Raw genomic sequence first — 57671 nt, forward strand, 5'->3', positions numbered from 1 at the left:
GGCTACACCTACTCGGGTCATCCGGTGGCGTGCGCCGCTTCGCTGGCGACGCTGGAAGTGTTCAAGGAACAGAACATCCTGGAACACGCGGCCGGCATGGCCGAGTACTGGGCGGATGCCGTGCATTCGCTGAAAGGCCTGCCGCACGTGATCGACATCCGCACCATTGGCCTGATCGCCGGCATCGAGCTGGCGCCGATCGCCGGCAAGCCCGGTGCGCGCGCCTTCGCCGCGTTCAAGCAGGCTTTTGCCGACGGCATCCTGATCCGCGTCACCGGCGACATCATCGCCTTGTCGCCACCGCTGGTGCTGGAGAAGAAACATATCGATGAATTGTTTGGAAAGCTGAGGGAAGTACTTAAACACCTGAACTGAAGGAGACAACCATGCTGGTCGGCGTCCCAAAAGAGATTAAGAACCAGGAGTCCCGTGTTGGCCTTACCCCGGCCAGCGTCAAGGAACTCGTTTTGCGTGGTCATCAAGTATTGGTACAAAAAAATGCCGGCGCGGCCATCGGCCTCACGGATGCGATGTACGAAGCGTCCGGCGCCAGCATCGTTGAAGCGGCGCGCGACATTTTCGCCCGTGCCGAGATGATCGTGAAAGTCAAGGAACCGCAGCCGCAGGAATGCGCCATGCTGCGCAAGGATCAGATCCTGTACACCTATCTGCACCTTGCGCCGGACCCGGAGCAGACCAAGGCGCTGGTGGCATCTGGTGCGGTGTGCATCGCCTACGAAACCATCACCGGCCCTAACGGCGGCCTGCCGCTGCTGGCGCCGATGAGCGAGGTGGCGGGGCGCATGTCGATCCAGGCCGGCGCCGCGCATCTGGAGAAATCCAAGGGTGGCATGGGCCTGCTGCTGGGCGGCGTGCCTGGCGTGGCGCCGGGGCATATCGCGATCATTGGCGCCGGTGTGGTCGGCACCAATGCCTTGCAGATGGCGGTCGGCATCGGCGCGCGTGTGACGATTCTGGACAAGAACATCGACCGCCTGCGCCAGCTGGACCTCGTGTACGGCAACCGCATCTCCACCATGTATTCCAACGCGCATTCGATCGAGGAAGCGGTGCTGGATGCGGACCTGGTGATCGGCGGCGTGCTGGTGCCTGGCGCGGCGGCGCCCAAGCTGGTCACCAAATCCATGATCTCGCGCATGAAGCAGGGAGCTGTGGTGGTGGATGTGGCGATCGATCAGGGCGGCTGCTTTGAAACCTCGCACGCCACCACGCACGAGCAGCCGACGTATGTGGTGGACGGCGTGGTGCACTACTGCGTGGCGAATATGCCAGGCGCGGTGGCGCGCACCTCGACCTTCGCGCTCAACAACGCAACCATCGGCCATGCGGTCGCGCTGGCCGACAAGGGCTGGCAGAAAGCGCTGAAAGCCAACCCGCATCTGAAGAACGGTTTGAATGTCTGCCAGGGCCATGTCACATATGAAGCGGTGGCGCACGGTCTTGGCTATACCTACGTAGACGCGGACAGCCTGCTGGGCTGATCCGCGCTTAATTTGAAAGAGCATTATGGATACCATCACCCATTACATCAACGGCGTTACCGTCGATACGCAAAGCGGCCGCCATGCAGACGTGTTCAATCCCGCATTGGGCGAACCGGTAGCCAGAGTGGCGCTCGGCACGGCGGAGGAGGTCGACGCCGCCGTGCGCGCGGCAGAGCAAGCATTCCCGTCGTGGTCCGCCACGCCGCCGCTGACGCGTGCGCGCGTGCTGTTCAAGTATCTGCAATTGTGCCAGCAGCATACCGACGAATTCGCGGCCATGATCACGCGTGAACACGGCAAAACCTTTGCCGATGCGCAGGGCGAAGTGGCGCGCGGCATCGAGATGGTGGAATTCGCGGTCGGCATACCGCAAATGCTGAAGGGCGAATTCACCGACCAGATCTCGCGCGGTATCGATGCGTGGTCGATGCGGCAGGCGCTGGGTGTGGTGGCCGGCATCACGCCGTTCAACTTCCCGGTGATGGTGCCGATGTGGATGTTCCCGGTCGCACTCGCGTGCGGCAATACCTTTGTGCTGAAGCCTTCCGAGCGTGATCCATCGCCGTCGCTGCTGCATGCGCGCCTGCTGAAGGAAGCCGGCCTGCCGGACGGCGTGTTCAACGTGGTGCAGGGCGATAAGGTGACGGTCGATGCGCTGCTTGATCATCCAGTGGTGCAGGCAGTGAGCTTTGTCGGCTCGACGCCGATCGCCGAATACATCTACGCGCGCGGCTGCGCATCGGGCAAGCGGGTACAGGCTTTGGGTGGCGCCAAGAATCATATGGTGGTGATGCCGGATGCGGACATGGAGATGACCGTCGATGCGCTGATGGGCGCTGCGTTTGGCTCGGCCGGTGAACGCTGCATGGCCATTTCGGTGGTGGTGGCGGTGGGCGATGCCGGCGACAAGATTGTTGACGCACTTGCAAAGCGCACCGCTGCACTGAAAGTGCGCGATGGCATGGCGTCCGATGCTGAAATGGGGCCAGTGGTCACCAGCGCCGCCAAGCAGCGCATAGAGCGCCTGATCGGAGAGGGCGTGGAGCAGGGCGCGAAGCTGGTGGTCGATGGCCGCAATCACAAAGTGGTGGGGCGCGAGAACGGCTTCTTCATCGGCGGGACTTTGTTCGATCACGTTACGCCGGAGATGAGCATCTACAAGGAAGAGATTTTCGGCCCGGTGCTGTGCATGCTACGCGCGCCGGATGTGGGCAGCGCGGTGGAGCTCATCAACCGCAACGAGTACGGCAACGGCGTGGCGATCTACACGCGCGATGGTGGCGTGGCGCGCGAGTTCGTGCGGCAGATCCAGGTCGGCATGGTGGGCGTGAATGTGCCGCTGCCGGTGCCGATGGCCTTCAACAGTTTTGGCGGCTGGAAGCGCAGCCTGTTTGGCGATCATCACGCGTACGGTCCCGAAGGCGTGCGCTTCTACACGCGCCACAAGGCGGTGATGCAGCGCTGGCCGAACACCGCCAGCGCTGGCGCAGAATTTGCATTCCCACAGATGAAATAATCAATCAGGACCGATCATGATTCTCGAATCGCTCAGCCACATGCCAAAGTCGAAGGAATCCAATGACTCACTGGCGAAACACTTCACTGACCTTGCGCCGGCGTTGAACGCGCGGCAGGCCGCCATCGAAAGCGCGCGCTGTCTGTACTGCTACGATGCGCCATGTTCGCGCATCTGCCCATCGGAGATCGATGTGGCCAGTTTTATCCGCAATATCCACGATGAGAATATCAACGGTGCCGCCGTCGGCATCCTCAAGCAAAACATTTTGGGCGGCAGCTGCTCGCGCGTCTGTCCGACTGAAATCCTGTGCGAGGACGCCTGCGTGCGCAATCACGATGCCGAAGGCCAGCCGGTGAAAATCGGCCTGCTGCAGCGCTACGCCATCGATAACATGACACTGGACCAGCATCCGTTCAAGCGCGGCCCATCCACCGCCAAGCGCATCGCCGTGGTCGGCGCCGGCCCCGCAGGCCTGTCCTGCGCGCACCGCCTGGCCATGTTGGGCAATGACGTGGTGATCTACGAGGCCAAAGAAAAATCCGGCGGCCTGAATGAATACGGCATCGCCAAATACAAGCTGACTGACAACTTCGCGCAGAAGGAAGTCGAGTTCCTGCTGCAGATCGGCGGCATCACCATCAAGCATGGGCAAACGCTGGGCGTGAACGTGCAGCTGAAAGACCTGCACGCCAACTACGACGCGGTGTTCCTCGGCCTGGGCCTCGGCGCCAGCAAGCAAATGGGGCTGACCGGAGAGGATGCGCCTGGCCTGCTGGCCGCCGTCGACTACATCGCTGCGCTGCGCCAGTCGGATGACCTGAGCCAGCTGCCGGTGCCATCGCGCGCCATCGTCATCGGCGCCGGCAACACGGCGATCGACATGGCGGTGCAGATCCAGCGCCTGGGTGCGGAAGAAGTCACGCTGGTGTATCGCCGCGGCTTTGAAGCCATGAGTGCGACCGAGCACGAACAGCACATCGCCAAGGAGAATCAGGTCCGCATGCGTACCTGGGCGCAGCCGCAGCAGGTGCTGCTGGACGATGCCGGTTGTGTGCGCGGCATGCGCTTTGAAAAAACGGCGGTCGTGAACGGCCGCCTGTCCGGCACCGGCGAGACCTTTGAAATCGCCGCCGACGCCATCTTCAAGGCGATCGGCCAGAGCATGGATGAAACGGGCATCAGCGATCCGCTGGCGAAAACGCTGAAACGCGACGGTGACAAAATCCACGTCGACGATCAGTTCCGCACGGTCCTGCCGCGCATCTACGCCGGCGGCGACTGTGTGGCGCCTGGACAGGATCTGACCGTGCAAGCGGTCCAACATGGCAAGCTGGCGGCGCACGCCATCCATGCCGATATCAACGGTCTGAAGGAGGCTGCATAATGGCTGACCTGAGCATAGAATTCTGCGGCATCAAGTCCATCAATCCATTCTGGCTGGCCTCCGCGCCGCCGACGGACAAGGCCTATAACGTGGTGCGCGCATTTGAAGCGGGATGGGGCGGCGTGGTGTGGAAGACGCTGGGCGAAGATCCTGCCGCCGTCAACGTGTCGTCGCGCTACTCGGCGCACTACGGCAAGAACCGTGAAGTCCTCGGCTTCAATAACATCGAGCTGATTACCGACCGTTCGCTGGAAATCAACCTGCAGGAGATTACGCAGGTGAAGAAGGACTGGCCGGACCGCGTGATCATTGTCTCGCTGATGCTGCCGTGCGAAGAAGCACTCTGGGCCGAGATCATGCCGAAGGTTGAAGCCACCGGCGCCGACGGCATCGAACTGAATTTCGGCTGCCCGCACGGCATGCCGGAGCGCGGCATGGGCGCGGCGGTGGGCCAGGTGCCTGAGTATGTGGAGATGGTCACCCGCTGGTGCAAGACGCATTGCAAACTGCCGGTCATCGTCAAGCTTACGCCCAACATCACTGACGTGCGTGCGCCCGCACGCGCGGCCAAGGCTGGCGGAGCGGATGCCGTCTCGCTCATCAACACCATCAACTCGATAACGCATCTGGACCTGGACCAGATGGTGGCCTTCCCGATTGTCGGCGGCGCCAGCACACACGGCGGCTACTGCGGTTCCGCGGTGAAGCCGATCGCGCTCAATATGGTGGCCGAGATTGCACGCGATCCGCAGACGGCGGGCCTGCCGATCTCCGGCATCGGCGGCATCGGCAACTGGCGCGACGCGGCCGAGTTCATGGCGCTGGGCGCGGGCTGCGTGCAGGTTTGCACCGCCGCCATGCTGCACGGTTTCCGCATCGTTGAGGAGATGAAGGATGGCCTGTCGCGCTGGATGGATCAGAAGGGCTATCAGCGCATCAGCGACTTCCAGGGCAAGGCGGTGCCCAACACCACCGACTGGAAATATCTCAACATGAACTACCAGGTGATCGCGCACATCAATCAGGACGACTGCATCAAGTGCGGCCGCTGCTACGTGGCGTGCGAGGACACCTCGCACCAGTCGATCAATCAACTGATCGATGCCGCCACCGGCGCGCGCACCTATGAAGTCAACAAGGAAGAATGCGTTGGGTGTAATCTGTGCGAGATCACCTGTCCGGTGCAGGGTTGCATCACCATGGTGCCGCAGGATACCGGCAAACCATACATGAACTGGACGCAGGACCCGCGCAATCCACGCGCGGAAAACGTCAAGGTGGCAGAGACGGCTTAGGTATGAAACTTGCAACGATAAAGGCATACTAACCTTTTGGAGAACGCCTTGAGCACAGAAACCTCTGGCAGCACGCAACTCTGGAATGAAGACCTCGCGCCGACCACGGCGGCACAGCGTACCTGGCGCTGGTATCACTTCTCCGCGCTGTGGGTCGGGATGGTGATGTGCATTCCGGCCTACACTTTGTCGGCCAGTCTGATCGAGGGCGGCATGTCGGGTTATCAGGCCGTGCTGACAGTGTTTCTGGCCAACGCCATCGTGCTGCTGCCGATGCTGTTGATCGGCCACGCCGGCACCAAGTACGGCATTCCGTACGCGGTGCTGGCGCGTGCTTCCTTCGGCACTGCCGGTGCACGCTTGCCGGCCCTGATGCGCGCCATCGTCGCCTGTGGGTGGTATGGCATTCAGACCTGGTTTGGCGGTTCGATGATCTACACCTTGCTGGGCGTGATGGCGGGCGGTGATATCGGCGGCGACAAGATTGCGGGCCTGGGCATCAACGGCGGCCAGCTGCTCTGCTTCCTGGCCTTCTGGGCCATCCAGTTCTACTACATCGTGCACGGCATGGATGCGATCCGCAAGCTGGAGACCTACACCGCCCCGCTCAAGATCGTGATCTGCTTCGTGCTGCTGGCGTGGGTGCATAACAAGGCCGGCGGTTTTGGCGACCTGTTGTCGGCGCCATCGCAGTTTGTGGAAGGCGGCAGGAAGGCTGGCCAGTTCTGGTCCGTGTTCTGGCCATCGCTGACGGCCATGGTGGGGTTCTGGGCCACGCTGGCGCTGAATATTCCCGACTTTACCCGTTTCGCCAGGACCCAGCGCGATCAGGTGATCGGCCAGACGGTCGGCTTGCCCGTGCCTATGGGGCTGCTGGCAGCGATGGCGGTGATCGTGACCTCGGCCACGGTGGTCTTGTACGGCAAGGCGATCTGGGATCCGGTCGACCTGTCCAGCCGCATGACCGGGGTGGCGGTGCTGGTGGCGCTGGTGATTCTGCTGATCGATACGGTGTCGGTCAACCTGGCCGCCAATCTGGTCGGCCCGGCCTATGATTTTTCGGCGCTGTCCCCGAAGAAGATCAGCTATAAAACCGGTGGTTATATCACCGCCGCCATCGCCATCTTGATGATGCCGTGGAAGATACTGGAGTCCACGCAGGGCTATATCTTCACCTGGCTGATCGGCTATTCGGCGTTGCTTGGTCCTATCGCTGGCGTGCTGATTGTCGATTACTACCTGGTGCGCAAGACCGAGTTGAATGTCAGTGAACTGTATCGCGAAGACGGTCAATACTCGTATGGTAAGGGTTGGAACATGGCCGCGCTGGTGGCGTTTGTGATCGGCGTGCTGCCGAATATTCCGGGCTTCCTGAATGCCGCTTTCCCAGCCTCCTTCCCAGACGTGTCGGAAACGTTTAAAACGATTTATACCTATGCATGGTTCGTTGGCATCGCCATTTCGGCCGTGGTGTATGGGGTTATGATGAAAGGGAAGACCGTGCCTGCCGTGCGCACGCCGGCTCACCCATAAGGAGACGCTTATGAAAACTATCATCCGTGGCGGCACCGTCGTCAACGCCGACCGCGCCTTCCGGGCCGATGTCCTGTGCGACGGCGACAAGATCATCGCGGTCGGGGAAAACCTGGACGTGCCGGCTGGCGCTAAAGTAATCGACGCCGGCGGCCAGTACGTGATGCCAGGCGGGATCGATCCGCATACGCATATGAACCTGCCGTTCATGGGCACGGTGACGCAGGATGATTTCTACACCGGCACCGCCGCAGGGCTGGCCGGCGGCACCACCACCATCATCGACTTTGTGATTCCCGCGCCGAAGCAGAATCTGATCGAGGCCTATAACCAGTGGCGCGAGTGGGCCAGAAAGGCGGCTGGCGACTACACCTTCCATGTGGCGATTACGTGGTGGGACGAGACCGTGCACCGCGACATGGGCATTTTGGTGAAGGACCACGGCGTCAACAGCTTCAAGCACTTCATGGCGTACAAGAACGCCATCATGGCCGATGATGAAACGCTGGTGAAAAGCTTCCGCCGTTGCCTGGAACTGGGCGCGATGCCGACCGTGCATGCGGAGAATGGCGAGCTGGTTTATCAGCTGCAGCAGGATCTGCTCAAGCGCGGACTGACCGGCCCAAGTTCTCATCCTCTATCGCGTCCGCCGGAAGTGGAAGCGGAAGCGGCCAACCGCGCGATTGCGATTGCCAATGTGCTCAACACGCCGCTGTACATCGTGCACGTCTCATGCGAGGAATCGCTGGAAGCCATCACCCGCGCCCGCGCGCATGGGCAGCGCGTGTATGGCGAAGCGCTGGCGGGCCATCTGATCGTGGACGACAGCGTATATCAGAGCGACGACCTGGAATTCGCCGCCGGCCACGTGATGAGCCCTCCGTTCCGCAGCAAGCATCACCAGAAAGCGCTGTGGCAAGGCCTGCAGGGCGGGAACCTGCACACCACGGCCACCGACCACTGCACCTTCTGCGCCGAACAGAAGGCGGCCGGCAAGGATGATTTCACCAGGATCCCGAATGGCTGCGGCGGCGTGGAAGACCGCATGTCGGTGATATGGGATGCTGGCGTCAACACCGGCATGCTGACGCCTTCGGAGTTCGTCAAGATCACCTCGACCAACACGGCGCAGATCTTCAACATCTATCCGCGCAAGGGCGTGATCGCGCCGGGCGCGGATGCGGACGTGGTGGTGTGGGACCCCGAAGCCACGCGCACCATCTCCGCGCTGACGCAATTCGCCAAGGGCGGCTTCAATGTGTTTGAAGGCCGCACCGTGCGCGGCATCCCCAGCACCACGCTGGCCGCCGGCAACGTCGTGTTCCATCGCGGCGTGCTGATGGCGGTGGAAGGTGCGGGCCGATATATCAATCGTCCGGCGTTCAAGGCAACGTCCGCGCGTTAAGGAGCTTCAGATGAAAATTAATGGTGACCGCCTGTGGGCATCGCTGATGGAACTGGCGAAAATCGGCGCGACGGAGAAGGGCGGCGTCAAGCGCCTGGCGCTGACGGATCTGGATAAGCAAGGGCGCGACCTGGTGGTCAGCTGGGGCAAGGAAGCTGGCATGTCGATCGTCATCGACCAGATCGGCAACGTCTTCATGCGCCGCGACGGCACCAACAACGCGCTGCCGCCGGTGATGACCGGCAGCCATATCGACACCCAGCCGACCGGCGGCAAATTCGATGGCAATTACGGCGTGCTGGCCGGCCTGGAAGTGGTGCGCACGCTGAATGATCTCAACATCAAGACCGAGGCGCCGATCGAAGTCGCTTTCTGGACCAACGAGGAAGGCTCGCGCTTCGTGCCGGTGATGATGGGCTCCGGCGTGTTCTGCGGCGCGTTCTCGCTGGAGACAGCTTACGCGGCGCGCGATGTCGAAGGCAAGTCGGTCGGTGAAGAACTGGAACGCATCGGCTACAAAGGCACGCAAGTCCCCGGCGACCACCCGATCGGCGCTTATTTTGAAACGCATATTGAACAGGGCCCGGTGCTGGAGGATGCCGACAAGGTGATCGGCGTGGTGCCGGCCGTGATGGGTCTTTCGTGGTACGACTGCGTGGTCACTGGTATGGAGGCCCACGCCGGACCGACGCCGATGCATCTGCGGAAAGATGCGCTGCAAGTCTCCACCCGCATCATGCAGGAAGTGGTGGCCATCGCCAACCGCTATCCGCCTTATGGCCGCGGCACGGTCGGCATGGTGCAGGTGTTCCCCAACAGCCGCAACGTGATTCCTGGCGAAGTCAAATTCAGCATCGACCTGCGGAATGTGAATGATGAGCTGCTGAACACCATGCACGAGGAGATGTTGGCCTTCATCGACAAAACCCGCAGCGAAACCGGCTTGAAGATCGCGATCGAGCGGGTGTCCTACTACCCGCCATGCCCGTTCCATCCGGAGTGCGTGGACGCGGTGCGCAGCGCTACCGCCAAGCTGGGATATTCGACCATGGACGTGGTGTCCGGCGCAGGGCATGACGCCATCTATGCCGCCCGCCTGGCGCCGGCCGGCATGATTTTCGTGCCCTGCAAGGACGGCATCAGCCACAATGAAATCGAGGACGCCAAGGCAGAGCATCTGGAAGCCGGCTGCAATGTGCTGCTGCACGCCATGCTGGAACGCGCCCGCGTGGTGTAAGCGCATAGTTTGACCGCAGCGCGGGCGCGGCGCATACTGGTTGCTCCAGATCAGATAGCCGGCCAGTTGCCGGCTGCTTTCATCATGCAAGCACCAGCTCATTCGCAGGTTCAGGCCCTTCAGGCGGCGGCGTTGACCGCCACACTGGAGAGCATATCGGACGCGGTCCTGATGCTCGGGCATGCATGGGAAATCCGCTATATGAACGGCAACGCCGAGCGGCTGACCAAGGTGCAGCGTGACGATGTATTAGGCCGCAACCTGTGGGAGGTTTTTCCCGAGGCGGTAGGCGGACCGTATTACCACGCCTACCACAAGGCGGTGGACACCAACACGCCGGTAACGTTTGAGGAGCACTACGCTCCGCTGGATCTCTGGACTGAGATCCGCGCTTATCCTTCCGAAGAAGGGCTGACGATTTATTTTCGCGACATCAGTGAGCGCAAGGCGACGGAAGCCCTGAATCACCGCATGGCCTTCTACGACAAGCTGACCGGGCTGCCGAATCGTCAGTTGCTGCTGGATCGGCTGTCGCATGCTTTGGCGCTCAGCCAGCGCAGTGGCCGCGCCGGCGCGATATTGTTTATCGACCTGGATCACTTCAAGAGCATCAATGACACGCGTGGCCACGACAAGGGTGATCTGCTGCTGCAGCAGGTTGCGGACCGGTTGAACGACGCGGTCCGTAGCTGCGATACGGTGGCGCGCTTTGGTGGTGATGAATTTGTGGTGCTGCTGGAGGAGGTCGGAAGCGATGCCGCAGCCGGGGCACGCGAGATTGTCTCCAAATTACTGCACGCATTTCACGCGCCGTTCACTGTCGACGGCATGGAGCATTACACTACGCCGAGCATCGGTGTGGCCTTGTTTGGCCGGGAGAAGGCCGGCACAGACGATATCTTGAAGCGTGCCGACCTGGCCATGTACCAGGCCAAGGCGGCCGGCCGCAATGGCGTCGCGTTCTTCGATCCGGCAATGGAGGCGAAGGTGTCGGCACGGGCGACGCTGGAGACGGACTTGCGCCGGGCCCTGAGCAATCAGGAGTTCGAATTGCACTACCAGCCGTTGGCCAGCGTCGAAGGCAAGCTGTCCGGTGTGGAGGCGCTGGTGCGCTGGCACCATCCTCAGCGCGGCTTGGTGCCGCCGGCGGAATTCATCCAGGTGGCCGAGGAAACCAATATGATCCTGCGGCTGGGCGCGTGGGTGCTGGCTGAAGCTTGCGCCATGCTCGCGCGTTGGGCGAGCGACGAACGCACTGCGGCGCTGGACATGTCGGTGAATGTCAGCATGGCGCAGTTTCACCGGCCGGATTTTGTCGAGCAGGTGCTGGCGGTGTTGCAGCAGACCGGCGCGCGGCCGGAACGTCTGCGGCTGGAGCTGACCGAGAGCTTGCTGCTGAATGATCTGGAAGGGACAATACAGAAGATGCAGCGCCTGCGCACGGTGGGCGTGCGCTTTGCGGTGGACGATTTCGGCACCGGCTATTCCTCGCTGTCCTATCTGCACCGGTTGCCGCTGTCGCAGTTGAAGATAGACCGCTCGTTCATCTGGGACGCGCTGAAAGAAGGGCATGGCGCCGCCATCGTGCGCATGATCGTCGCACTCGGCAAGACGATGGGCATGTCGGTGCTGGCCGAAGGCGTGGAGACGCCTGAACAACTGGCATTTGTCATGGCCGAAGGCTGCCATTATTATCAGGGCTATTTGTACAGCAGGCCGCTGCCGGAAGCGCAGTTGGCTAAATTTCTGCAACGATGACTATCGATCCCCAGCAACGCTATCTTGACGCGAACCACCGCTTGGCTGCCGGCGACCTTGCCGGGGCCGAAGCTTGTTATCTGGAGACGCTGGCGGCGCAGCCCTGGCACGCGGCGGCGCGGGCCAATCTTGGGTATCTGAAGGAGCAGCAGGGAGCTGTCGCGGAGGCCGAGTTCCACTATCGGCAGGCGATCGCGCTGATGCCAGATCACGCGCAGCTGCAGCAGAATCTGGGCGCGCTGCTGCTAAAGGAAAAACGTTTCGCGGAATCGGAAGCGGCGATGCGGACGGCGGTGCAGCTGGCGCCGGACGAACCATCGGCCTGGAGCCAGCTTGGCGTGCTGCTGGTGTGTACACACCGTGAAGATGAAGGCGAGGCTTGCTATCGGCACGCGCTGGCGCTGCAGCCGGAACATGCGCGGGCGCAGTTCAATCTCAGTTATCTGCTGCTGCGGCAGGCGCGTTTTAAAGAGGGCTGGCGCATGCTGGAAGCGCGCTGGCAGTTCGACCGCTTCCCGCTGGCTTTCGACTGTGCGTTCTGGGAAGGCGAGCCGCTGGCCGGCAAGTCGATTGTGATCGGGCTGGAGGCCGGCCACGGTGACATGATTCATTTTTGCCGCTATGCGCCGCTGCTCAAGGCGCACGGCGCGGCGAGGGTGGATGTGGTGTGTCATCCGGCCTTGCAACGCCTGTTTGGCACGCTGCAGGGCGTGGACCGTGTGCATGCGCTGGGCGATGCGCTGCCCGGTGGCTGGGATTACTGGACGCGCCCCATGCGCCTGCCCGGATTGTTTGGCATTACGCCGTTGAGCATTCCCGCGGAAGTGCCGTATTTGAACGCGCAGCCGGAAGCAGCCGCACATTGGCGCAACCTGCTGCCTCAGGATGGCCTGCGCGTTGGCCTGGTCTGGCGCGGCAACGCCAACTTTGAGAATGATGCGGATCGCTCGCTGCCGTCGTTGATGGCGCTCGCGCCGCTGGCCGAGGCGCCAGTGCATTTCGTCAGCCTGCAAAAGGGAGCGGGCGAGGAGGAGGCGCTATTGCCGCCGACAGGGATGGAGTTGCATCCCATCGGGCCGCGGCTTGCCGACTTTGCGGACACCGCCGCCGTCATCGCCAATCTCGATCTGGTGATCAGCGTGGACACGGCGGTGGCGCACCTGACAGGCGCGATGGGCAAGCCTTGCTGGCTGCTGCTGCCGGACTATCGCTGCGACTGGCGCTGGATGAAAGATCGCGACGACACACCCTGGTATCCGACCATGCGCCTGTTCCGGCAACCGCGCGATGGAGGGTGGGCACCGGTCATCGCGCAGGTGGAGGCCGCGCTGCTTAGCTTCGGAAGTAGTGCAGGGCCAGATCTTCGATCAGCTTCAGGCCCGTAGGTTGCCAGTTCAGCGCCTGCCGCGTTTGCGTGCTGGAGGCAGGGCAGTCGGCAGCGAAGAAGCGCCCCAGGAAGCCAAAGTGTTCGGGTGCTTCCGCAGCCGATATGCTGACCACTGGCAGATTCAGTTCCTTACCGATCGTTGCCGCGATCTCGCGCGTGGCGACACCTTGCTCTGCGATGGCGTGATACCGCTGGCCCGCCATTCCGTGTTCCAGCACCAGCCGGTACAGACGCGCCGCGTCGAAGCGATGCACAGCCGGCCAGCGGTTTTCGCCGTCGCCGATATAGGCTGATACGCCCCTGGCGCGGGCGATGTCGACCAGACGCGGTGCAAAGCCGTAATCGCCATCGCCGTGCACGGAAGGCGGCAGGCGGACCAGCGACGAACGCACGCCGCGCGCTGCCAGCGCCAGCGTCAGTTCTTCCGACGCTGTGCGGTGCTGGGCCGGGCCGCCGCGATCGGGACCGTCATCCTCCGAGCCGACCGTGCCGTGCTTGAGCAGCGCGCTGCCCGATGTGGTGATCAGCGGCTTGCCGGTGCCTGCCAGCGCATCGCCCATGGCGGCAATGGCGGCACGGTCGGTTTCGCCGGCGGCGTTGAAGTCCTTGAAATCGTGGATAAAGGCAGTGTGGATCACGCCATCGCAAGCGCGTGCACCTGCTGCCATGCTGTCCGTGTCCGACAACTCGCCGCGATGTACGGCGATGCCGCGCCGTGCCAGCAGCTCGGCGCCCTCCGCGCTGCGCGCCAGTCCCAGCACCTCATGGCCGGCAGCGAGCAATTCGGTGATGATGGCCGAACCTACCCAGCCGGTTGCGCCTGTAACGAATACTTTCATGTCCATCTCCTTGTTCAAGATGGGAGCATGATAATAGCGCGCGGCCGGACGATCCATGCTGTAGAATCCGTATTTTCTTTGCGATCGTCCGAAATATTATGGACCCTTTATCAGATGTACTGTCCCTGCTCAAGCCGCGCAGTTATGTCGCCGGCGGCTTTGACGTGGGCGGCGAATGGGCGCTGCAGTTCCACCAGCACCAGGGCATCAAGTGCTATGCCATCGTCTCCGGCCAGTGCTGGCTGGCGGTGGATGGCGTGGCGGAACCGGTACAGCTGAAGACCGGCGACTGCTTCCTGCTGCCGCGCGGCCGTCCATTCCGCCTTGCCAGCGATCTGGCCCTGCCGAGCGTGAACGCGCTTGAGGTGCTGCGGCAGCGGCGCCTTGGCGGCATTGGCGTCATCAATGACGGTGGCAACTGCATGCTGGTCGGCGGCCACTTTGTTTTCAGCGGCAAGCATACCGGAATACTGCTGGAAGCCTTGCCGCCGATCGCTCACGTGCACAAGGAGTCGGATCGCGAAACCTTGCGCTGGTCCCTGCAGCGCCTGGCGGCGGAGCTGCGCGAGCAGCGGCCCGGCCACGCCCTGATCGCCCAGCACCTGGCGCATATGATGCTGGTACAGGCGCTGCGGCTGGTGCTGGCTGAGGAGGAGGGCAGCGGGGTAGGCTGGTTGTATGCACTGGCCGATCCGCAGATCGGCGGCGCCATCGGCGCGCTGCATGCTGATCCCGCGCAGCGCTGGACACTGGAGACGCTGGCGCAGCACGTGGGTATGTCGCGCTCCACGCTGGCGTTGAAGTTCAAGCAAACCGTGGGCACATCGCCAATGGAGTACCTGACGCGCTGGCGCATGCTGCTGGCGGGCGACCGGCTGGTGCATTCCAGCCAGCCGGTGTCGGTGATCTCGCAACAACTGGGCTATGAGTCGGACAGTGCCTTCAGCACGGCGTTCAAGCGCGTGATGGGCTGCTCGCCGCGTCAGTACGTGCGGGATCAGGCTTTATAACGGCGCAGGAAGTCCAGCAAGACGCGGGCGGCGATGTCGGCATCGTCGGCCGTCATGGTCTCCAGCGGATTGTGGCTGATGCCGCCGTTGCCGCAGCGCGTGAACAGCATGGCGACGTCGGTGATGGCTGCCATCGCCATCGCGTCATGTCCTGCGCCGGAAAGCAGGTCGAAGCGCGGCAGGCCGGCGCGTTCAATGGCGTCGCCAAACTGCTGCATCAGCCGCGGCGCGCATGGCGCCGCGCTGGCGTCGACGATTTTTTGTACGCTGTACTCAACCTGGCGGCGCGCGCAGATGGCGGCCACGCCGTCCAATACGTCCTTCACCGCAGCCAGACGCACCGCATCATCGGCGGCGCGGATGTCCAGCGACAGTTTGCATGCGCCCGGAATCACGTTGACCGAGCCGCCCGGCACCTGCAGCTGGCCGACCGTGCCGACCAGTGACGGCGCCTGCGCGCAGCGCTGCTCTACCAGCAGCACGATTTCCGCTGCTGCGGCGGCAGCATCTTTGCGCATGGTCATCGGCGTGGTGCCGGCGTGGCTGGCCAGGCCGGTGAGGTCTACCAGATAGCGCGAGCTGCCTGCAATCGCAGTCACCACGCCCAGCGCCAGATCGCGCTCCAGCAGCACCGGTCCTTGTTCGATATGGACTTCCACAAAGCCCAGCAGGTCGGCCGGATTGCGCGCAATCGCCGGGATGCGTGACACATCATGACCGGCGGCCAGCAGTGCTTCACGCATGCTGATGCCGTCGGCGTCGGTTTGGTCCAGCAGCGACAGGTTGAAGCGGCCCGTGACAGCGGTGCTGCCGAGGAAGGTGCTCTTGAAGCGCACACCTTCTTCTTCCGCAAAGCCGACGATCTCGAAATGGAACGGCAGCTTCTCGCCGCGCTGATGCAGGTGGCGCACCAGCGCGATTGGCAGCAGGATGCCGAGGCGGCCATCGTATTTGCCGCCATTGCGCACCGTATCGTAGTGCGAGCCGGTCATCAGCGTTCTCGCACCCGGCGCGTCCGAGCGGTAGACGCCGACCACATTGCCGACCGCATCGATGTGCGCGTCCATGCCGGCGGCGCGCATCCATTCCAACAGCTGTGCCGCGGTCTGGCGGTGAGCTGGCGTCATGTAGGCGCAGGTGAGGCCATCGGCATCATCACTCCATGCGGCCAGTTCCTCGCTCCATTGCATGATGGTGGGGCCGAATTCCAATTGCACCGACAGCAGGTCGTTCAGACGGATCTCCGCAATGCGCTTGATCTGGCGGAGGCATTCCGCGATTTCATCGGTACGTTGATTCTTCAGACGCCGGGTGAAGGTGGCGATGATGCTCTGGCGCGTCAGCCCTTGGCCGGTCGGGCCTTTGACGGCAAGGATGAAGGGGAAGCCGAATTTGGCGTTGTAGTCGGCATTCAGCTGGTGCAGCGTGGCGAATTCCTCCGCACTGCACAGGTGCAGGCCGGATTTGGCTTGCTCACTGGTCGACTCGGCGGTGAGCTGGCCGGCAATGGCGGCTTTGCCGGCCAGTTCAGGGTGGGCGCGGATCAGGCCCAGTTGCTCATCCAGCGTGGCCGCGCTGACCACGGATTGCAGGGCCAGTTTCAGCGCAGTCTCGTTGGCGAAAGGACGCAGCGTGGCAGCGCGTTGCGGTATCCATGGCGAATGCTCGTAGATGCCGCGCAGGCGGTCGATGAAGGTGGCGGTATCGCAGCTATTGAGGTCGGAGAGTGTGGTCATCATGGCTTCCATCATAACGTGCCGCCGCCGCCGCGATATATGCGGTATGGCCTAAGCTTTATAAGACTGCGCCTATTTCTGCGACAGTGCTTTGGCGGCGGCAGCGACCTGCTCGCGCAGCCACTTGTGTTCCGGCGCCTGATGCACGCGTTCGTGCCACAGCTGATAGAAGCGCATCGGCGGGAACTTCACCGGCACATTGTAGGTTTTCAGCGGCATCTGCTTTTCGTAGTGGCGCACGAACTGGCTGCCGGTGGTCAGCACCAGATCGGTCTGGGCCAGCATATTGGGAATCAGGCCGAAGTAGGCCGATTCCACCATCACATTGCGTTGCAGGCCCTGGCGCTCCAGATAATCGTCGATCACGCCGTGGTAGCCGGGCAGGATCTGGGTCGGCGCCACGTGCGGCAGGGTGAGGTAATCGTCCATGGTCATCTTGTCGCTGGCGGTACGTAGCGCATACGGGCAATCGGCGCGCATCACGCAGATGATGGGGTCCTCGAACAGCTTGGACATGTGCAGATGCTCGGGCGGCTCGTCCCAGTTGGCGATGACCAGGTCCATGTCGCCATCCGACAGCAGCCGCACGTAGTCTACGCCCGGCCCCAGGCCGTGGATCTTCACACGGCTGTTGGGCGAGCCGCGCCGCAGCAGCGCCACGAGATTGGGCAGGAACTGGCTGTCCAGATAATCCGGCGCGGCCACATGAAAAGTGCGCGCCTCTTCCTGTGGCACGAAAGGTGCCTTCTTCAGGAACAGGTTCTCGGTTTCGTCCAGGATGCGCTTTGCTGGTGCAAGCAGGCTTTCACCGTGCTGGGTCGGCACCATGCCGCGTGCGCCGCGCACCAAAAGAGGATCGCCGGTCAGCTCGCGCAGCTTGCGCAGCGAGGCCGAAATCGAGGGCTGCGGTTGATTCAGCTTGAGGGCGACGCGGGAGACGTTTTTCTCGACCAGCAGCAGGTAGAGAATACGAATCAGGTGAAGGTCCAGGTGTTGCGGCAAGGCGGACATGAGAGCTATTGTTTTATACGGAATTGAATATGTCTAATATACTCCAATGTTCATGTAGCAGGAATCAAATCCGTTTATCTTCTGTAAATTAGCCACATCTTTGACCTAGCAAATTACATGGAATACCTGATCCCGTACGGCCTTGAATGGGCAAACCTCCTCGTGCGCTGGCTGCACATCATCACCGGCATCGCCTGGATCGGCGCGTCGTTCTATTTTGTGTGGCTGGATAATTCCATCCGTCCGCCGGCGCCGGGATCGGAGCTGGCGAAGAAGGGCGTATCGGGCGAGTTGTGGGCGGTGCATGGCGGCGGTTTCTACAATCCGCAAAAGTATCTGGTGGCGCCGGCAGAGCTGCCGAAGGAACTGCACTGGTTTAAGTGGGAGGCTTATTCCACCTGGCTGTCCGGCATCGCGCTGCTGACCATCGCTTACTACTTTAATGCACAAGCGATGATGATCGATAAATCGGTGGCCGATCTCACCAGCCTGCAGGCGGTGGGTATCGGCGTCGGCACGCTGGTCGTCGGCTGGACCGTCTATGACCTGCTGTGCCGCTCCCCGCTGGGCAAGCATGATGCCGCGTTTGGCGTCGTGATCTTTGCGCTGATTACCGCTGCGGCGTATGGCCTCACCCATGTCCTGAGCGGGCGCGCAGCCTATATCCACGTTGGCGCCTTGATCGGCACCATCATGGTCGGCAATGTGCTGATGCTGATTATTCCGGGCCAGCGCAAGATGGTGGAAGCCATGTCGGCCGGCCGCATGCCGGACCCCGTGCATGGCCAGAAGGCCAAGCAGCGCAGCGTCCACAATAATTATTTCACGCTGCCGGTGTTGTTCATCATGATCAGCAACCATTACGCGATGACTTACCGGAACGAGCACGCGTGGCTGGTACTGGCCTTCATCATGGCGGCTGGCGTGTTCATTCGCCACTTCTTCAACCTGCGTCACAAGGGCCGCGTGGAATGGCGTTATCCGGCCATCGGCGTGGCGCTGCTGGCCGCCGTGGCGGTAGCGATTGCGCCGTCCAGGCCGGTGGCGACGGCGCCCGCAGCCGATCCGGCAGCGGCTTTCGCCAAGGTGAAAGCGGTGATCGATACGCGCTGCCTGTCCTGCCATTCCGCACACCCGACGCAGCCCGGCTTTGCCGCTGCGCCGCTGGGCGTGGCGTTTGATACGGCCGCGGAAGTCCACCAGAACGCAGAAAAAATCTACAAGCAGGTCGTGCAGACCAAGGCCATGCCGCTGGCTAACCTGACCCATATGACTGACGCCGAGCGCGCGCAGATCGCCGCGTGGTACGAATCCGGCCCGAAATGAAGGAACAAAAATGAGCACAGTAAAAATACAACTGGCCCAATGGATCGACGATCACTTTGATGAAGAAGTCGGCGTGCTGCAACAGCTGCTGCGCGTGCCGACCGACACACCGCCGGGGAACAATGCGCCGCATGCGGACGTGGTGGCCGATCTGGTGCAAGCCTATGGCTGGACGGCCGAGAAGCACGCGGTGCCGGAGCAGACGGTGCGCGAATACGGTATGGAGAGCCTCACCAACCTGATCGTGCGCCGCCCTTACGCGGCGGGCGGTCCGACCGTGGCGCTGAACGCCCACGGCGACGTGGTGCCACCGGGCGACAACTGGACCTATCCGCCCTATGGCGGCGTGGTCGACAACGGCTTTATCTATGGCCGCGCGGCGGCGGTATCCAAATGCGACTTTGCCACCTACATCTTCGCGGTGCGCGCGCTGGAGGCGCTGGGCGTGCCGCTCAAGGGCGGACTGGAACTGCACTTCACCTACGATGAGGAATTTGGCGGCTTGCTCGGGCCGGGCTGGCTGCTGGAGCAAAAGCTGACCAGGCCGGATTACGTGATCGCGGCAGGCTTCAGCTACAACATCGTCACCGCGCACAACGCCTGCCTGCAGCTGGAGATTACAGTGCACGGCAAGTCCGGCCACGGCGCCATGCCGGAGACCGGCCACGATGCCTTGCAGGCCGCCACGCGCATCCTGAATGCGATCTACGGCCAGCTGCCGGAACTAAAAAAAATCAAATCGAAAATCGCCGGTATCGACTCTCCGACCATGCTGGTGGGCCGCATTGACGGCGGCACGAACACCAACGTGGTGCCGGGCAAAGTGGTGCTGAAGATGGACCGCCGCATGATTCCGGAAGAAGACCCGGTGGAAGTGGAAGCGCAGGTGCGCGCGCTGATCGAAAACGCGGTGCAGGGCGTGCCCGGGATTACGCTGGAAATCAAGCGGCTGCTGCTGTCGCACGCCTTGCGCGAACGTCCGGGCACGGAAAAGCTGGTGGCGAGCATCCAGCAAAATGCGCAAACCTTCATCGGTGAAAAGATCCCGGCACAAGGCACGCCGCTGTATGCGGACGCGCGCCTGTACGGTGAACACGGCATTCCTGCGGTGCTGTACGGCGCCGGTCCGCGCACCGTGCCCGAGTCCAACGCCAAAAAGGCCGATGAGCGGCTTAATCTGGAAGATCTGCGCAAGGCGACTAAGGTGGTAGCATGCACCTTATTCGACTTCCTTGGAGCGTGAGATGTTCTCAAAAAAGCTGATGGCCGGCTGGGGCGATATGGACTTCAACAGCCACATGCGCAATACCGCCTTCCTCGATAAAGCTGGCGACGTGCGCATGCTGTTCCTGTCCGAACATGGCTTCCCCATGAGTGAGTTCATGCGCCTGAATATAGGCCCGGTGGTAATGAAGGACGAAATCGGCTACGTCAAGGAAGTGCTGCTGCTCGAAGAAATCACCGTCACGCTGTCGCTGGCCGGGCTGGCGGAAGACGGCAGCCGCTGGATACTGCGCTCCGACATCATCCGTCCGGACGGCAAGCTGGCCGCGCGCGTGAACAGTACCGGCGGCTGGCTGGACCTGGCCGCGCGCAGGCTGATCGCGCCGCCGCCAGCTTTGATGGCCACCTGGCAGATACTGGAAAAGACCGACGACTTCCAGCAGCTGCCGTCCAGCGTCAAGGCGAAGTAAGGTACTTCTTATTCAGCCGGGCCTTCAGGCCCTGCGCGTTCAGGCGTCTGACCGCTTCGCGGATGGCCGGTCCCAGGACCGCGTAATCCTTGCCAAGGTAGATGTGCAGGTTGAGTTCATCCAGCGCATGACCAAGGCGGCCTTGCGACAGCAGCGCCCTGGATTCGACGCTCAGGGCGCCATCATCGAAAAGACAGGCCTGGTCGCGTTCATTCAGCACCATTTGCAAGCACGCTGAAACGGTTTGCACATCATGCGGCTGCACGTGCGGCTGTAGCGCCTCCAGCCTTTTCTGATAGTAGTAAACCCCGCGCTGGTAGCTGATTGTGCGTACCTTGGCCGGGACTTCGCTCCAGTGATTGATCTGCGGCCGGTTGGCGCGCGTGAACATGTAGGTGCGCAGGGTGATAAACGGCTCTTCCACCCGCTGGTATTCCGGATGTTTTTCCAGATACTCGCGTACCCGTCCCAGTTCGCCGGCGATGCTGCCGTCAGCCAGCATGGCGGCGCCGCGCCGTCCGGGCAGACTTTGCAACTGGCAGCGCTGGCGAATCTCGGCGCACAGTTGGTGCAGGTACTCCGCGCTGTAGGCGTACGCAAAGGAGTTGCGTTCGTGGGTGGTGCCGAAGATCAGCGTATCCGGTCCTTGCGCCTGAGCGGGGAGGGCGAATGCAAGGGCTAACAACGCTGTCCGCCGCAGGGGCATGGGGCTGTCTCCGGGTTAAAGTCGTGCTCTATGATAGCCGATCCGGCTTTGCCGTATTATATGGCTCATTCCTGATACAACGGTCAGCCTGTGCATCGATACGATTTAATCAGTTGCCACGATTGCGGCGTGCTGCACCAGCGCCGCCCGCTGCGTCCGCGCGAGAAGGCGCGCTGCGTGCGTTGCCGCTCGGTTTTGTATCGCGGCATTCATTCCGACGCCAACCGCATGGCCGCCATCACGCTGGGCGCGGTGTTCACCTTCCTGATTGCGCAGTTCTTCCCTATCGTCGAGCTGGAGGTGGGCGGTTACAGCACCAGCGCGACCCTGCTGGGCGCCATCCGCGTGCTGTGGATGGAGCAGATGCAGCTGGTGGCGGCGATTGTGTTCGTGTTCACGATTCTGCTGCCGGCGGTGGAACTCGGCTCGCTGTTGTATGTGACCTTGTCGCTGCGCAGCGGCCGGCGACCGCCCGGTTTTGATCATTTGCTGCGCGCGGTCGGGCTGGCGCGGCGCTGGGGCATGACCGAGGTGCTGATGATTGGCATCCTGATCACGATCGTGAAGATGACCAGCCTGGCGCAGGTGGTGGTGCAACCCGGCCTGTTCGCCTTCGGCGCCCTGACGCTGATGCTGGCGGTGGTAGTGTCTTTTGATCCCAGGATTTTGTGGAATATCGGTGAGCATATGCCGGGACCGCGCCGCGCGGCACAGAAGACCTTCCATTACGCGGCGCTGAGCAAAGGCGCGCCGCTGCTGGCCTGCCATAGCTGCGGGCTGGTGGAATCGCTCAAGTACACGGTGCGGCATCAGTATTGCGCCCGCTGCGGTGCGCGCCTGCACCGCCGTCATCCCGATAGCGTGGGGCGCACCTGGGCGTTTCTGCTGGCGGCAGCGATTCTTTATATCCCGGCCAACCTGCTGCCGGTGATGTACACGCATTCCCTGTTCGGTAAGGAGGACGACACCATCATCAGCGGCGTGGTCTACTTCTGGACCAGTGGTTCACCGGCGCTGGCGGCGATTATTTTCATCGCCAGCATTGTGGTCCCGGTGCTGAAGCTGGCGGCGCTGGCCCTGCTGGCATGGACGGCGCAGCGGCGCTCGCGCTGGCGGCCGATGCAGCGCACGGTGTTGTATCGCATCGTGGAGTTTGTCGGCCGCTGGTCGATGCTCGATATTTTTGTCATTACGCTGACGGTGGCGCTGGTGCGCTTCCAGTCGCTGGCGGTGATTACGGCCGGTCCCGGCGCGCTGGCGTTTTGCGCGGTGGTGGTGTTGACCATGATCGCGTCTATGCAATTCGATCCGCGCCTGATCTGGGATCCCATTGATACACATGGAGAGAAGCATGTCTGAAAACGAAAGCGGTCCGCCGCTGCCGGAACCGAATGTGGAAAAGGCCAGCCGCTGGCTGCCCTCGCTGGTGTGGCTGATTCCTCTTCTGGCGGCGGTGATCGGTCTGACGCTGGTGGTCAAGTCGGTGCTGGATCAGGGGCCGACAGTGATTGTCAGCTTCCGCAGCGCGGACGGGCTGGAGCCGGGCAAGACCAAAGTCAAATACAAGGACGTGGATATTGGCCTGGTGCGGTCTATTTCGCTGGCCAGGGATTTGTCGCGCGTGCTGGTCACCATCGACATGAGCAAGGAAGCAAGGCGCTTTACGGCGGCCGACACGCGGTTCTGGGTGGTGAAGCCGCGCATCGGCGCCAGTGGCGTGTCGGGCTTGAACACGCTGTTGTCCGGTTCTTATATTGGCGTGGATGCGGGCAAGTCGGAGGAAACCAAGACCGATTTCACGGGCCTGGAAAAGCCGCCGCAGGTGGCGCGCGACGAGAAGGGGACGATTTATACACTGCATGGCGATACGCTGGGTTCCATTGATGTCGGCTCGCCGATTTTCTATCGCCGTATTCAGGTGGGGCAGGTAACGGGATTCGATCTGGAGGAGAAGGGGCGTGGCGTGCAGATATCGGTGTTCGTCAGCGCGCCCTACGATCAGTATGTGGGTAAGAATACGCGCTGGTGGCATGCCAGCGGTGTGGACGTGCGGCTGGATTCCAGTGGTTTCAAGGTGAATACGCAGTCGCTGGCAGCCTTGCTGGTGGGCGGCATTGCGTTTGAGTCGGTCAGCGGGCAGAAGCCCTCCACGGTGTCGCCGGCTGGCGCCGAGTTTGATCTGGCGGCGGATCAGGCCAGCGCGATGCGCGAGCCGGATGGCGTGCCGATTACGACCGTGCTGTATTTCGATCAGTCCTTGCGCGGCCTGTCGGCAGGCGCGCCGGTGGACTTCCGCGGCATTGTGATGGGCGAGGTGCGCTCGGTTGGCGTGGAGTTTGATCCGGTGAAGAAGAGTTTCCGCATGCCGGTGACGGTGGATATGTATCCGGCACGACTGGGCCGCAGTTTCGCGCAGACCATCGCCAATGATCAGGAACGCAATGCCGGACCGCAGTTGCTGGAACGACTGGTGGCGCGCGGCTTGCGCGGTCAGCTGCGGACCGGGAATCTGTTGACTGGCCAGTTGTATGTGGCGCTGGATTTCTTCCCGAATGCGGCACCGGCCAAGGTGGATTTTTCGGCCGAGGTGCCGGAGGTGCCGACCGTGCCTAACAGCCTGGATGAATTGCAGACGCAGATTTCCAGCATCGCACGCAAGCTGGATAAGGTGCCGTTTGAGGAAATCGGCAAAAATCTGCGCGACACCTTGAAGAGCGTGGATGTGCTGATGAAGCAGCTGGATGCGCAGGTGGTGCCGGAGATGAAGGGCACGCTGGCGGCCGCGCGCAAGACCTTCAATGAGGCGGATCAGCTGTTGCAGAAGGACTCGCCGGTACAGTCGGATTTGCGCGAAGCTTTGCAGCAGCTGACGCAGACTTTGCAGTCCTTGAATGCCTTGTCGGATTATCTTGAACGGCATCCGGAATCGCTGATACGTGGTAAGCAGGAGAAAAAAGGAGAGCAGAAATGATGCGTGCGTTCGGCGTGGCGGCGATGGTGTTGGCGGCAGGTTGCGCGAGCGCGCCGCCGGAGCGGTTTTATAGCCTGAGCAGCGGCATGGGTTTGCCGTCGGCATCGGCGCCGCAGGCATCCTATTACATCGAGCTGCCGGCGGTGACGGTGCCGCAGCAGGTGGCGCGCAATCAGCTGGTGGTGACGACTGGCGCTGGCCGGGTGGATTTGCTGGAACAGGAGCGCTGGGTATCGCCGCCAGCGGCGGAGATCGGGCAGGCTTTGTCGCTGGCGATTTCCGGTGAACTGGGCACAATCGATGTGTTCCGCACGCCGACGCCGGACAAGGCGCCGGTGTATCGCATCAGCACCAATGTGCAGCGGTTTGAATCGGCGCCAGGGCAGTATGCCTTGATCGATGCGGTGTGGAGCGTGCGGCTGGTCGGCAGTACGCAGGTGCTGACTTGCCGCAGTGTGGCGCAGGAGACGGTGACGGCTGGATATGACGAGTTGGTTGCTGGCCACCGGCGCGCCGTGGCACGCATCGGTGCGGATATCTCCAAGGCCGTGCGCGGATTGGCGGCCGGTGCGAAGCCGCAGTGCTGATGTTCACGGGCCGCGGCACACCGCCGCCACCACGAAGCTAGGCCGCGCTGGCGTCGATGGAATCTTCCTGCCGAGTGATGGCTAGCTCGCGCAGATAAGGCCAGGGATAGATCCCGCGTTCGTGGCCGTCGCTGAAGACCAGCTGCACACCATAGACGCCGATCTGGCGGATGTCGTCGATGCGCACGTCCGCCGCCGGCGCGGTGGGGGCGATCTGCATGGCGCCGGCCAGCAGACGGTTGGACTGGCATACCGTGCATTTGCATTGCGCGCGCAGCGCGGCGTGCGACAGCTGTTGCGCCGAGCCGTCGCTCCAGACGATGTCCAGCACGCGGCGCTGGCGGTTGTTGACGATTTGCCGTGGATAGCCGCTCATCGTAGTGCGCCTTGAATCTGGGTTAGCGCAAGGCGGGCGGATTTGCGGACTTCCGGATCGCTGTCGTCGGCCGCCACGGTCAGGGCGGGAATGGCTGCGGCGTTGCCCAATTCTCCCAGCGCCAGTGCGGATTCCTTGCGCAGATTGCTGATGGTGTGGGTAAGCGCAGCCACCAGAGATTCCAGCGCGGGGGCGTGGCGCAGACGTCCCAGACTACGGGCAGCACGCAGGCGCACCTGCCAGTAAGCGTCTTTCAGGGTATCGATCAATGCAGCGCCGGCTTGCTGCTTGCCGGCGGGCGGCAGGACGAGCTTGCCCAGCGTGGTCGCGGCTTCCTCGCGAACCTGCCATGCACTGTCGCGCAAGCCGTCCAGCAGCGCGGCGAGGGCGGCCGAGGCGTAATCGGCATCACTTTCATCTGCGCGGCTGCTGGACGGACTGCCGGCGGCGACGTTGGTCGGCGGGAGTGCTGGACTGGAGGCGTAGGCGAGCGCACCGACGGCGGCGCGGCGGACTTCGGCATCGGGATCGTGGCTTACCAGGCGGGTGAGGGCTGGCAGCGCTTCGGGTTGCTTCAGGTAGCCCAGCACGGCAACCGCTTCGCGGCGCACTGCGGCATCGGCGTCGTTCAGCGCCGCCAGCGCTGGTGTATAGCTGCCGGGTGCGCGCAGTTCGCGGACGGCGCGCAGCACTGAGATGCGTACGAAGGCGTCTGGATGCGCGACGTGCGGCAACAGCACGGCTGCCGACGCAACCTGCTTCAATTCGCTCAGGGTATGCGCTGCAGCATCACGCACTTCATCGTCTTCGTCAGTCAGCAGCGCGACCAGTCCTGTCACGCCATCCACGCTTTCAAAAGCCTCCAGAGCGCGTGCGGCTTCGGCACGAACGGCGGCGTCGGTGTCGCGCAAGGCGGCGACGAATAGTGGTGCGTGCTCGTCACCATCACGGTCGGCCAGATCCAGCACCGCAATGCGCCGCACCGCGCTATCCGCGTGCTGCAAGCGCTCACGAAACTCCGCCAGATCGGTATCTTCAAAAATAGTGCTCATGCTTTCCTTAAATGGCAAATTGCAGTTGGCGCGCGCGGTCCGCGCCCAAAGGGGAGAGGCGCTCCAGCGGCAGTTCCGCAACCGTCGGCTGTAACAGCTGCAGGCAGCGCCGTTTCAAGCGCGTAAAGTGTTCCGACGTCACCAGCGACGCATCGCGCGCGCGCGCAAAGTCCACCTTGATCTCTTCAATGATGCGTCCTGGCCGGGGGCTCATTACCAGAATCCGGTCGGCCAGGAACAGCGCTTCATCGATATCGTGCGTGATAAAGACAATGGTGGTGCGGATCTGCGCCCACAGCTGCAACAGCAACTGCTGCATCATCAGGCGCGTCTGCGCATCGAGCGCGCCGAACGGCTCATCCATCAACATCACACGCGGATGATTAATCAGTACGCGCGCAATCTCCACCCGCTGCTTCATCCCGCCCGACAGCTGCGCCGGATAATGTTCGGCAAAGTCCTGCAAGCCCACCATTGCCAGCAACTCGGCGGCGCGCCGGCGACGTTCAGTGCGGCCGACGCCCTGCATCTTCAACCCAAACGCCACGTTATCAATCACGCGCCGCCAGGGGAACAGCGTGTGATGCTGGAACACCAGACCACGCTCCGCATGCGGTCCTTCGACCGCCACCCCATCCACTGTGATGCTGCCGTTGCTCGGCCGCAGATGCCCGGCCAGAGCGCCCAGCAGCGTCGACTTGCCGCAACCCGAAGGCCCCAGCAGGCAAACGAATTCACCCGGCGCCACGTTCAGCGACACATCCTGCACCGCCTCAAATGCCTGCGCACCGGTGCCAACCCGCAGCGACAACTTGTCAATCGCAATGCGGCCATAAGCCTGGTTCACGTCTCTCATGCCTTGTTCTCCTGTTGATGCCATGGCATCAGCGCCTGGCCCGCACGTTTGACCAGCACACTGCTGCCCATGCCCAGCGCGCCGATCACCAGCATGCCGACCACGATATCGGCGTAGTTCTGAATCGTGTACGACGCCCAGGTGTAATAGCCGATGCCGAACTGGCCCGAAATCATCTCCGCCGTCACAAGGCAGAACCACGCCGTGCCCATGCCGATCGACAGGCCGGTAACGATGCTGGGCGCAGCACCCGGCAGCACCACCTCCAGAAAAATCGCCCACGAACCGCCGCCCAGGCTGCGCGCCGATGCGATCAAGCGCGGATCGATCTGCTCCACGCCATGCACGGTGTTCAGCAAAATCGGGAACAGCGCGCCGGTGAAGGTGATGAAGATCATCGACATCTCGGACGAAGGGAACATCAGGATCGCCAGCGGTATCCACGCCACCGCCGGAATGGGGCGCAGCATCTCCAGCGGCGGCATCAGCACGTCTTCCCAGCGCTTCCAGCGGCCGATGCCCAGACCCAGCACGATGCCGGCCGCCGCCGCCACCGAGAATCCGGCGAACACACGCCACAAGCTGGCTTGCAGGTGCTCGGCCAGCTTGGGCGAATGCAGCAGCGCCCATGCCGCTTGCGCAACCTCGCTGGGTGGCGGCACGTTTTGAAAAGTCAGCAGGCCGAGATTGAGACGGTCCCCGGCCGCCCACTGCCACGCCAGCAGGCAGGCTGCCAGCGAGGCCAGACGCAGGCCCCAGCGCAGCGCTTCACTGCCGTTGATGCGATTGATCCGAAGTGCGCTCATGAGCGTGTATCCTTATTTGCTGGCCAGCCTGGCGTCCGTGCCGCCGCCCAGCACTGCGGCGTAGCTCTGCACCGAACCACCGCGCTGCCTGGCCCATGCTTCGGCGGAAGCCTTGGACAGGAAGGCGCTGGTTTCACCTTTTGCGGTGACGAACCACGCATCGTAGGCGAACAGTTTCAGGCCGCTGTTGCGGTCATGCGCATACACCACCCGGATCTTCTTGCCCTCTTTTTCCAGCTTGCGCACGGCGGCGAAGGCTGCTTCGGCGGTAGCGTAGTGGCGTACCAGCGGCTCGTTCGCCACCCACACCTGCGTCAGGCGCGCGAAATCGGTGATCTGCTTGCCGGTGCTGGCATCCTTGGCTACCAGCGGCAGCCGCTTGTAGTTTTTGAGGCTGGCGTCGTAATCGAGATTGGCCTGCTTGAAGGCGGCGCGGATGTAGCTGTCGTCAATGAATTCGTTGACGTCGAGGTCATTGTCGGTGCGCTTCATCAGGCGCAGCGTTTCAATTGAGGTTTTGACGGCCTGGCGGAATTCCGGCTTCCAGGTGAAGTCGCGCGTCTGCAGGCCGAGCGGGCCATGGAACAGGTAGTCGACTTCCGCCTCGATGCCGGTCACCTTGGCGATCAGCTCACTGTATTTTTCCGGCTCGGCGGCGATGATGCGGTCGGCCTCGATCGCGGCGCGCAGGAAGGCGGTGACGATTTCCGGATACTTCCTGGCGTAGTCCGCATCCACCAGACTGCCGTGCAGCGTGGGCGCCTGCGCTTGCGAGCCGTCGAAGATCTTGCGGGCGAAGCCGCGATGCGGGAACAGTTCCGCGAACGGCACGAAGTCGGCGTGCGCTTCGATCTTGTTGGCTTGCAGCGCGGAGCCGGCTACTTCCGGCGCCTGTGTCACCACCGTGATGTCCTTGTCCAGTTCCCAGCCCTGTGCCTTGATGGCGCGCAGCAGCATCCCGTGTGCGGTGGAGGCGAACGGCACGGAGATGGTCTTGCCCTTCAATTCAGCCAGGGACTGCACCGGCGACGCTTTCGGCACCACGATGCCGTTGCCGCTGCCTTGCACACTGCCCGACAGCACCGTGATGAACAGGCTTTTCTTGCCGGCCTTGGCGAAAGCCGCGCCGTTGAAGGAGCCGGGGAAATCGGCCATCGAACCAATATCCAGTTTGCCGGCCACCATTTCATTGGTCAGCGGTGCGCCGGAGGTGAAGTTCTTCCACTGGATATCGTACTGCACGTCCTTATACTTGCCATCATGCGGCAGATATTTTTCCAGCAGCTTCAACTCGCGGATCAGCAGGCCGCCGGTGGCGCAATTGATGGTGGTGTCTTGCGTGCCGATGGCGACGCGAATGGTTTCGGCGTTGGCCGCGCCGAAGGCGAGGGCGGTCAGCAGGACGAACAGTTTGTGTTGCAGAGCCATAGTAAATCTCCAATTCATCGTAACAGATAAGGGATATCGACCGTTACTGCGCCGGTCGGGCAGTCTTTTTCGCAGGGCATGCAGTACCAGCATTCGTCAAACTTCATATAAGCCTTGCCTTTGCTGAAGTCGATGGCCAGCACGTCGAGCGGGCAGACGTCGACACAGACGGTGCAGCCTTTGTCAGCGATGCACAGCGCGTCGTTGACGCGCACCGGCACGCTGCTGGGGGTATGGGCGATGGGCATGGCGTTCTCCTTTATGCAGCTTCGCGCATGATGCGCAGGCGCTGGTAAGCTTGTTTCTCTTCTTCGTCGAGGGCGATGATGTAGGGCTCCAGCGGGCGCTTGAAGCACTGCATGGCGCCATCGATCTTCTTCACCTGCACGTGGCACAGCCAGTCGGCATCGTTGCGCTGTGGATGGTCGACGCGGTTGTGGTACAGGCCCCAGCGGCTCTCGGTGCGGTACAGCGAGGCGCGTGCCGCCATCTCCGCGCAATCGCGGATGGCATGGACTTCCATCGCCCGCATCAATTCATGCGGGTTGGTGGCCGCCAGGCGATCCAGATCGCTGCGTATGGCTTCAAAGCGGCTCAAGCCGATTTCCATCTTGCGCGTGACTTTCGGCGGCTGCAGGTAGTCGTTCACCATGCGGCGCAGTTTGTATTCCACTTGCGATGGCGGCAGGCCGTCCGGCCGATTCAACGGCGCCCATACGCGCGCACGCTCCGTTTCAACCTGCGCCTGGTCCAGCGCCGGCAGCTCGATGGCGGCACAGCGTCCGGCAGCGGCTTCGCCGGCCAGTTTGCCGTAGACGAACGCGCCCAGCATGTAGTTATGGGGCACGCAGGCCAGATCGCCGGCAGCATACAGTCCCGGCACGGTGGTCTCGGCGCGCTCGTTGACCCATACGCCGGATGCGGAGTGGCCGCTGCACAGGCCGATTTCCGAGATGTGCATTTCCACCATCTGCTGGCGGTAGTCGGTGCCGCGTCCGGCGTGGAAGCGTCCGCGGCTCGGGCGTTCGTTAGTGTGCAAAATCGTTTCGATGGTGCTGATGGTTTCTTCCGCCAGATGATCCAGCTTGAGGAATACCGGGCCGTTGCCGCCCTGGAGTTCGTTGTAGAACTCCTGCATCATCTGACCGCTCCAGTAATCGCACTCGATGAAGCGTTCGCCCTTGTTATTGGTGGTGAAGCCGCCGAACGGACCGGTGACGTAAGCGCATGCGGGACCGTTGTAATCCTTGATCAACGGGTTGATCTGAAAGCACTCGATGCCCGACAGTTCCGCGCCCGCGTGGTAAGCCATGCTGTAGCCGTCGCCGGCATTGGTCGGATTTTCGTAAGTGCCGAACAGGTAGCCGGAGGCGGGCAGGCCGAGACGGCCGGCGGCGCCGGTGGCCAGCACCACGGTCTTGGCGCGGATCACATGGAAGTCGCCGGTGCGGCAATCGAAAGCCATGGCGCCGGCGATGCTGCCGTCTTCCGCCAGCAGCAGGCGGGTGGCGACCAGACGGTTGGTGATCTCGACGCGCTGGCGTTTCAGGCGGCGATACAACACCTTCTTGATGTCATGGCCTTCGGGCATGGGCAGCACATAGGTGCCCATGTGGTGCACCTTGCGCATGGCGTAGTCGCCGGTTTCGTCTTTTTCAAACTTGACGCCCCAGCGGTCCAGCTCTTCGATCATGGCGTAGCTGTTTTGTGCGTAGGCCATCACCGTATTCTGGTTGACGATGCCGTCGTTGGCGGTGGTGATCTCCTTCACGTACTGCTCGGGCGTGGCGAAGCCGGGGACGATGGCGTTGTTCAGGCCATCCATGCCCATGGAGATGGCGCCGCTGCGCTTGACGTGGGCTTTCTCCAGCAGCAGCACGCGCAGCTGCGGGTTGGCTTCCTTGGCTTTGGCGGCGGCCATCGGGCCGGCGGTGCCGCCGCCGATAACCAGCACGTCGACAGTCTCGATATGAGTTTGCATAACAGCTCCTATGGGCGGCGGTTGATTTGCAGGCGGTACTGGAAAGCGTCGCCGCGGAAGTAGAGGTATTCGAAATCGAGCGGGGCGCCGTCCGCGCGGTGGGTCAGGCGCTCGATGCGCAGCACGGCGCTGCCCTGCTGCACGCGCAGGGCGTGGGCCAGCGTTTCGTCGGCCAGGATGGCGTCCACTTGCAGGTCGGCGCGGCCGAGCGGAATGCCGTAGTCGTTTTCCAGGATCAGGAAAATGTCGCGCGTGGCCAGGTCTTCGCGCGCCAGGCGTTCACCGATGTCCTGCGCCAGATAAGTCACCTCCAGCGAGACCGGCTCGCGGTTCAGGTGGCGGATGCGTTTGATCTCGGTGACCTCGGCACCCGGCGGCAATTGCAGCTGCTGCGCCACATGCGGCGTGGCGGCGATGGTCTTGTGACTGGTCACCTGGTTGTAAATCTCATAGCCCATGCGGCTCATGGCTTCACCAAAGCCTTCGAGCTGCGTCAACTGCTGGAAGGCCTTGGGCTTGGCGACGAACGTGCCTTTGCCGGGGATCTTGAAGATCACACCTTCCTTTTGCAGATCGCTCAGCGCCTGCCGCACGGTGATGCGGCTGACGCCGAAGATGGTGCTCAATTCACTTTCGGCGGGCAGCCTGGCGTGGGCGGGATAGGTGCCATCGAGGATGCGCTCGCGCAGGTTTTCCTTCACCTGGGTGTACAGCGGCACCGGGGACAGCTCAACGGTACGGAAATTAGTCATGGCTTCACTCATGTTTGCCATAACCTGTCATAACAGGTTATGAACTATCGAATGAAGCCTAGTCTATCGACGCCCTTACTCTTTTGGAACGAATGAAATAGCGCAAGCTTATGCGAAAAATTCAGGCGGCGGCCTGCATGGCGGCGGCGATCTGGGTGCGCAGCCAGGTGTTGGCGGGATCGGTGTCGACGTTGGCGTGCCAGTAGAGGTAGACGTCCAGCGACGGCATGTCGAGGGGAACCGGCAGGATCTGGTTGTTGAATTGCTGGTTGACGATGCGCGCCAGGCGCTCGGGCATGGTCAGCGCCAGATCGGTTTCGCTGACCACGCGGCAGGCGGCGAAGTAGTGCTGGCAGCGCAGCCGGATGCGGCGCTGCAGTCCTTGCCGGCTCAGTTCCACATCTTCCAGCCCCGGTCCGCGCCGGCGTGAGCTGGTCTGGATATGCTCCAGTTGCAGATAGGTCTCCAAGGTCAGCTTGCGCCGCTTCACCAGCGGATGGCCGCGCCGCACCAGCACCACGGTCTTGTCGCCCGCCAGCTGCGCGCGGCGGATGTCGTTCGACAGCGGCAGCAGCACGTCGAGGCACACATCCAGCGTGCCTGCCGCCAGCTCGCTTTCCAGTTCGCGCCGGCTGACCTGCAAGGTGTGCAGCGCCACCGCCGGCGCTGCACGCGCGATGCCGGCCATCAGCGGCGGCAGCACACTGGCTTCCAGCACGTCGCGCACCGCCAGCGAGAAACTGCGCCCGCTGCTGGCGGCATCAAAGCGCGCCGCGCCGCTCAAGGTCACTTCAAAGCCGCGCAGCGCGCGCCGCACCGGCTCGATGATGGAGCGCGCCAGCGGCGTGGCCACCATCACATGGCCCTGACGCTCGAACAGGGGATCATCAAACAGCTGCCGCAGCCGGTTCAGCGCATGGCTGATGGCCGGCTGGGTCAGGTTCATCTTCTGGCTGGCGCGCGTGATGCTGCCCTCGGTGTAGATTGCTTCCAGTACGGTGAACAGGTTGAGGTCAACTTTTGATATATGCATGGAATTTATCTGGCTCAATTAATTCTATTCATTTGATGAATTATAGGTCAGCCGTTAAGCTAGCGTCTCACGGCCAGGTTTGACAGGGAGGGTTATGGGACAAATTTTGCTGGTGCGCCACGGGCAAGCCTCGTTTGGCGCCGCCAATTATGATCAGCTGTCGGAACTGGGCTACGAGCAGGCGCGCCTGCTGGGGCAGTGGTACGCCAACAGCCATCAGTCATTCCATAAGGTGGTGACCGGCGGCATGGCGCGGCACCGGCAGACCGCGGACACTTGCCTGGCCGAGCTGCCCAAGCCGCTGCTGACCGAGACCGAATGGATCACCGATCCGGATCTGGCCGAGTTCGATCACCATGAAGTGCTGCTGCGCCACTGCCCGGAATACGCCGATGCCGCCGCCTTCAAGGCGCTGCTGGCCAATCACGTCGATCCGCCGCGCGCGCTGGAGCACCTGTTCCGCGCCGCCATGCAGCGCTGGATGAGCGGCTGGCACGACAACGACTACACCGAAACCTGGCCCGACTTCCGCCGCCGCTGCGTGCGTGCGCTGGAGCGGCTGGATACCGACAGCAGCAAGCAGACCGCCATCGTGTTCACCTCCGGCGGCGTGATCGCCACCCTGATGCAGCATCTGCTTGGCCTGCAGGACTATCAGGTGATGGAGCTGAACTGGACGCTGGCCAATTGCGCCGTCACCAAGCTGCTGCACCGCCCCGGCCAGTTCACGCTGAGCTACCTGAATAACTACGCGCACCTCGAATGGCTGGGCCAGCCGGGCAGCGTCACCTACCGATAACGGAGATACACATGGATTTCGCATACAGCCCGAAAGTAAGGGAACTCCAGGCAAAACTGACGGCCTTCATGGATGAACACATCTATCCCAACGAAGCCGCCTTCCACGCCGAAATCGACGCCAACCGCGCTGCCGGCAACGCCTGGGTGCCGACCAAAATCATGGAAGACCTCAAACTGAAGGCGCGCGCCGCCGGTCTGTGGAATCTGTTCCTGCCGGACTCCGCACACGGCGCCGGCCTGAGCAACCTGGAATACGCGCCGCTGTGTGAAATCATGGGCCGCGTGCACTGGGCGCCGGAAGTGTTCAACTGCTCGGCGCCGGACACTGGCAACATGGAAGTGCTGGCGCGTTACGGCACACCGGAGCAGCAGAAGCAGTGGCTGGAGCCGCTGCTGGATGGCCGCATCCGCTCCTGCTTTGGGATGACCGAGCCGGACGTCGCATCGTCCGATGCCACCAACATCGCCAGCTCCATCGTGCGCGACGGCGACCACTACGTGATCAATGGCCGCAAGTGGTGGTCGTCCGGCGCCAACGATCCGCGCTGCGCCGTGTTCATCTTCATGGGCAAGAGCGATCCGCACAACGAAAGCCGCCACAAGCAGCAATCGATGATCCTGGTGCCGCGCGATACGCCGGGCGTCAACATTCTGCGCCACCTGCCGGTGCTGGGCTTTGACGACGCCCCGCACGGCCACGCCGAAATCGTCTTCGACCATGTGCGCGTGCCGGCCGCCAACCTGATTCTGGGCGAAGGCCGCGGTTTCGAAATTGCCCAGGGCCGTCTCGGCCCCGGCCGCATCCACCACTGCATGCGCCTGATCGGCCTGGCCGAGCGCGCGCTGGAGCAGATGTGCAAGCGCAGCCTGAGCCGCGTGGCCTTCGGCAAGCCGGTGGCGGAGCAGGGCGTCACCCTGGAGCGCATCGCGGAAGCCCGCATCATGATCGACCAGGCGCGCCTGCTGGTGCTGAATGCGGCCTACATGATGGATACGGTCGGCAACAAGGTGGCGGCCAAGGAAATTGCCATGATCAAGGTGGCGGCGCCGTCCATGGCTTGCCAGGTGATCGACTGGGCGATTCAGGTGCAGGGCGGCGGCGGCATGGCCGATCCTTTCCTGGCCCATGCCTACGCCAGCGCCCGCTCGCTGCGGCTGGCGGACGGCCCGGACGAAGTCCACCGTTCGCAGATTGGCAAAATGGAACTTGCCCGGTATAAATAACCACGTCAGCCTCAAGGTAATCGTTTTCCGCGCACTTGTTGCGCGGTTTTCCCACATCTGTTGACTTCTAAAGCGCGCTGATTTAATCTTGCTCGTCACTTAAGTTAAACGATTAACTAAAATTACAACGGAGACGACCATGAGAAAAACCATCCCCCTGACGCCGATGGCTGCGGCGCTTGGCCTGGCCCTGCTGTCCATGAACGCGCAGGCCCAACAGGAAGAATCGACCACCAAACCCGGCACCCTGGAGACTGTAGTCGTTACCGCGAATAAACGCGTCGAAAAATTGGAAAGCGTTCCAATGGCGATTTCGGTGATGAGCGAACAGGAAATCCAGCGCACCAACATCCGCGAGATCGAAGACGTGGTGGCCATGATGCCATCGCTGACGCTGAACTCCGGCACCACCGCCGCCAACAATGCCATCTTCATGCGCGGCATCGGCACCGTATCGGTCGGCATCGGCGTTGAGTCGGACGTGGCCGTCATCATCGATGACATTCCGATCGCCACCCAGTTCCAGGCCTTCAAGGACCTGGCTGACGTGTCGCGCATCGAGGTGCTGAAAGGTCCGCAATCGACGCTGTTCGGCAAATCGGCGGTGGCGGGGGCAGTCAACATTGTCACCAAACCGATTTCCGGCCCGATGGTGTACCGCGCCAGCACCTACCTCACCAACGACGATGAATGGCGCGTCAACGCCTCGGCCGGCGGCCAGCTGGACGAGCACTTCGCCATGCGGCTGTACGCCGGCAAGACCCGCATGCCGGGCAATTTCCACAACCTGACCGACGGCAAGGACGTCAACGGCTCGGGCGGCAAGACCTTCATGGCCAAGCTGCAGTGGAACCCGATCGAAAGCGTGCAGGTCGACCTGACGCCGCGCTACAACTTCCAGGAAAACTCGCGCGGCGTGACGGCCGTGAACGGCTTCTTCCTGCGCACCGGTTCGCAGGCGGCCGGCACCCTGGTGTCGACCCCGATCGGCCTGGACGGCGTCTACCTGAACGGCAATCCACAACTGCCGGCCTCGAAACTGCTGGCCGGCATCAACGTCAACGATCCGGGCAACCGCAATGTGCGCCGCGATTTCCCGACCGGCCTGATTTCCAGCGACCGCGGCGTGGGCCTGAAAGTGGCGTGGACCTTGCCGAACGAGGCCACCCTGATGTCGATCACCTCGTGGAGCAAATACCTGGCCAACGACTTCCGCGACCAGGACTTTACCGACCAGCCGACCATCGCCGCCGCCGGTTCAACCATCCCGACCATCGGCAACTACCAGTTCGGCACTTACGACATCCGCTCGAAAACGCAGGAGATCCGCTACGTCTCGCCGGACACCGGTACCTTCAAGTATGTGGCGGGCCTGTGGCTGGCGCATAACGAAATCTACCGTCACTTCATTCGCGGCTACTGCGTGGCGCCGATGACCTGCAACGCCAACTCGCCATCGAGCCCGACCAACTACTACACCGACATCTATAACACCAACAAGGCGGTGTTTGGCCAGGCCTCGTGGGAATTCCTGCCGACCTGGACCTTGACCGCCGGCGTGCGCTTCAACGAGGAAATTTCGGGCTACCACTACAAGCGCAACTTCTACACCGACCAGCTGGACGAGGCGTCCTTCAAGCCCGGTCCGGTGGGCGTGGACCAGTTCGAAAGCTATGGCAACAGCGACCCGGCCACCACCGGCAAGCTCAGCCTGCAGAAGCAGATCACGCCAGACTGGATGGTGTATACCCAGGTATCGACCGGCTACAAGGGCGAGGCGTATGACGTGACCTCCGGCCTGAAAGCGGCGGCGGCCTTCCCGGTCAAGCCGGAAACCAGCCAGAGCTTCGAAATCGGCACCAAGGCCAATCTGTTCAACAACCGCATGTCGGTGGCGGCCACGTATTACAACTCGGACTTCTTCGGCTACCAGCAGAACGTGACCTATGTGCTGCCGAACGACCCGACCATCTACAGCCAGCTGAATTCGATCCCGCACATCCGCACCCACGGTTTCGAGATCGACGCCAACGCGCTGGTGGCCAGCAACCTGACCGTGAACGCCGCGCTGGCTTTCACCTTGCCGACCATCGAGAAGTGGGCCAATGGTCCGTGCTATAGCGATTCCACCAATGTTGCAGTCAACGGCACCAAGCTGGCCGCCAACGGCTCGATCGCCGGCCAGAACGCCGCCTGCTTCCCGATCACGCCGGGCTCGACCACCGGGGTGCAGAATCTGGACCACTCGGTGTTCCCGGGCACGCCGAAGATCAAGGCCAACATCGGCGCCAATTACGACTTCGCGATTCCGTCGATGCCGTTCAAGGGCTTTGTGAACGCCAATGTGCGTTATCAAAGCGACTACCTTACCAACATCAACAATGATCCGAACGCGCGCAACAAGGCATATAGCATTACCGACCTGGGCTTCGGCATCCGCGCGGCTAACGACAGCTACAAGCTGAGCTTCCGCGTCAACAACCTGTTCGACCGCTTCTACATCCCGAACGCCAATGCCAGCGGCCCATCGTCGTTCCGCGCCGGCCCGACCGCCACTTCGCCGCAGGTCACGGCCAACAGCTGGGTGCCGCCGCGTGATGTGTTCCGCTACTTCAGCGTCAAGCTGGACGTGAAGTTTTAAGTGATATACGCCGTGTGAATCTCTGGCATCAGAAAGATAAATTGGATTAATGGTCGAGTAAGGAGCATCATTCACCTGTCTCCTCTATTCTCCTCCAAGGAAATAGATTTAGCCCGCTCCCTGAGCGGGCTTTTTTTTATCCCTTGCGGGCGAGCGGGAGCCAGAGGGTGAACAGGGTGCCGGCGGGGTGGGATAGCCAGCTGACCTTGCCGCCCACCGAGGCGGCGCGGCGTTGTTGATTTTGCAGGCCGCGGCCGGCGCCATTGCTTAAAGCCTGCGCCACGTCGAAGCCTGCGCCGTTGTCGGCAATGTGCACTTGCACGCCATCGGCGCCGGCAGTGGTGCCGACCCGGATTTCGCTGGCCCGCGTGTGGCGCAAAATATTGGCGATGCTTTCCTGGACGATGCGCAGGATGTGCAGCGCGCTCGATGGATTCAGCCACGGCAGCGTCGGCAGTTCCTTCACTTCCCACAACAGTTGCACGCCCGTGCCTTCCAGGCGCGGCTCCAGCCGGAAGCGCAGGGTGGCCAGCAACAGTAGCAGATCCGCCTCCACCGGCTCCATCGAATCGATGGTCAGCTTGAGGTCATCCAGACAATCTTTCAAAATTTGCGACACGCGCTCGTCGCTCATGTTGCCGCGCTCGACCGAGCGGATCGCGCTGATCAGCGAAGAGCCCAGCCCGTCATGCATGTCCTGCATCAGCCGCTGGCGCTCGTCGCTGATGGTCTGGCGCAGTTCGATTTCGCGCAGGCGCTGGTGGCTGGCCTCCAGTTCCGCCTCGCGCTTTTTCAGCCGCTCGGCCAGGCTGGCGTTGACGCGCTCCACTTCCGCAATCGCATCCACGTAGCGCCGGTACATCAGGATGCCGAACGTGACGAAGCACACCGCCGGCGCATACGCGCCCAGATACCAGCCTTCCGCGCTGATCACATTGTTTTGCAGCAGCCAGTCGGTCATGCCCATGGCGGTGCAGGCAAAGATGCCATACACCACCAGCCGGCCCTCCGCCGAATGGCGCCACGCGCAAATGCCGCCGACCACGCAGGCCAGCAGGCTCATCATCGGCGCCACGATGTAGATCAGCGGCGTCACGGTCGGCATATTCGGCAGCACCGCCAGCACCGGCAAGGTCAGCACGGCGATCGCCAGCGTCACCGCCACCAGTCCGCGCGTCAGCCAGCGCAGCGGCCGCTGGTGCAGCTGGCACAGGAAGAAGTGCACCGCCAGCACCAGCCAGAACAGCGAGTTGACCGTCAGCCAGGCAAACCAGTCGTTTTCCACCGGCAGATCGACATAAAAATGCAAGCCGCGCAAAAACGCCGTGGCCGACAGGTTGAAGAACAGCAGATAGGCAATTTCGTGCGGCCGGCGCAGCCACACAAACAGCGCAAACACGCCCACCGCCAGGAAGGCCGCGCTCAGCATGGCCGGCAATTGCTGCTGCAGCCACATGCGCAGGTGGTAGGACGGGCGCAATACCTCGGCCGGTCCCAGCCGCAGCGACGCCAGCGCCGTCTGCGAGGCATAGCTATGCTCCAGCCGCAGCAGGATTTCGCGCACCGGCTCGCTGCCGCGGCCCTGGTCCAGCGTGAACCACAGCGGCGTGCGCGTGCTGTTCCAGGAGGGCCCGTTCTGCTGCGCCCGGTGCGCCAGCCGGCCGTTGATGTAGACCGCAATCGTGCCGTCGGTCTTGACGCGGATGCCGTACAACGCAAGCGGGCTGGCCGGCACGGGATAATGGTCGACCGCCACCTTCAGCCAGGTGACGCGCACCGCCGTGGGCGGCTTGCCGCTGGTGCCGGACTCGGCCTGCCGCAGCAGCGCGATCGACGGGCTGAACGGCAGCGACACCAGCCGCCATGCCGGCGCCAGGTCCGCGCTGTCCATGGTGGCGGGCGGCGCGGCGTAGGCCGGCGCGGTGGTTTCCTGCCAGCCGGCCTGGGTCAGGTGCAGGCTGGCGGCATCGCCGTGGCCGGCGTCGTTATCAAGATAGAACGAGGCGGCCGCGATCAGCACCGCCACCGAAAAGAACAGCAACAGATGGGCCAGCAGCCGCGACGAACGTTCCATCAGGACAGCAGCCCCTGGGTGCGTGCCTCAAAGATGGCCTCGGCCTTGGAAGACACCTTCAGCTTGCTGTAGATGCGCCGCACGAAGGTGCGCACGGTGAAGTGCGACAGCTGCATCAGGCCGGCAATCTCGTGCACGGTAAAGCCTTTGGTGATGTAGTCCAGCACCTCTTTCTCGCGTTGCGACAGCAGGGCGGCGCTGTCCTCGCCGGCGTGGCTGCTGGCTGGCGGCGCGGTCGCGGTGTGGCGGAAGCGCGCCAGCACCTGGCGCGCGATGATCGGGCTGATCGGGCTGCCGCCGTTGGCCAGGCTGCGGATTTCGTCGCTCATTCTGGACGGCGAGCTGTCTTTCAGCAGATAGCCGGCGGCGCCCGCCTCGATCGAACGCATCACATGGGTTTCATCGCCAAAATTGGTGCTGACCATGATGCTGCAGCTGGGCCATTGCTGGGCCGCGGCGCGGATCACGGCAATGCCGGAACCATCCGGCAAGCCCAGGTCCACCAGCAGCACGTCGGCTGGCGGACCGGACAGCAAGGCCAGTCCTTCGGCCTGGGTGGCGGCGCGGCCGACCAGCTGCATGTCGGCCGATTGCTGCACCACCAGGCGGAGGGCGTTGCTGAAATCGGGATCGTCCTCGACGATGGCGACGTGGATGGGGCGGGGATCGGTGTGCTTCATGCGGCCATTTTACGCCGGATGCGCTGGCCCAAGGCCCGATGTAGCACTTTCGTGCTACATACAAGATGCCAATCCGGCACCTACAATAAAGCGGTTTTATCTCGCGCTTTTGATCAATGCACCGCCAAGACACTTTGCCGCAGCCCGGTTCGCGCCTGCCGCGGCGCGCCATGCTGGAACTTTCGCTGACCGGCCAGCCGCGCTCGTGGCAGGTGCGCGAGCACCGTTACCGCTGCACCGGCTATGGCCGCGCACGCTGGGGCATGGACATGGGGGCCGTGCTGGACGTGATCGCGCGCGAGCATCCCAAGGCCGGCTCCACGCTGCACCATGATATCGACCGTGTCAGCGGCGAGCAGCAGCTGGAGTTGATCCTGCCGGCGTTGCCGCCCGGCCCCGGCGCCGCACGCCTGCGCTATATCTTTGACGCCGAACAGCACCGCCTGCACGAGGTGCACCTGCACTGGATCAGCGGCGGCGATCCATCCCACGAACAGCGCCTGCCGCTGGTGCAGGCCGCCACCCGCCTGACCGGCGAACTGATGAGCTATCGCTGGTCCGGCCTGACGACGCTGCGCGGCGCGGTGCGCGGACCGGGCGCCTTGCTGCTGTTTTCCGGCCGTGACGAGGAGGGCGCCACGGTGGAAGTCAGCCTGGACGGCGTCGCCTTCGACGTCGAACGGCCCGGCGCGCCAGGGCGGCCGGAACACCGGCCGGCGCCGCGCGGACCGGCTGCCCTGCGGCTATCGTACAAGGCGGCCAGCTGGGTCAGGCTGGAATAATGTAAACTGTATGCGCATACAGTATAATTCTGTCATGACGCATACCGCACATACCGGCTTCATCCTGACCCGTCACTGGCGCGACACGCCCGGTGGGACGGAGATCGACTTCTGGCTGGCGACCGACGCCGGCCCGAAGAAAGTCCGGCTGACCGCGCAAACATCGGTCGCGTTTGCCGAGGCAGCGCTGCGCGGCGTCATTGAAGCGCAGCTGGCGCCGGACGCCGGCATCGAATTGCGCGAGCTGCAACTCAAGACCTTCCAGCAGCAGCCGGTGGTAGGCGTCTACGCCGCGCGCTACAAACAGCTGACGGCACTGGAACGCACGCTGCGCGACCATGGCGTCAAGCTGTACGAGGCGGACATCCGCCCGCCCGAGCGCTACCTGATGGAGCGTTTCATCACCGCCACCGTGCAGACCGAGGGCGGCCACCACAGCGGCGCCGTCATCCACAACTGCAAGCTCAAGCCCGCGCCAGCGTACCGGCCGGCGCTGCGCATGGTGTCGCTGGATATTGAAACCAGCGCCTTTGAAGAGTTGTATTCGATCGCGCTGGAGGGCTGCGGCCAGCGCCAGGTCTATATGCTGGGCGCGGCGCCGGCCGCGCCGCCGCCGGTGGATTTCGACCTCGAATATTGCGCCACCCCGCGCCAGCTGATCGAACGGCTGAACGCCTGGATGGCACGCCACGATCCCGACGTGGTAATCGGCTGGAACGTGGTGCAGTTCGACCTGCGCGTACTGCAAAAAAACGCCGACAAGCACAAGGTGCCGCTGGCGTTCGGGCGGGAAGGCAAGGCCATCGAATGGCGCGAGCATCCGGGCAAGCAGGGCTATCTGTTTGCGCCGGTGCCGGGCCGCATCATCCTGGACGGGATCGACGCCCTGAAGTCGGCCTCGTGGCTGTTCCCGTCGTATAGCCTGCAAAACGTGGCGCAGGCCATGCTGGGCGAAGGCAAGGACATTGGCGACGACTACGACAAGATGGCCGAGATCGAGCGCCGCTTCCATGAGGACAAGCCGGCGCTGGCGCTGTACAACCTCAAGGACTGCGAGCTGGTGACGCGCATCTTTGAGAAAGCCAACCTGCTGGCCTTCATGATCGAGCGCGCCACCGTGACCGGCTTGCAGGCCGACCATCTGGGCGGTTCGATTGCCGCCTTCAACCATCACTACCTGCCGCGCATGCACCGCGAAGGCTATGTGGCGCCGAATGTGGGCGACATCAGTGGCGGCGCCTCGCCGGGCGGCTTCGTGATCGATTCCAAGCCCGGCCTGTACGACTCGGTGGTGGTGCTGGATTACAAGAGCCTGTACCCGTCCATCATCCGCACCTTCCTGGTCGATCCGGTCGGCCTGATCGAAGGCGAGATCGCCACCGACAAGGCCGACGTGGTGGAGGGCGTGAACGGCACCGTGTTCTCGCGCGAGAAGCACTGCCTGCCGGCCATCACCACCGAAATCTGGAAACAGCGCGATGCCGCCAAGCGCGCGAAAAACGAGCCGCTGTCGACCGCGCTCAAGCTGCTGATGAATTCCTTCTGCGGCGTGCTGGGCGCCAGCGAGTGCCGCTTCTTCAATCCCCGGCTGGTCTCCTCGGTGACGCTGCGCGGCCACCAGATGCTGAAGCAGACGCGCGAGCTGGTGGAGGCGCGCGGCTACGACGTCATCTACGGCGACACCGACTCCATCTTCATCTGGCTGAAAAAAGAATATCCGAATCAGGAAGCGCTGGCGATCGGGCAGGGGCTGGCGGATTACATCAACGATTGGTGGCGCACCATGCTGAAGGAAAAGCACGGCCTCGACTGCCACCTCGAAATCGAGTTCGACACCCACTACCAGAAATTCTTCATGCCGACCATCCGCGGCACCGACATGGGCAGCAAGAAGCGCTATGCCGGCCTCACCATCAACAGCAAGGGCGAGGAAGAAGTCATCTACCGCGGGCTGGAAGTGGCGCGCAGCGACTGGACGCCGCTGGCGCAGCAGTTCCAGCAAGGCTTGTTCACCCGCATCTTCAAGGACGAGCCGTATCAGGAATACGTGCGCGAGTATGCGCAGAAAACCATGTCCGGCGCCTACGACGACCTGCTGGTCTACCGCAAGCGTCTGCGCCAGCCGCTGGACGAATACAAGGTCAACGTGCCGCCGCAAGTGCGCGCCGCCCGCCTGGCCGATGAGTACAATCAGGCGCAACGGCGCCCGCTGCGCTACCAGAACGGCGGCTGGATCAGCTATGTGATGACCACCGGCGGGCCGGAGCCGCTGGAAGTGGTGCGCTCCCACATCGATTACGAGCATTACCTGACCAAGCAACTGCAGCCGATCGCCGACTCGATCCTGCTGCCGATGAACGACAGTTTTACCAGCCTGACCACGGCGCAAGCCAGTCTTTTCTAAGGAGACCGCATGAACGAGTTCAAGAAACTGCACGATGGCAGCAAACTGCTGCACCTGCCCAACGCCTGGGACGCAGGCAGCGCGCGCCTGTTTGAAAGTCTGGGCGCCTCGGCGATTGCCACCACCAGCGCCGGCGTGGCGTGGGCGCAGGGCTACGCCGACAACGACCATTTGCCGGTCGATAACGCGGTGGCGGTGGCAGCCAACATCGCGCGCGTGCTGACGGTGCCGCTGTCGGTGGATTTTGAAAACGGCTACTCGTCCGATCCGCAGCAGGTGGCGCGCAACGTGCTGCGCCTGATCGAGGCTGGTGTGGCCGGCATCAATCTGGAAGACGGCAACGATGCACCGGCGCTGCTGGCCGAGAAAATCAGCGCCATCCGCAAGCAGGGCCGCTACATCTTCATCAACACCCGCACCGACGTCTACCTGCGCGGTCTGGCGCCGGAAAGCGAGCGGGTGGCGGAAGTGCTGCAGCGCGCCGCGCTGTACAAGGAAGCCGGCGCCGACAGCCTGTTCGTGCCGGGCATTTGCAAGGTAGACGAGATCAAGGCCGTGGTCGCGGGCGCTGGGCTGCCGGTCAACGTCATGGACTGGCCGGGGTTGCCATCAGCCGATGAGCTGCACAAGCTCGGCGTTGCACGCCTGAGCGCCGGCTCCGGCATCCCGCAAGCGTTGTGGGCAGTCGCCGCCGACATGGCCAAGGGCTTCCTGGCCACCGGCAACGCCGGCCCCCTGATCGCCCAGGCCATGCCGTACGGCGACCTGCAGGCCCTGTTCGTCAAGCCCTAGGCAGGTGATCGCGATGGATAGGTATGCGATCACGCGCGAGCTTGTTGCCGAGATTTGCAACGCTGATTCTGTTGCTGAGGCCATCGTGTTGTATAGCCAGTGCTGGCCGTTAATCACCGACTATAAATTTGTCTTCGCTGCTGAGAAGGGGGCCAGCCTTGGGTTTGCTGTAAATCGTACATTTGGGGCTGGCGCCGCGGTACGGAGTATCTTTTCCTCTGAACGCGTATTTGTACTCGATCCTGATACTTTCAGCGAGATGAGTGCCCGCCAGGGACCGGTTTCCTATCCTGTTGATTGCTCGATTTCACTCGATACGCAGGCCATGAGCTATCTGGAACCCTACATCAAAGGGCTTCCAAATAACAAAATTCCTGACGACTTTAAGGAGGTGTTTGCGTTCATTGCAAGAGATGAGGTCAATGTCGACCCACTTCCTTACATTAATGAGAATCGCTTCAATCTTAGCGATGCAAAAGCAGCAGACCGAATTTTCGCCAAACTGAAGGCGTACGAAACGCTTCGCACATTGGATAAGGAATGGCTGAAGGTAAATGGCGAAGCCCGTTCAGTGCTGACCGCTGGCGAGCTCGATTCACGTGCTTTGAAGTTGATTTCCGATATGTATGAGGAACGGCACAATCATGCAGCGTTGGGCGGATTGCGTACCCGACATCAATACATGTACATCTGCCTGATGAAGATGGCCTTGATTCAACTATATACCGCTGGCCGAAGCGTAACAGAGAAGGTAATAGACTTTCTTGCGTTTTGTGACGGCGAATTCGCCACCATATTTGCACGTGAGACGGTAATTGCGCGGGCGTATTTTGAACGAGGTCAGGACCTTAGTTTCTTTGGAAAAATCCAGAAGGGTCGAAATGATCTGCCTAAGCAACTGAGTAACATGGCTTGGGATCTCCTGCACATACGTCATCTTGAAGAAGCAATGACCTTGAATATTAACCGGGAGGCGCGCTATTTCTTCACCGCTTTCCTGACATTTGATAAGCGGCTGATAGAAATAATGGACTTGTATCCGTTGCGTTCGCTGGGCTATCAAACCGGCGGAGGCGAGTTACTACCTGTGTACCAAGGCGATTGGTTTGAGACAGTCGTGTCATCGGAATCGGGCACGAAAGTGCGTGAGCGGTTTTATTCATCGGAGGCGCGAGCGTCACGGAACAGCCGGCGAGACGCGGCTAAGGCGAATCTTCCGCATATAGCAGCTAGTCTGGAAGCAGAATTGGCTGTCGTGCGCGGTTAGTTGTCGAACAGACCTTGGGGCTTTACGCGCTTAGGCTGGCGCTATCGATGATCAGGAGAACATCATGCCCACAGGAGCCAGCCCCAAGCGGGAGCGCGAATATAAGAAACTGGAGCGCAAGTTCAAGAAGGAAGGGCGGTACGCCGGCCGCGAGGAGGAAGTCGCGGCGCGTATCGTCAATAAGCAACGTTCGGAGGCCGGAGAGACCAAAACCCGGCATAAGGCTCCGGCCCGTTCTGCTTCCCGCCGTAAAAGCCGGAGGCACCATAGCACGCGCGCCGCTGCACGCCGGCGCTGATCAGGTGAACTGCACCCGCTTGCGCGTCTCGGTCGGCTGCATCACGTGATCCAGCGGCAGCACGTGCGTGTGCTTGATCTTGCGCAGCGTAACCGTGGATTTCATCTGCGCCACGCCCGGAATGCGCAGGATTTTTTCGGTCATGAACTTGGACAACGACGCCAGATCCGGCGCCACCACGCGCAGGTGATAGTCGGCGCGGCCGGCCAGGGTGTAGCACTCCGTCACCTCGGGCAATTCCGCCACCTCCTTCTCAAAGCGCTCGCTGGCGGACGGGCTGTGGTGATCCAGCGTCACCTCGGTGAAGGCCATCACATCCAGCCCCACCGCCACCGGATCGATGATGGCCGCATAGTGGTCAATCACGCCGCCTTCCTGCAGCCGCTGCACGCGCCGGCTGACCTGCGAAGTGGACAAATGGATCTTGTTGCCAAGCGCGCTATTGGTGGCCTGGCCGTCGCGCTGGAGCTCGGTCAACAGCTGCAAATCGAACTTGTCGATGGTGGTGATCATTTTGTGCGTCTTCCTGATGGTTGGTGAGTAAATTGTGCGTAAATTATACAAAACTCCGTTAAAAGCGGTTACTTTTCCCGGCTTTTGAGGTTTAAGCTCTTCCTGTTTTCACCATAAAAACAGGAGACAAAATGTTTCAGCATGTTGAAGCATTTGCCGGGGACCCCATCCTCACGCTCAACGAACAATTCGCTGCCGATCCACGGCCCGCGAAAATCAATCTGAGCATCGGCGTGTATCTGAACGACGAGCAGCGCATCCCTTTGATGGGCGCTGTCGCCGCCGCCGAAAAGCATCTGGCCCAGTCCTTCCATCCGCATCCCTACCTGCCGATGGCCGGCTCGCCGGCCTACCGCGAACAATCGCGCAATCTGGTGTTCGGTGACGCCAACGCCGAGCGCGTCGCCACTATCCAGACCCTCGGTGGTTCGGGCGCGCTGAAAGTCGGCGCCGACTTCCTCAAAGCCTGGTTCCCGCAAGCCCGCGTCTGGGTCAGCGATCCCACCTGGGACAACCACAAAGGCATCTTTGGCGGCGCCGGTTTCGAAGTAGGCAGCTATCCCTACTATTCGCCTGCAACCCACGGCGTGGCCTTCGACGCCATGCTGGCCAGGCTGCGTGCACTGCCGGCCGGCGACATCGTGGTGCTGCACGCCTGCTGCCATAACCCGACCGGCGCGGATCTCAACCAGCAGCAATGGCGCGAGCTGGCGCTGGCGGTACAGGAGCGCGGCCTGCTGCCGTTCTTCGACATCGCCTACCAGGGCTTTGGAGAAGGCATCAACGAAGACGCATTTGCGATCCGCCACTTTGCGGAGCAGAATATCCCTCTGCTGGTCGCCAGCTCCTACTCCAAGAATTTCGCCATTTACGGCGAGCGGTGCGGCGCGCTGCACGTCATCTGCAAGGACGCCAGCGAAACCGCCACGGTGCTGGGGCAACTGCAATCGGCCGTGCGCAAGAACTACTCCAGCCCACCGGGCTATGGCGCGCGCGTGATCAGCACCGTGCTGCAGGATGCGCAGCTGCGCGCCCAGTGGGAAGAAGAACTGACCGCTATGCGCGTGCGCATGAAGCAGATCCGCAGCGCGCTGCACGCCGAACTGCAGGCACGCCTGCCGGGCGGCGATTTTGAATATCTGCGCATCCAGCAGGGCATGTTCAGCTTCACCGGCCTGCCGGTGGAGCAGATCCGCAAGCTGCGCGATGAATATGGCGTGTATCTGATCGATTCCGGCCGCATGTGTCTCGCGGCCCTGAGCAACGCAGGCGTGGCGCCGGTGGCGCAGGCCATGGTTCAAGTCATGACGGAGCAGTGATATGGAAAAAATCGACCTCACCAAAGTACCCGTGCCGCAAGGCTGGGCCCTGGCTGCGGACCAGCTGTCCATCAGCCGCGACTTCAAGTTCGCCGGCTTCGTGGAAGCCTTCGCCTTCATGAGCGCTGTGGCGCTGACGGCGGAAAAACGCAACCACCATCCCGAGTGGAGCAATGTCTACAACAAGGTGCACGTCACCTGGACCACGCACGATGCCGGCGGCCTGACGCAAAAGGACTTCGACCTCGCGCAGTTCTGCGACACCATTGCCCAAGGATTCGGCCATGCATCTGTCTGATCTGCCGCCGGGCCAGCGCGACGACTGGACCATCGACCAGCAATGGGACCAGTACACGCCCGAGCAGCACGCCGTCTGGAAAACGCTGTTCGAGCGTCAGAGCAAGCTGCTGGAAGGCCGCGCCTGCGATGAATTCCTGACCGGCATGCGCGCACTGCCGATCGCCCCGGACCAGATCCCTGACTTCCGCCAGCTGAGCGAAGTGCTGATGCAGCACACCGGCTGGCAGGTGGTGGCCGTGCCGGGACTGGTGCCGGATGAAGTGTTCTTCGAACACCTGGCCAACCGCCGTTTCCCGGCCGGCCAGTTCATCCGCAGCGCCGACCAGCTGGACTACCTGCAGGAGCCGGACGTGTTTCACGACGTTTTTGGCCACGTGCCGCTGCTGATGAACCCCATCATCGCCGACTACATCCAGGCCTACGGCGTGGGCGGCCTGCGCGCGAAAGAGAAGGGCGTGCTGGATCTGCTGGCGCGCGTCTACTGGTACACCGTGGAATTCGGCCTGGTGCAGCAGAAGGACGGCTTGCGCCTGTACGGCGCCGGCATCGTTTCCTCCTACACCGAATCGATCTTCGCGCTGGACGACGCATCGCCGAACCGCGTGCGCTTCGACCTGCCGCGCGTGATGCAGACCGATTACCGCATCGACGACTTCCAGGAAACCTATTTCGTCATCCGCGATCTCGACGAGCTGCTGCAACTGGCGCACACCGATTTCGCTCCGCTGTACGCGCAAGTGCAGCAAAAGCCGGTGCTCCAGCCGGGCACCATCCTGCCCGACGACGTGCTGGTCACGCGCGGCACCGGCAGCTATCACCACTTTAAAAAGGAAAAATAACATGGCAGACTTGTTCGACAACCCTATGGGCCTGATGGGCTTTGAATTCGTGGAATTCGCGTCGCCGGTGCCAGGCGTGCTGGAGACGGTGTTCGCGCAGCTGGGCTTTACCAAGGTGGCCAACCACCGTTCCAAGAACGTGCAGCTGTACCGCCAGGGCGGCATCAACTTCATCATCAACAATGAGCCGGGCAGTCCGGCCGCCTACTTCGCGGCCGAACACGGCCCGTCGGCGTGCGGCATGGCTTTCCGCGTGCGCAATTCGCACCAGGCCTACCAGCGCGCGCTGGAGCTGGGTGCGCAGGCGATGGACATGCAGACCGGCGTGATGGAGCTGCGCCTGCCGGCCATCAAGGGCATCGGCGGCGCGCCGCTGTACCTGATCGACCGCTTTGAAGACGGCACCTCGATCTACGACATCGACTTTGAATTCATCGAAGGTGTGGAACGCCACCCGGTCGGCCACGGCCTGCAGATCATCGACCACCTGACCCACAACGTCTATCGTGGCCGCATGAGCTACTGGGCCTCGTTCTACGAGCGCCTGTTCAACTTCAAGGAAATCCGCTACTTCGACATCAAGGGCGAATACACTGGCCTGACCTCGCGCGCCATGACCGCGCCAGATGGCAAGATCCGCATCCCGCTGAACGAAGAAGGCAAGGCAGGCGGCGGCCAGATCGAAGAATTCCTGATGAAGTTCAACGGCGAAGGCATCCAGCACATCGCGCTGCTGACCGAAGACCTGATCGGCACCGTCGACAAGCTGCGCGCCGCCGGCGTGCCGCTGATGACCGCGCCGCCAGCCACTTACTATGAAATGCTGGACAGCCGCGTGCCGGGCCACGGCGAAAACGCCGCCGAGCTGCAAGCGCGCGGCCTGCTGCTGGACGGTTCGGTGGTGGATGGCAAAGCGCGCCTGCTGCTGCAGATCTTCTCTGAAACCCAGCTGGGTCCGGTGTTCTTCGAATTCATCCAGCGCAAGGGTGACGATGGTTTCGGCGAAGGCAATTTCAAGGCCCTGTTCGAGTCCATCGAGCGTGACCAGAAACGCCGCGGCGTGATCTGATGGCCGGTTGGGGGCAGCGTTAAGGCAGCGCTGGGGCTGCCCCCGCAGTACACACCGTTGCGTATGCGCCATTGAAATATGTTGCTCAACGGTATAGTGTGAGACCCACCGCCGGGCCTGTCCGGCGCACTGCGAAAGGGCAAACATGAAACGCTTCGCTCGTCTCTCCCTGCTGGGTCTCCTCTTTGCTACGATGATGTCTTCCGTCTACGCGGACCCGGGCGTCACCCCCACCGAAATCAAAATAGGTATGGCCAATGCCCTGTCCGGGCCCACCGCTGCACTCGGTCAAGGCATCAAGGCGGGCAGCGAGGCTTATTTTAAGAAAGTCAATGCCGCCGGCGGTGTGAATGGCCGCAAGATCACCCTGGTCAGCGAGGACGACGGTTACGATCCTCAGCGCACTGCCACGGCGACCGAAAAGCTGATCAAGAAGGATGGCGTGTTCGCCCTGTTTGGCTACGTTGGCACCCCGACCAGCAAGGCTGCGCTGTCGCTGGTGAACGACAATAACATTCCTTTCTTCGCACCATTTACCGGCGCGGAGTTCCTGCGCGCGCCGCTGAATAAAAACGTCTTCAACATACGCTCCTCCTATTTCAACGAAATTGAATTGCAGGTCGAACGCCTGGTGAGCGACGCCGGCATCACCAAGATCGGCTTGTTCTATCAGGAAGACACGTACGGCAAGGTCGGCAAGGAAGGGCTGCAATTGTCCCTGCAAAAGCGCAAGCTGAGCATCACGGGGGAAGGCCACTACCTGCGCAATACCGAGGATGTCGATGCCGGCCTGGCGGCCCTGTTGCAGGCCAAGCCAGACGCGGTGCTGATGGTCGGCACCTACAAAGCTTGCGCGGCGCTGGTACAGAAAGCCCATGCCGCCGGTTACAAGCCGAAGTTCTTCAACCTCTCGTTTGTCGGTACCGCCAACTTCATCAAGGCTGCTGGCGAAGCCGCGGAGGGCGTTTATATTACCCAGGTAGTGCCGTCGCCATTTGACGAGAGCCTGCCCATCGTCAAGCAATACCAGGCTGACCTGAAGGCGGCTGGCGTCAGCGACTACGACTACACCTCGTTTGAAGGCTATATCGACGCGGTGGTGCTGGTGGAAGGCTTGAAGAAAGCCGGTCCCGATCTGACGCGTGCGGGTTTCCTCTCGGCGCTGGAAAAGTTGAGCAGCAACTTCGGCGGGCTTGACATCGCTTTTGGTCCGCAAGACCACCAGGGCCTGAACAAGGTGTACCTGACCAAGGTACAAAAAGGCAAGGCGGTCACGGTCGGCAAATTGTAGTTCAAGGTCGGCCTGTCTGACTGACCGGGCTGGGGCGCTTGCGACAAGGGCGGCGATGACTTCGGTGAAGGCAACTTCACAGCCCTGTCCGAGTCCATCGAGCGTGATCTGATTTTCCTTCCTGCCGTCCTGGCAAGCTTGCCGTTTCCGCCAAGGCGGGAACGGCAGGTCGGTACAATTGTCACTTGCTGAGAAGCAAGTGCACTGTTACATTTTAAGTTCCTCCGCCGCTGGTCCCAGCCTACGCCCACCGGCCCTCGTTGAGCGCCCCTCTGCGCTCCTGCTCCGGATAACTCCCATACCTATCCCGGGGCCCAGACAGGAACTGAACAATGACCGATCTTTCCGCCTCGGTGGCGCCGGCCGCCGCAATTCAACGTGCAATTGCCGTGCTGGCTTCTGTAGACCGCACCCAGGGCCTGGTCGAGTACGACCCGGATGGCCGCGTACTGGACGCCAACCAGAATTTCCTCGACCTCATGGGCTACACCATGGAGCAGATTGCCGGCCGCGACCATCGCATGTTCTGCACCCAGGACTTCATCAATGGCGAAGCCTACGGCGACCTGTGGCGCGCGCTGGCGCTGGGCCAGGCGGACACCGGCGAATACATCCGCATCGCCAGCGACGGCAGCCATGTGTGGCTGCAAGGCTCCTACAATCCGGTGTTTGACGATCAGGGCAAAGTGATCAAGGTGATCCAGCTGGCAAGGGACATCACCGACCGCAAGCTGCGCAGCGCCGACCAGGATGGCAAGATGGCCGCCATCCACCGCGTGCATGCGGTGATGGAATTCACCACCGGTGGCGCCATCCTGTCCGCCAACAAAAACTTCAGCGCTTTGTATGGCTACAGCGAAGAAGAAATCCTCGGCAAGCACCACCGCATGTTCTGCGATCGTGACGACGTACTGGCGCCGGAGTATGCCGAGTTCTGGGAGCGCCTGGCGGCCGGCGAAAACCGCGTCGGCAAATTCCGCCGCCGCAGCAAGGATGGTCGCCGCATCTGGATCAGCGCATCCTACAACGTGGTGCTGAACCCTGATGGCAGGCCGGTCAAGATTGTGGAATATGCCTCTGACATCACGCCGATCGTACAAGGGAATTTTGAATTTGAAGGCAAAGTGGCCGCGCTCGACCGCGCGCAGGCCGTGGTGGAATTTGGCCTCGATGGCAGCATTCTGCATGCCAATCAGAATTTCCTCGACGCCTTTGGCTACAGCAGCGAAGAACTGATCGGCCGCCCGCACACCATGCTGTGCGAGCCCGCCTTCAGCCAGTCGCCCGAATACCACGGCTTCTGGCGTCACCTGGCCGATGGCGGCTATCATGCCGGCGAATTCAAACGCCTGACCAAGGATGGCCGCGTGATCTGGATCCGCGCCTCCTACAACCCCATCATCGACGACGAGGGCAAGCCGGTCAAGGTGGTCAAGTTCGCCACCGACATCACCGAGGCCAAACTGCGCAACGCGGATTACGCCGGCCGCATCGCCGCGGTGGACCGCGTGCAGGCCGTGATCGAATTCGATCTGCAGGGCCGAGTGCTGGCCGCCAACAGCAACTTCCTGAACGTGATCGGCTACACGCTGGACGAAGTGCAGGGCAACCACCACCGCATGTTCTGCGATGCCGAATTCGCACACTCGCACGAGTATCTGAGTTTCTGGGAGCGCCTGGCACGCGGCGAGTTCCATGCCGGCGAATTCCATCGCCGCACCAAGCAGGGCAAGCACATCTGGATTCTGGCATCGTACAACCCGATCTTTGATGCCGACGGCAAGCCATACAAGGTGGTGAAGTTCGCCACCGACATCACCGAACAAAAACGCCTGCACGCCGAAATCAAGGGCAAGCTGGACGCCATCGGCCGCTCGCAGGCGGTGATCGAATTTGACCTGCGCGGCCAGGTGCTGAGCGCCAACGATAACTTCCTGCGCACCCTGGGCTACACGCAGGAAGATGTGATCGGCCAACACCACAGCATGTTCTGCGAACCGGAACTGGTGCGCAGCAGCGAGTACCGCCACTTCTGGGCCAATCTGTCGCAGGGCATGTACCAGTCGGGCCGCTTCCGCCGCCGCGCACGTCATGGCGCCGAGGTGTGGATCCTGGCCACCTACAACCCCATCCTCGACTTCAACGGCCGTCCGTACAAGGTGGTCAAGTTCGCGATGGACATCACCGAGCAGGTGCAGCGCGAGCAGGCCATCACGCAGAAAGTGCAGGCGATTGCGCAACTGCTGGCGGGGCTGACCGACTCCATCAACGAGATCGCGCGCGGTTCCGAGCGTTCCAGCGGCCTGGCCGGCCAGACCGAGAGCGAAGCGCACGAAGGCGGCCGCCTGGTGGAATCGTCGCGTGCCGCCAACCAGGCCATCCAGACCTCGTCCGGCGAAGTGCATGAAATCGTCGACGCCATTGGCGACATCGCCGCCCAGACCCACCTGCTGGCGTTCAACGCCGCCATTGAAGCGGCGCGCGCCGGCGAGCATGGCAAGGGCTTCTCGGTGGTGGCCAACGAAGTGCGCAAGCTGGCCGAGAAATCAGCCGGCGCGGCGCGCGAGATCGCCAAACTGATTAACCAGACCGTGAGCCGGGTGGATGAAGGCGGACGCCTGTCGAGCGAGGTGGAAGCGGCGTTTGCGCGCATCGTCAAGTCGGTGACCACCACGCGCGCATCGATCGCCAGCATCCACCAGTCCACCGCCGCGCAGGCCACCGCTACCAATGACGTGGCCATGCTGTTGCGCGACCTGGAAGAAATGACGGAGCGTACCTGAGATGGCAGACTCCACCGACAACGGCGTGGCGCCGCACGTGGTGGTACGCATCGGCGCGGCGCGCATCGGCATCCCGGCCGACAACGTGCTGCGCGCCTTGTCCGCACCCGAGCAGTTTGCACCGCTGCCGCGCCGCCATGGCGCGCTGCTGGGGGTGCTGGCGGTGGACGGCCAGCCGGTGCCGGTGATCGACCTGTCGTGCTGGGTGGCGCTGGCCGGCGCCAGCGGCGGCGAGCTGCACCTGCGCCGCGTGGTCTTGCTGCGCGCCGGCGAGCGCATGGCCGCACTGTGCGTCGATACGCTGGACCCGATGACCGCGCTGCCCGCCAGCGCCGTGCTGCGCCTGTGCCATGACGACGATCCCGAACAGCTGTTCCACAGCGCCGCCGTGCTGCCGGACAGCGGCGAGACGCTGGCGCTGCTGAACGTCGGCAATCTGTTCGACCTGTCGCACAGCTGGTGCCATGGCGCCGGTGTACCGGTCGGCGTGGAGGAAGCGCTGCCCGAAGGTCCAGCTGCCGCGCCAACCCAGACCTGGGCCTTGTTGCAGGCGTTTGGCGAACACCTGGCCGTGCGTGCCGAGCATGTGGCCGAAGTCCTGCCGATGCCGCTGCAGGAGCGCTTCCTGGGCGGCAGTGGCGTGACCTTGTGCCGCTGGCGCGACGGCCACCTTGCCGTGCTGCCGCTGGCGCGCCTGCTGGGCCGTGAGACCGCCGATGCCCCATTGCTGGCGGTACTGCGCCTGGGAGAACAGTCACTGGGCCTGCCGATCCATCAGGTGTGCGAATTGCGTCAGTTGCCGGAATCGCCGCAAGGCGTGCGCACCGAGGCGGCAGGGCGCTTGCCCTGCCTGAGCGTGACCGAGGACGACGGCACCACGCTGCGGCTGGTGGATGCGCCGGCGCTGTTCGCCATGCACCCTGAAGCGGCGCTCAATGTCGAGATACGCCAGGCCGCCCAAGGCGGCGTGCGCCGCAACGAGGAAACTTATGTGGTACTGGATGCCGGCGGCAAGCTGGCCTTGCCGATCGGCGCCTTTGAAGAAGTGCTGCATGTGGCGCCGGAACAGTGTGTGGCTGCGCCGTCCGGCGGCTCCGCCACGCTGCACTGGCGTGGTGCCACCATCGCCGTGCATGATGTGCGCAAGAGCAGCCCGCAACGCGGCAATGTGCCGCTGGTGGTGCTGCGCACCGAGACGGCGCCGGTTGCGCTGGCGGTGGATGGCATCGTCTCCATGATTACCCCCGGCAGTGCGCAACTCAACCGCCTGCGGCGGGGCGGCGAAATGGTCGATCTGCTGATCCTCGATGAGGAAAGCGGCAGCAGCACCTATCGCGTGGCCGACGCCAGCGCGTTGTTGAAGCTGAATGCCGACAGATCGGCGGCGCGGTTGTCGCCGCAGTAGTGCATGGCCAGCGCTTCGCCAATCGCGGCGGAGTGCTTGAAGCCATGGCCGGAGCAGGCCGATGCCACCGCGACACCCGGCAGCGCCGGGTGTTCATCAATCAGGAAATTAAAGTCCGGGGTGGTGGTGTAAGTGTCGCTCAGCATCAGCATGCCGCAGGTGTCCAGCAAAGGCACGCCGCTCCTTGCTTCCAGCTCGCGCCAGATGCGGTGCGAATTCAGCGCCAGCGGCCCATAGGGCTGGCCTTCACCAATCGCCTGCCGCGTGATGCGCGTATCGCCGTGGCTGGAGCCCTGATCGTGCGGCGGCGAAAAGCGGTCGATGCCGGCGATGCATTCACATTTTATTCAAGAGAGTTTTCTTGATTGTACAGCCACTGATTGCAGCGACGCACATAAAAAAAGCCGGCTTCCTGGAGGAAGCCGGCCGTGCGCCAAAAGCTTTATTGAGCAAATTTAACGGCTGCTCGTTTGATGGTGACTGAACCTGCTGTCTTAGGGAATTGGATACCGACTCCCACCGCGTTCTGGATGCCGAAAGCGGAACAGGTGAATTCTGTATCCTGATCCGCAACCAGCGTTTGATTCGCGGTCCAGCACTTAAACTCGGAAGCAGCCCAATTGGCGGAGTAAGCATAGAACTGCAAGATGGCATCCATCCCGCCGTTTCGAGCTGACACGAACGCCTGATCGAAATTAAGCACCACTTTCAAGGTCGCGCCATTCAAATTCACCGGATTGGCCAAGGTATAGCCCGCCGCCGCCCCGGCCTGGTTCAAGGTGAACCGCATGTTTGAACCCGAGCTGGTGTTAGCTGCGCCGCTGCTCACAGTCCAGCTGTTGGGGCGCGCACTCAACACCACACCTTTGCCTGCGCCTGCCAGCAGTGAATCCAGGATTTGCGGATCACCCACAGCCGGCGTGGTGCGGTCAAACAGCAGGCCTGGGTCTACTCCCACCTCCCAGTAGAATGGCAACATGCCGTTGGCCAGCGCCGTTTGGGCGACATACTGGGAATAATAGGCGCGCGAAGCGCGATGCAGGGCCAGGTTATCGCCGGTCAGCTGCGTACGCAGGGTTGCGGCATACTCGCCCAGCACCACCGGAATCCCGTGATCCGCGAATTTTGCCTTCATCTTGGCAAACTCCGCATTCACGAAATCCTCTTCCTCCCGCGTCGCATTTCGCGTGGTGTCAGTCGTCGAGTGGAAGTCCTTGCCCCAGTAGTAGAACATGCTGGCATACCATTCGTCCTGCGTCTGGATCGACCAGCTGAATGGGTAAAAATGCACTTCTGCCATTTGGCGGCCTGCTACCGTGTCGGTTGGCATGACATTCCAAAGATTGGCCGCCAGATCGATGTTGGTTTGCGGTGCTTGAACCACCAGCACGCGATAAGCGTTTCTGCCGCCGGTCGAACGGACCGCGTTGACAAAGGTCTGGTGATAGCTTTCCAGAACGGCGATCTCGGCTGGATCGTCGGCATCCGGCTCATTGGCGCTGGCGAACAGCACATGCTCGTCAAAGTCACGCAGTTGCGTGGCAATTTGCTCCCAGTAGGCTTTCTGTTTGGCGTTGACCGCTTCTTTCTTATCCTCGCTAAAATTCTTCTCTAGCCAGCCGCCATCCCAATGGATGTTGACGATGACGTACAGCCCGTTATCCACCGCATACTGCACCACTTGCTTCACGCGGTTGAGCCAGACATCACTGATTTTTCCCGTCTTCTGATCGGCATACTGATCCCAGGACACGGGAATCCGGATCGCGTCAAAACCGCTGTCCTTCACCAGTTTCACATAAGCGGCAGAAACCTTGGGCTGGCCCCAGCAAGTCTCCGCCGCCGGGGTGCAACCATAGGCTTCCATGACATTGCCGATGTTCGTACCCAGCTTTATCTTGGCGGCCAGCTGCACAGCGTTACTGCTCATGCCAGTCGCATTCGCGGCAATTGGATTGGTGTTGTAGCTCGGATAGAGCGGAACCTTGATCGTAAAATCCTG

General features: G+C 62.3%; 50 protein-coding genes (2 of these 50 only partly in view). 32 read left to right on the forward strand and 18 right to left on the reverse strand.

The window, feature by feature from the left end:
- The 10 genes in view from ABDW57_RS10785 to ABDW57_RS10830 are tightly spaced (at most 48 nt apart) and all read left to right on the forward strand, a layout consistent with a single transcriptional unit that may run on beyond the window.
- Nucleotides 1-375 carry the 3' end of an aspartate aminotransferase family protein gene (locus tag ABDW57_RS10785; protein ID WP_343730200.1) on the forward strand. The gene continues 942 nt to the left of window position 1, outside the view, so 375 of the gene's 1317 nt are visible here — the last part of the coding sequence; its start codon lies off the left edge, out of view; its stop codon occupies nucleotides 373-375.
- Nucleotides 376-386: 11 nt separating this feature from the next.
- Nucleotides 387-1502, forward strand: coding sequence for an alanine dehydrogenase (ald, locus tag ABDW57_RS10790; protein ID WP_343730201.1), 1116 nt, complete (start codon nucleotides 387-389; stop codon nucleotides 1500-1502).
- 25 nt (nucleotides 1503-1527) lie between these two features.
- Nucleotides 1528-3021, forward strand: coding sequence for a CoA-acylating methylmalonate-semialdehyde dehydrogenase (locus tag ABDW57_RS10795; RefSeq protein WP_343730202.1), 1494 nt, complete (start codon nucleotides 1528-1530; stop codon nucleotides 3019-3021).
- A gap of 16 nt (nucleotides 3022-3037) precedes the next feature.
- Nucleotides 3038-4408, forward strand: coding sequence for an NAD(P)-dependent oxidoreductase (locus tag ABDW57_RS10800; protein ID WP_343730203.1), 1371 nt, complete (start codon nucleotides 3038-3040; stop codon nucleotides 4406-4408).
- A complete protein-coding gene (gene preA / locus ABDW57_RS10805; RefSeq protein WP_343730204.1) occupies nucleotides 4408-5703 on the forward strand; it encodes an NAD-dependent dihydropyrimidine dehydrogenase subunit PreA in 1296 nt (431 codons plus the stop codon). Before ABDW57_RS10800 ends, preA begins: the two co-directional genes overlap by 1 nt.
- A 48-nt stretch (nucleotides 5704-5751) precedes the next feature.
- A complete protein-coding gene (locus ABDW57_RS10810) occupies nucleotides 5752-7236 on the forward strand; it encodes an NCS1 family nucleobase:cation symporter-1 (protein WP_343730205.1) in 1485 nt (494 codons plus the stop codon).
- Between the two features lie 10 nt (nucleotides 7237-7246).
- On the forward strand, nucleotides 7247-8641 hold the full coding sequence (gene hydA, locus ABDW57_RS10815) for a dihydropyrimidinase (RefSeq protein ID WP_343730206.1): 1395 nt from the start codon (nucleotides 7247-7249) through the stop codon (nucleotides 8639-8641).
- A 10-nt stretch (nucleotides 8642-8651) separates the two neighbouring features.
- Entirely contained in the window at nucleotides 8652-9878 is a 1227-nt protein-coding gene (locus ABDW57_RS10820) for a Zn-dependent hydrolase (protein ID WP_343730207.1), read from the forward strand.
- A gap of 9 nt (nucleotides 9879-9887) precedes the next feature.
- Nucleotides 9888-11636, forward strand: a complete 1749-nt coding sequence (locus ABDW57_RS10825; RefSeq protein ID WP_343730208.1) for an EAL domain-containing protein — start codon at nucleotides 9888-9890, stop codon at nucleotides 11634-11636.
- Nucleotides 11633-13021 carry a tetratricopeptide repeat protein gene (locus ABDW57_RS10830; RefSeq protein WP_343730209.1) on the forward strand — a complete coding sequence of 463 codons (1389 nt, stop codon included), beginning with the start codon at nucleotides 11633-11635 and terminating at the stop codon, nucleotides 13019-13021. Before ABDW57_RS10825 ends, ABDW57_RS10830 begins: the two co-directional genes overlap by 4 nt.
- Here ABDW57_RS10830 and ABDW57_RS10835 read toward each other — a convergent pair.
- On the reverse strand, nucleotides 12969-13862 hold the full coding sequence (locus ABDW57_RS10835) for an SDR family oxidoreductase (RefSeq protein ID WP_343730210.1): 894 nt from the start codon (nucleotides 13860-13862) through the stop codon (nucleotides 12969-12971). The genes ABDW57_RS10830 and ABDW57_RS10835 overlap by 53 nt on opposite strands.
- 98 nt (nucleotides 13863-13960) lie before the next feature.
- Between ABDW57_RS10835 and ABDW57_RS10840 the strand changes: the two genes are divergently transcribed.
- Nucleotides 13961-14872, forward strand: coding sequence for an AraC family transcriptional regulator (locus ABDW57_RS10840; protein WP_343730211.1), 912 nt, complete (start codon nucleotides 13961-13963; stop codon nucleotides 14870-14872).
- Here the strand turns inward: ABDW57_RS10840 and ABDW57_RS10845 are convergent.
- Nucleotides 14860-16608: an allantoate amidohydrolase gene (locus ABDW57_RS10845; protein ID WP_343730336.1), complete on the reverse strand. Its 1749-nt coding sequence runs from the start codon at nucleotides 16606-16608 to the stop codon at nucleotides 14860-14862. The two genes, ABDW57_RS10840 and ABDW57_RS10845, sit on opposite strands and share 13 nt — an antisense overlap.
- Before the next feature lie 72 nt (nucleotides 16609-16680).
- Nucleotides 16681-17619, reverse strand: a complete 939-nt coding sequence (locus ABDW57_RS10850; protein ID WP_343730212.1) for a LysR substrate-binding domain-containing protein — start codon at nucleotides 17617-17619, stop codon at nucleotides 16681-16683.
- A gap of 117 nt (nucleotides 17620-17736) precedes the next feature.
- Between ABDW57_RS10850 and ABDW57_RS10855 the strand changes: the two genes are divergently transcribed.
- From ABDW57_RS10855 to ABDW57_RS10865, 3 genes are read left to right on the forward strand one after another with little or no spacing between them, the layout of a single operon-like run.
- Nucleotides 17737-18945, forward strand: a complete 1209-nt coding sequence (locus tag ABDW57_RS10855) for a urate hydroxylase PuuD (protein WP_343730213.1) — start codon at nucleotides 17737-17739, stop codon at nucleotides 18943-18945.
- Between the two features lie 10 nt (nucleotides 18946-18955).
- Nucleotides 18956-20188, forward strand: a complete 1233-nt coding sequence (locus tag ABDW57_RS10860; RefSeq protein WP_343730214.1) for a M20/M25/M40 family metallo-hydrolase — start codon at nucleotides 18956-18958, stop codon at nucleotides 20186-20188.
- Between the two features lies 1 nt (nucleotide 20189).
- Nucleotides 20190-20639, forward strand: coding sequence for a thioesterase family protein (locus tag ABDW57_RS10865; RefSeq protein WP_343730215.1), 450 nt, complete (start codon nucleotides 20190-20192; stop codon nucleotides 20637-20639).
- Here the strand turns inward: ABDW57_RS10865 and ABDW57_RS10870 are convergent.
- Nucleotides 20626-21324 carry a hypothetical protein gene (locus ABDW57_RS10870; protein ID WP_343730216.1) on the reverse strand — a complete coding sequence of 233 codons (699 nt, stop codon included), beginning with the start codon at nucleotides 21322-21324 and terminating at the stop codon, nucleotides 20626-20628. The genes ABDW57_RS10865 and ABDW57_RS10870 overlap by 14 nt on opposite strands.
- A 111-nt stretch (nucleotides 21325-21435) precedes the next feature.
- On the opposite strand from ABDW57_RS10870, the gene ABDW57_RS10875 reads away from it, so the two are divergent.
- The 3 genes from ABDW57_RS10875 to ABDW57_RS10885 are packed head-to-tail and all read left to right on the forward strand — an operon-like array spanning nucleotide 21436 to nucleotide 24903.
- Nucleotides 21436-22704, forward strand: coding sequence for a paraquat-inducible protein A (locus ABDW57_RS10875; RefSeq protein ID WP_343730217.1), 1269 nt, complete (start codon nucleotides 21436-21438; stop codon nucleotides 22702-22704).
- Nucleotides 22697-24316 (forward strand): MlaD family protein, encoded by a 1620-nt coding sequence (locus ABDW57_RS10880; protein ID WP_343730218.1) that lies wholly within the window; start codon nucleotides 22697-22699, stop codon nucleotides 24314-24316. The genes ABDW57_RS10875 and ABDW57_RS10880 overlap by 8 nt, the downstream gene beginning before the upstream one ends.
- Nucleotides 24313-24903: a PqiC family protein gene (locus ABDW57_RS10885; RefSeq protein ID WP_343730219.1), complete on the forward strand. Its 591-nt coding sequence runs from the start codon at nucleotides 24313-24315 to the stop codon at nucleotides 24901-24903. Before ABDW57_RS10880 ends, ABDW57_RS10885 begins: the two co-directional genes overlap by 4 nt.
- A 37-nt stretch (nucleotides 24904-24940) precedes the next feature.
- Here the strand turns inward: ABDW57_RS10885 and ABDW57_RS10890 are convergent, their stop codons facing one another.
- The 9 genes from ABDW57_RS10890 to ABDW57_RS10930 form a co-directional block, all read right to left on the reverse strand.
- Entirely contained in the window at nucleotides 24941-25279 is a 339-nt protein-coding gene (locus ABDW57_RS10890; RefSeq protein ID WP_343730220.1) for a gamma-butyrobetaine hydroxylase-like domain-containing protein, read from the reverse strand.
- A complete protein-coding gene (locus ABDW57_RS10895; protein WP_343730221.1) occupies nucleotides 25276-26331 on the reverse strand; it encodes a HEAT repeat domain-containing protein in 1056 nt (351 codons plus the stop codon). Before ABDW57_RS10895 ends, ABDW57_RS10890 begins: the two co-directional genes overlap by 4 nt.
- Before the next feature lie 7 nt (nucleotides 26332-26338).
- Nucleotides 26339-27187 carry an ABC transporter ATP-binding protein gene (locus ABDW57_RS10900; RefSeq protein ID WP_343730222.1) on the reverse strand — a complete coding sequence of 283 codons (849 nt, stop codon included), beginning with the start codon at nucleotides 27185-27187 and terminating at the stop codon, nucleotides 26339-26341.
- On the reverse strand, nucleotides 27184-27993 hold the full coding sequence (locus ABDW57_RS10905; RefSeq protein WP_343730223.1) for an ABC transporter permease: 810 nt from the start codon (nucleotides 27991-27993) through the stop codon (nucleotides 27184-27186). The genes ABDW57_RS10900 and ABDW57_RS10905 overlap by 4 nt, the downstream gene beginning before the upstream one ends.
- A 12-nt stretch (nucleotides 27994-28005) precedes the next feature.
- Entirely contained in the window at nucleotides 28006-29421 is a 1416-nt protein-coding gene (locus ABDW57_RS10910; protein ID WP_343730224.1) for an ABC transporter substrate-binding protein, read from the reverse strand.
- Nucleotides 29422-29435: 14 nt separating this feature from the next.
- Nucleotides 29436-29669, reverse strand: a complete 234-nt coding sequence (locus tag ABDW57_RS10915) for a ferredoxin family protein (RefSeq protein WP_092278798.1) — start codon at nucleotides 29667-29669, stop codon at nucleotides 29436-29438.
- A gap of 11 nt (nucleotides 29670-29680) precedes the next feature.
- On the reverse strand, nucleotides 29681-31402 hold the full coding sequence (locus ABDW57_RS10920; protein ID WP_343730225.1) for a fumarate reductase/succinate dehydrogenase flavoprotein subunit: 1722 nt from the start codon (nucleotides 31400-31402) through the stop codon (nucleotides 29681-29683).
- Nucleotides 31403-31410: 8 nt separating this feature from the next.
- Entirely contained in the window at nucleotides 31411-32154 is a 744-nt protein-coding gene (locus ABDW57_RS10925) for a GntR family transcriptional regulator (protein ID WP_343730226.1), read from the reverse strand.
- 121 nt (nucleotides 32155-32275) lie between these two features.
- Nucleotides 32276-33187 (reverse strand): LysR family transcriptional regulator, encoded by a 912-nt coding sequence (locus ABDW57_RS10930; protein WP_343730227.1) that lies wholly within the window; start codon nucleotides 33185-33187, stop codon nucleotides 32276-32278.
- 94 nt (nucleotides 33188-33281) lie between these two features.
- On the opposite strand from ABDW57_RS10930, the gene ABDW57_RS10935 reads away from it, so the two are divergent.
- The 3 genes from ABDW57_RS10935 (at nucleotide 33282) to ABDW57_RS10945 (ending at nucleotide 37853) form a co-directional block, all read left to right on the forward strand.
- The gene (locus ABDW57_RS10935) at nucleotides 33282-33986 is read left to right on the forward strand and encodes a histidine phosphatase family protein (protein WP_343730228.1); all 705 of its coding nucleotides are present in this window, start codon (nucleotides 33282-33284) and stop codon (nucleotides 33984-33986) included.
- An 11-nt stretch (nucleotides 33987-33997) separates the two neighbouring features.
- Nucleotides 33998-35212 (forward strand): acyl-CoA dehydrogenase family protein, encoded by a 1215-nt coding sequence (locus tag ABDW57_RS10940; RefSeq protein ID WP_343730229.1) that lies wholly within the window; start codon nucleotides 33998-34000, stop codon nucleotides 35210-35212.
- A 139-nt stretch (nucleotides 35213-35351) separates the two neighbouring features.
- On the forward strand, nucleotides 35352-37853 hold the full coding sequence (locus ABDW57_RS10945; protein ID WP_343730230.1) for a TonB-dependent receptor: 2502 nt from the start codon (nucleotides 35352-35354) through the stop codon (nucleotides 37851-37853).
- Nucleotides 37854-37989: 136 nt separating this feature from the next.
- Here the strand turns inward: ABDW57_RS10945 and ABDW57_RS10950 are convergent, their stop codons facing one another.
- Nucleotides 37990-39927, reverse strand: coding sequence for a sensor histidine kinase (locus ABDW57_RS10950; RefSeq protein WP_343730231.1), 1938 nt, complete (start codon nucleotides 39925-39927; stop codon nucleotides 37990-37992).
- Nucleotides 39927-40607 (reverse strand): response regulator transcription factor, encoded by a 681-nt coding sequence (locus ABDW57_RS10955; RefSeq protein ID WP_343730232.1) that lies wholly within the window; start codon nucleotides 40605-40607, stop codon nucleotides 39927-39929. The genes ABDW57_RS10950 and ABDW57_RS10955 overlap by 1 nt, the downstream gene beginning before the upstream one ends.
- Nucleotides 40608-40723: 116 nt before the next feature.
- Between ABDW57_RS10955 and ABDW57_RS10960 the strand changes: the two genes are divergently transcribed.
- From ABDW57_RS10960 to ABDW57_RS10980, 5 genes are all read left to right on the forward strand, one after another.
- Nucleotides 40724-41389, forward strand: coding sequence for a hypothetical protein (locus ABDW57_RS10960; RefSeq protein ID WP_343730233.1), 666 nt, complete (start codon nucleotides 40724-40726; stop codon nucleotides 41387-41389).
- 34 nt (nucleotides 41390-41423) lie between these two features.
- Entirely contained in the window at nucleotides 41424-43793 is a 2370-nt protein-coding gene (locus ABDW57_RS10965; protein WP_343730234.1) for a DNA polymerase II, read from the forward strand.
- Nucleotides 43794-43802: 9 nt separating this feature from the next.
- The gene (locus ABDW57_RS10970) at nucleotides 43803-44585 is read left to right on the forward strand and encodes an isocitrate lyase/phosphoenolpyruvate mutase family protein (RefSeq protein WP_343730235.1); all 783 of its coding nucleotides are present in this window, start codon (nucleotides 43803-43805) and stop codon (nucleotides 44583-44585) included.
- 13 nt (nucleotides 44586-44598) lie between these two features.
- The gene (locus ABDW57_RS10975) at nucleotides 44599-45852 is read left to right on the forward strand and encodes a hypothetical protein (RefSeq protein WP_343730236.1); all 1254 of its coding nucleotides are present in this window, start codon (nucleotides 44599-44601) and stop codon (nucleotides 45850-45852) included.
- 64 nt (nucleotides 45853-45916) lie between these two features.
- Nucleotides 45917-46150 (forward strand): hypothetical protein, encoded by a 234-nt coding sequence (locus ABDW57_RS10980; RefSeq protein WP_343730237.1) that lies wholly within the window; start codon nucleotides 45917-45919, stop codon nucleotides 46148-46150.
- On the opposite strand, the gene ABDW57_RS10985 is transcribed toward ABDW57_RS10980, so the two are convergent.
- Entirely contained in the window at nucleotides 46151-46663 is a 513-nt protein-coding gene (locus ABDW57_RS10985; protein WP_343730238.1) for an Lrp/AsnC family transcriptional regulator, read from the reverse strand. It abuts the gene before it with no gap.
- Nucleotides 46664-46794: 131 nt separating this feature from the next.
- Here ABDW57_RS10985 and ABDW57_RS10990 point away from each other — a divergent pair, with 131 nt between their 5' ends.
- The 7 genes from ABDW57_RS10990 (at nucleotide 46795) to ABDW57_RS11020 (ending at nucleotide 55669) form a co-directional block, all read left to right on the forward strand.
- Nucleotides 46795-47982 carry an amino acid aminotransferase gene (locus ABDW57_RS10990; RefSeq protein ID WP_343730239.1) on the forward strand — a complete coding sequence of 396 codons (1188 nt, stop codon included), beginning with the start codon at nucleotides 46795-46797 and terminating at the stop codon, nucleotides 47980-47982.
- A gap of 1 nt (nucleotide 47983) precedes the next feature.
- On the forward strand, nucleotides 47984-48280 hold the full coding sequence (locus tag ABDW57_RS10995) for a 4a-hydroxytetrahydrobiopterin dehydratase (protein WP_343730240.1): 297 nt from the start codon (nucleotides 47984-47986) through the stop codon (nucleotides 48278-48280).
- The gene (phhA, locus tag ABDW57_RS11000; RefSeq protein ID WP_343730241.1) at nucleotides 48267-49121 is read left to right on the forward strand and encodes a phenylalanine 4-monooxygenase; all 855 of its coding nucleotides are present in this window, start codon (nucleotides 48267-48269) and stop codon (nucleotides 49119-49121) included. Before ABDW57_RS10995 ends, phhA begins: the two co-directional genes overlap by 14 nt.
- 1 nt (nucleotide 49122) lies before the next feature.
- Nucleotides 49123-50190, forward strand: a complete 1068-nt coding sequence (hppD, locus tag ABDW57_RS11005; protein WP_343730242.1) for a 4-hydroxyphenylpyruvate dioxygenase — start codon at nucleotides 49123-49125, stop codon at nucleotides 50188-50190.
- 196 nt (nucleotides 50191-50386) lie between these two features.
- A complete protein-coding gene (locus ABDW57_RS11010) occupies nucleotides 50387-51481 on the forward strand; it encodes an ABC transporter substrate-binding protein (protein ID WP_343730337.1) in 1095 nt (364 codons plus the stop codon).
- A 332-nt stretch (nucleotides 51482-51813) separates the two neighbouring features.
- Nucleotides 51814-54264 carry a PAS domain-containing methyl-accepting chemotaxis protein gene (locus ABDW57_RS11015; RefSeq protein WP_343730243.1) on the forward strand — a complete coding sequence of 817 codons (2451 nt, stop codon included), beginning with the start codon at nucleotides 51814-51816 and terminating at the stop codon, nucleotides 54262-54264.
- A 1-nt stretch (nucleotide 54265) separates the two neighbouring features.
- Nucleotides 54266-55669 (forward strand): chemotaxis protein CheW, encoded by a 1404-nt coding sequence (locus ABDW57_RS11020; RefSeq protein WP_343730244.1) that lies wholly within the window; start codon nucleotides 54266-54268, stop codon nucleotides 55667-55669.
- On the opposite strand, the gene ABDW57_RS11025 is transcribed toward ABDW57_RS11020, so the two are convergent.
- On the reverse strand, nucleotides 55594-55845 hold the full coding sequence (locus ABDW57_RS11025) for a hypothetical protein (protein ID WP_343730245.1): 252 nt from the start codon (nucleotides 55843-55845) through the stop codon (nucleotides 55594-55596). The two genes, ABDW57_RS11020 and ABDW57_RS11025, sit on opposite strands and share 76 nt — an antisense overlap.
- Nucleotides 55846-56111: 266 nt before the next feature.
- Nucleotides 56112-57671 carry the 3' portion of a cellulase family glycosylhydrolase gene (locus tag ABDW57_RS11030; protein WP_343730246.1) on the reverse strand. The gene runs 318 nt beyond the window's last position, so only the last 1560 of its 1878 coding nucleotides appear in the window; its start codon lies beyond the right edge, outside the window — the gene reads right to left on this strand; its stop codon occupies nucleotides 56112-56114.

Source organism: Duganella sp. (assembly GCF_039595735.1).
Classification (GTDB): Bacteria; Pseudomonadota; Gammaproteobacteria; order Burkholderiales; family Burkholderiaceae_D; genus Rugamonas.

What these genes read in the sequence shown, in the direction of transcription:
- ald (WP_343730201.1), top strand. Translation starts at nt 387, where the DNA reads ATGCTGGTCGGCGTCCCAAAAGAGATTAAGAACCAGGAGTCCCGTGTT.
- ABDW57_RS10795 (WP_343730202.1), top strand. Translation starts at nt 1,528, where the DNA reads ATGGATACCATCACCCATTACATCAACGGCGTTACCGTCGATACGCAA.
- ABDW57_RS10800 (WP_343730203.1), top strand. Translation starts at nt 3,038, where the DNA reads ATGATTCTCGAATCGCTCAGCCACATGCCAAAGTCGAAGGAATCCAAT.
- preA (WP_343730204.1), top strand. Translation starts at nt 4,408, where the DNA reads ATGGCTGACCTGAGCATAGAATTCTGCGGCATCAAGTCCATCAATCCA.
- hydA (WP_343730206.1), top strand. Translation starts at nt 7,247, where the DNA reads ATGAAAACTATCATCCGTGGCGGCACCGTCGTCAACGCCGACCGCGCC.
- ABDW57_RS10820 (WP_343730207.1), top strand. Translation starts at nt 8,652, where the DNA reads ATGAAAATTAATGGTGACCGCCTGTGGGCATCGCTGATGGAACTGGCG.
- ABDW57_RS10830 (WP_343730209.1), top strand. Translation starts at nt 11,633, where the DNA reads ATGACTATCGATCCCCAGCAACGCTATCTTGACGCGAACCACCGCTTG.
- ABDW57_RS10835 (WP_343730210.1), bottom strand. Translation starts at nt 13,862, where the DNA reads ATGAAAGTATTCGTTACAGGCGCAACCGGCTGGGTAGGTTCGGCCATC.
- ABDW57_RS10840 (WP_343730211.1), top strand. Translation starts at nt 13,961, where the DNA reads ATGGACCCTTTATCAGATGTACTGTCCCTGCTCAAGCCGCGCAGTTAT.
- ABDW57_RS10845 (WP_343730336.1), bottom strand. Translation starts at nt 16,608, where the DNA reads ATGACCACACTCTCCGACCTCAATAGCTGCGATACCGCCACCTTCATC.
- ABDW57_RS10850 (WP_343730212.1), bottom strand. Translation starts at nt 17,619, where the DNA reads ATGTCCGCCTTGCCGCAACACCTGGACCTTCACCTGATTCGTATTCTC.
- ABDW57_RS10855 (WP_343730213.1), top strand. Translation starts at nt 17,737, where the DNA reads ATGGAATACCTGATCCCGTACGGCCTTGAATGGGCAAACCTCCTCGTG.
- ABDW57_RS10860 (WP_343730214.1), top strand. Translation starts at nt 18,956, where the DNA reads ATGAGCACAGTAAAAATACAACTGGCCCAATGGATCGACGATCACTTT.
- ABDW57_RS10865 (WP_343730215.1), top strand. Translation starts at nt 20,190, where the DNA reads ATGTTCTCAAAAAAGCTGATGGCCGGCTGGGGCGATATGGACTTCAAC.
- ABDW57_RS10880 (WP_343730218.1), top strand. Translation starts at nt 22,697, where the DNA reads ATGTCTGAAAACGAAAGCGGTCCGCCGCTGCCGGAACCGAATGTGGAA.
- ABDW57_RS10885 (WP_343730219.1), top strand. Translation starts at nt 24,313, where the DNA reads ATGATGCGTGCGTTCGGCGTGGCGGCGATGGTGTTGGCGGCAGGTTGC.
- ABDW57_RS10890 (WP_343730220.1), bottom strand. Translation starts at nt 25,279, where the DNA reads ATGAGCGGCTATCCACGGCAAATCGTCAACAACCGCCAGCGCCGCGTG.
- ABDW57_RS10895 (WP_343730221.1), bottom strand. Translation starts at nt 26,331, where the DNA reads ATGAGCACTATTTTTGAAGATACCGATCTGGCGGAGTTTCGTGAGCGC.
- ABDW57_RS10900 (WP_343730222.1), bottom strand. Translation starts at nt 27,187, where the DNA reads ATGAGAGACGTGAACCAGGCTTATGGCCGCATTGCGATTGACAAGTTG.
- ABDW57_RS10905 (WP_343730223.1), bottom strand. Translation starts at nt 27,993, where the DNA reads ATGAGCGCACTTCGGATCAATCGCATCAACGGCAGTGAAGCGCTGCGC.
- ABDW57_RS10910 (WP_343730224.1), bottom strand. Translation starts at nt 29,421, where the DNA reads ATGGCTCTGCAACACAAACTGTTCGTCCTGCTGACCGCCCTCGCCTTC.
- ABDW57_RS10915 (WP_092278798.1), bottom strand. Translation starts at nt 29,669, where the DNA reads ATGCCCATCGCCCATACCCCCAGCAGCGTGCCGGTGCGCGTCAACGAC.
- ABDW57_RS10920 (WP_343730225.1), bottom strand. Translation starts at nt 31,402, where the DNA reads ATGCAAACTCATATCGAGACTGTCGACGTGCTGGTTATCGGCGGCGGC.
- ABDW57_RS10925 (WP_343730226.1), bottom strand. Translation starts at nt 32,154, where the DNA reads ATGACTAATTTCCGTACCGTTGAGCTGTCCCCGGTGCCGCTGTACACC.
- ABDW57_RS10930 (WP_343730227.1), bottom strand. Translation starts at nt 33,187, where the DNA reads ATGCATATATCAAAAGTTGACCTCAACCTGTTCACCGTACTGGAAGCA.
- ABDW57_RS10935 (WP_343730228.1), top strand. Translation starts at nt 33,282, where the DNA reads ATGGGACAAATTTTGCTGGTGCGCCACGGGCAAGCCTCGTTTGGCGCC.
- ABDW57_RS10940 (WP_343730229.1), top strand. Translation starts at nt 33,998, where the DNA reads ATGGATTTCGCATACAGCCCGAAAGTAAGGGAACTCCAGGCAAAACTG.
- ABDW57_RS10945 (WP_343730230.1), top strand. Translation starts at nt 35,352, where the DNA reads ATGAGAAAAACCATCCCCCTGACGCCGATGGCTGCGGCGCTTGGCCTG.
- ABDW57_RS10950 (WP_343730231.1), bottom strand. Translation starts at nt 39,927, where the DNA reads ATGGAACGTTCGTCGCGGCTGCTGGCCCATCTGTTGCTGTTCTTTTCG.
- ABDW57_RS10955 (WP_343730232.1), bottom strand. Translation starts at nt 40,607, where the DNA reads ATGAAGCACACCGATCCCCGCCCCATCCACGTCGCCATCGTCGAGGAC.
- ABDW57_RS10960 (WP_343730233.1), top strand. Translation starts at nt 40,724, where the DNA reads ATGCACCGCCAAGACACTTTGCCGCAGCCCGGTTCGCGCCTGCCGCGG.
- ABDW57_RS10965 (WP_343730234.1), top strand. Translation starts at nt 41,424, where the DNA reads ATGACGCATACCGCACATACCGGCTTCATCCTGACCCGTCACTGGCGC.
- ABDW57_RS10970 (WP_343730235.1), top strand. Translation starts at nt 43,803, where the DNA reads ATGAACGAGTTCAAGAAACTGCACGATGGCAGCAAACTGCTGCACCTG.
- ABDW57_RS10975 (WP_343730236.1), top strand. Translation starts at nt 44,599, where the DNA reads ATGGATAGGTATGCGATCACGCGCGAGCTTGTTGCCGAGATTTGCAAC.
- ABDW57_RS10980 (WP_343730237.1), top strand. Translation starts at nt 45,917, where the DNA reads ATGCCCACAGGAGCCAGCCCCAAGCGGGAGCGCGAATATAAGAAACTG.
- ABDW57_RS10985 (WP_343730238.1), bottom strand. Translation starts at nt 46,663, where the DNA reads ATGATCACCACCATCGACAAGTTCGATTTGCAGCTGTTGACCGAGCTC.
- ABDW57_RS10990 (WP_343730239.1), top strand. Translation starts at nt 46,795, where the DNA reads ATGTTTCAGCATGTTGAAGCATTTGCCGGGGACCCCATCCTCACGCTC.
- ABDW57_RS10995 (WP_343730240.1), top strand. Translation starts at nt 47,984, where the DNA reads ATGGAAAAAATCGACCTCACCAAAGTACCCGTGCCGCAAGGCTGGGCC.
- phhA (WP_343730241.1), top strand. Translation starts at nt 48,267, where the DNA reads ATGCATCTGTCTGATCTGCCGCCGGGCCAGCGCGACGACTGGACCATC.
- hppD (WP_343730242.1), top strand. Translation starts at nt 49,123, where the DNA reads ATGGCAGACTTGTTCGACAACCCTATGGGCCTGATGGGCTTTGAATTC.
- ABDW57_RS11010 (WP_343730337.1), top strand. Translation starts at nt 50,387, where the DNA reads ATGTCTTCCGTCTACGCGGACCCGGGCGTCACCCCCACCGAAATCAAA.
- ABDW57_RS11015 (WP_343730243.1), top strand. Translation starts at nt 51,814, where the DNA reads ATGACCGATCTTTCCGCCTCGGTGGCGCCGGCCGCCGCAATTCAACGT.
- ABDW57_RS11020 (WP_343730244.1), top strand. Translation starts at nt 54,266, where the DNA reads ATGGCAGACTCCACCGACAACGGCGTGGCGCCGCACGTGGTGGTACGC.